The organism is Acidovorax sp. (genome assembly GCF_046294525.1).
Taxonomy (GTDB): Bacteria; Pseudomonadota; Gammaproteobacteria; order Burkholderiales; family Burkholderiaceae_C; genus Acidovorax.
Map to the genome: position 1 here is coordinate 1 of NZ_JBKBKQ010000023.1, position 56,588 is coordinate 56,588.

Annotated in this window: 52 protein-coding genes; 30 read left to right on the forward strand and 22 right to left on the reverse strand. The window is 66.0% G+C overall.

Going from position 1 to position 56,588, the window contains the following annotated elements; all coding sequences use genetic code 11:
• Window positions 1-1,911 precede the first annotated feature (1,911 nt).
• The 6 genes from ACK4HJ_RS18015 to ACK4HJ_RS18040 all read left to right on the forward strand — a co-directional run bounded on the left by ACK4HJ_RS18015 (window position 1,912) and on the right by ACK4HJ_RS18040 (window position 8,756).
• Window positions 1,912-5,031, forward strand: a complete 3,120-nt coding sequence (locus tag ACK4HJ_RS18015) for an RHS repeat-associated core domain-containing protein (RefSeq protein WP_409834121.1) — start codon at window positions 1,912-1,914, stop codon at window positions 5,029-5,031.
• Between the two features lies 1 nt (window position 5,032).
• Window positions 5,033-5,332, forward strand: a complete 300-nt coding sequence (locus ACK4HJ_RS18020; RefSeq protein WP_409834123.1) for a hypothetical protein — start codon at window positions 5,033-5,035, stop codon at window positions 5,330-5,332.
• Between the two features lie 72 nt (window positions 5,333-5,404).
• The gene (locus ACK4HJ_RS18025) at window positions 5,405-6,418 is read left to right on the forward strand and encodes an RHS repeat-associated core domain-containing protein (protein WP_409834125.1); all 1,014 of its coding nucleotides are present in this window, start codon (window positions 5,405-5,407) and stop codon (window positions 6,416-6,418) included.
• Between the two features lie 2 nt (window positions 6,419-6,420).
• Window positions 6,421-6,759, forward strand: coding sequence for a hypothetical protein (locus ACK4HJ_RS18030; RefSeq protein WP_409834126.1), 339 nt, complete (start codon window positions 6,421-6,423; stop codon window positions 6,757-6,759).
• 102 nt (window positions 6,760-6,861) lie between these two features.
• Entirely contained in the window at window positions 6,862-7,131 is a 270-nt protein-coding gene (locus ACK4HJ_RS18035) for a hypothetical protein (protein ID WP_409834128.1), read from the forward strand.
• Window positions 7,132-7,223: 92 nt separating this feature from the next.
• Window positions 7,224-8,756, forward strand: coding sequence for an NAD(P)/FAD-dependent oxidoreductase (locus ACK4HJ_RS18040; protein ID WP_409834130.1), 1,533 nt, complete (start codon window positions 7,224-7,226; stop codon window positions 8,754-8,756).
• A 285-nt stretch (window positions 8,757-9,041) separates the two neighbouring features.
• Here the strand turns inward: ACK4HJ_RS18040 and ACK4HJ_RS18045 are convergent, their stop codons facing one another.
• The 4 genes from ACK4HJ_RS18045 to ACK4HJ_RS18060 are packed head-to-tail and all read right to left on the reverse strand — an operon-like array spanning window position 9,042 to window position 12,753.
• Complete coding sequence (locus tag ACK4HJ_RS18045; protein WP_409834131.1) at window positions 9,042-9,752, reverse strand: ABC-type transport auxiliary lipoprotein family protein; 711 nt, start codon at window positions 9,750-9,752, stop codon at window positions 9,042-9,044.
• A gap of 33 nt (window positions 9,753-9,785) precedes the next feature.
• Entirely contained in the window at window positions 9,786-10,757 is a 972-nt protein-coding gene (locus ACK4HJ_RS18050) for an MlaD family protein (protein ID WP_409834132.1), read from the reverse strand.
• Entirely contained in the window at window positions 10,757-11,632 is an 876-nt protein-coding gene (locus ACK4HJ_RS18055; protein ID WP_409834134.1) for an ABC transporter ATP-binding protein, read from the reverse strand. The genes ACK4HJ_RS18050 and ACK4HJ_RS18055 overlap by 1 nt, the downstream gene beginning before the upstream one ends.
• The gene (locus ACK4HJ_RS18060; RefSeq protein WP_409834136.1) at window positions 11,629-12,753 is read right to left on the reverse strand and encodes an MlaE family ABC transporter permease; all 1,125 of its coding nucleotides are present in this window, start codon (window positions 12,751-12,753) and stop codon (window positions 11,629-11,631) included. The genes ACK4HJ_RS18055 and ACK4HJ_RS18060 overlap by 4 nt, the downstream gene beginning before the upstream one ends.
• A 349-nt stretch (window positions 12,754-13,102) precedes the next feature.
• On the opposite strand from ACK4HJ_RS18060, the gene ACK4HJ_RS18065 reads away from it, so the two are divergent.
• Window positions 13,103-14,800: a GMC family oxidoreductase gene (locus tag ACK4HJ_RS18065; protein ID WP_409834138.1), complete on the forward strand. Its 1,698-nt coding sequence runs from the start codon at window positions 13,103-13,105 to the stop codon at window positions 14,798-14,800.
• 14 nt (window positions 14,801-14,814) lie between these two features.
• Here ACK4HJ_RS18065 and ACK4HJ_RS18070 read toward each other — a convergent pair whose 3' ends face one another.
• From ACK4HJ_RS18070 to ACK4HJ_RS18080, 3 genes are read right to left on the reverse strand one after another with little or no spacing between them, the layout of a single operon-like run.
• Window positions 14,815-15,162, reverse strand: a complete 348-nt coding sequence (locus tag ACK4HJ_RS18070; RefSeq protein WP_409834139.1) for a hypothetical protein — start codon at window positions 15,160-15,162, stop codon at window positions 14,815-14,817.
• Window positions 15,163-15,186: 24 nt separating this feature from the next.
• Window positions 15,187-15,339: a hypothetical protein gene (locus ACK4HJ_RS18075; RefSeq protein ID WP_409834141.1), complete on the reverse strand. Its 153-nt coding sequence runs from the start codon at window positions 15,337-15,339 to the stop codon at window positions 15,187-15,189.
• A gap of 60 nt (window positions 15,340-15,399) precedes the next feature.
• Window positions 15,400-16,713, reverse strand: coding sequence for an ammonium transporter (locus ACK4HJ_RS18080; protein ID WP_409834248.1), 1,314 nt, complete (start codon window positions 16,711-16,713; stop codon window positions 15,400-15,402).
• 448 nt (window positions 16,714-17,161) lie between these two features.
• On the opposite strand from ACK4HJ_RS18080, the gene ACK4HJ_RS18085 reads away from it, so the two are divergent.
• The 6 genes from ACK4HJ_RS18085 (at window position 17,162) to ACK4HJ_RS18110 (ending at window position 23,203) form a co-directional block, all read left to right on the forward strand.
• A complete protein-coding gene (locus tag ACK4HJ_RS18085) occupies window positions 17,162-17,920 on the forward strand; it encodes a sulfite exporter TauE/SafE family protein (protein ID WP_409834143.1) in 759 nt (252 codons plus the stop codon).
• 258 nt (window positions 17,921-18,178) lie between these two features.
• Window positions 18,179-18,943 (forward strand): ABC transporter substrate-binding protein, encoded by a 765-nt coding sequence (locus ACK4HJ_RS18090; protein ID WP_409834145.1) that lies wholly within the window; start codon window positions 18,179-18,181, stop codon window positions 18,941-18,943.
• Window positions 18,944-18,979: 36 nt separating this feature from the next.
• Window positions 18,980-19,762: an amino acid ABC transporter permease gene (locus ACK4HJ_RS18095; protein WP_409834147.1), complete on the forward strand. Its 783-nt coding sequence runs from the start codon at window positions 18,980-18,982 to the stop codon at window positions 19,760-19,762.
• Window positions 19,759-20,505 (forward strand): amino acid ABC transporter ATP-binding protein, encoded by a 747-nt coding sequence (locus ACK4HJ_RS18100; protein WP_409834149.1) that lies wholly within the window; start codon window positions 19,759-19,761, stop codon window positions 20,503-20,505. Before ACK4HJ_RS18095 ends, ACK4HJ_RS18100 begins: the two co-directional genes overlap by 4 nt.
• Before the next feature lie 255 nt (window positions 20,506-20,760).
• Window positions 20,761-22,059, forward strand: coding sequence for a DcaP family trimeric outer membrane transporter (locus ACK4HJ_RS18105; RefSeq protein WP_409834151.1), 1,299 nt, complete (start codon window positions 20,761-20,763; stop codon window positions 22,057-22,059).
• A 229-nt stretch (window positions 22,060-22,288) separates the two neighbouring features.
• A complete protein-coding gene (locus ACK4HJ_RS18110; RefSeq protein WP_409834153.1) occupies window positions 22,289-23,203 on the forward strand; it encodes a DMT family transporter in 915 nt (304 codons plus the stop codon).
• A gap of 124 nt (window positions 23,204-23,327) precedes the next feature.
• Here the strand turns inward: ACK4HJ_RS18110 and mrdA are convergent, their stop codons facing one another.
• The 4 genes from mrdA to ACK4HJ_RS18130 all read right to left on the reverse strand — a co-directional run bounded on the left by mrdA (window position 23,328) and on the right by ACK4HJ_RS18130 (window position 28,078).
• Complete coding sequence (gene mrdA / locus ACK4HJ_RS18115) at window positions 23,328-25,271, reverse strand: penicillin-binding protein 2 (RefSeq protein WP_409834155.1); 1,944 nt, start codon at window positions 25,269-25,271, stop codon at window positions 23,328-23,330.
• Between the two features lie 202 nt (window positions 25,272-25,473).
• Window positions 25,474-25,992, reverse strand: coding sequence for a rod shape-determining protein MreD (gene mreD, locus ACK4HJ_RS18120; protein ID WP_409834157.1), 519 nt, complete (start codon window positions 25,990-25,992; stop codon window positions 25,474-25,476).
• A 52-nt stretch (window positions 25,993-26,044) separates the two neighbouring features.
• The gene (mreC, locus tag ACK4HJ_RS18125) at window positions 26,045-26,968 is read right to left on the reverse strand and encodes a rod shape-determining protein MreC (protein WP_409834159.1); all 924 of its coding nucleotides are present in this window, start codon (window positions 26,966-26,968) and stop codon (window positions 26,045-26,047) included.
• Between the two features lie 66 nt (window positions 26,969-27,034).
• The gene (locus tag ACK4HJ_RS18130) at window positions 27,035-28,078 is read right to left on the reverse strand and encodes a rod shape-determining protein (protein WP_008907364.1); all 1,044 of its coding nucleotides are present in this window, start codon (window positions 28,076-28,078) and stop codon (window positions 27,035-27,037) included.
• A gap of 217 nt (window positions 28,079-28,295) precedes the next feature.
• Here ACK4HJ_RS18130 and gatC point away from each other — a divergent pair, with 217 nt between their 5' ends.
• The 3 genes from gatC (at window position 28,296) to gatB (ending at window position 31,672) form a co-directional block, all read left to right on the forward strand.
• Entirely contained in the window at window positions 28,296-28,595 is a 300-nt protein-coding gene (gene gatC, locus ACK4HJ_RS18135; protein ID WP_409834161.1) for an Asp-tRNA(Asn)/Glu-tRNA(Gln) amidotransferase subunit GatC, read from the forward strand.
• Between the two features lie 21 nt (window positions 28,596-28,616).
• Window positions 28,617-30,104: an Asp-tRNA(Asn)/Glu-tRNA(Gln) amidotransferase subunit GatA gene (gatA, locus tag ACK4HJ_RS18140; protein ID WP_409834163.1), complete on the forward strand. Its 1,488-nt coding sequence runs from the start codon at window positions 28,617-28,619 to the stop codon at window positions 30,102-30,104.
• A gap of 119 nt (window positions 30,105-30,223) precedes the next feature.
• Window positions 30,224-31,672: an Asp-tRNA(Asn)/Glu-tRNA(Gln) amidotransferase subunit GatB gene (gatB, locus tag ACK4HJ_RS18145; protein ID WP_409834166.1), complete on the forward strand. Its 1,449-nt coding sequence runs from the start codon at window positions 30,224-30,226 to the stop codon at window positions 31,670-31,672.
• 122 nt (window positions 31,673-31,794) lie between these two features.
• On the opposite strand, the gene ACK4HJ_RS18150 is transcribed toward gatB, so the two are convergent.
• Both ACK4HJ_RS18150 and pyrE read right to left on the reverse strand, forming a co-directional pair.
• On the reverse strand, window positions 31,795-32,508 hold the full coding sequence (locus ACK4HJ_RS18150) for a DUF4124 domain-containing protein (RefSeq protein WP_409834167.1): 714 nt from the start codon (window positions 32,506-32,508) through the stop codon (window positions 31,795-31,797).
• 5 nt (window positions 32,509-32,513) lie between these two features.
• Complete coding sequence (gene pyrE / locus ACK4HJ_RS18155) at window positions 32,514-33,212, reverse strand: orotate phosphoribosyltransferase (RefSeq protein WP_409834169.1); 699 nt, start codon at window positions 33,210-33,212, stop codon at window positions 32,514-32,516.
• A gap of 10 nt (window positions 33,213-33,222) precedes the next feature.
• Here pyrE and ACK4HJ_RS18160 point away from each other — a divergent pair, with 10 nt between their 5' ends.
• The 7 genes from ACK4HJ_RS18160 (at window position 33,223) to ACK4HJ_RS18190 (ending at window position 40,217) form a co-directional block, all read left to right on the forward strand.
• Window positions 33,223-34,026 (forward strand): exodeoxyribonuclease III, encoded by an 804-nt coding sequence (locus ACK4HJ_RS18160; RefSeq protein ID WP_409834250.1) that lies wholly within the window; start codon window positions 33,223-33,225, stop codon window positions 34,024-34,026.
• A 17-nt stretch (window positions 34,027-34,043) separates the two neighbouring features.
• Entirely contained in the window at window positions 34,044-35,978 is a 1,935-nt protein-coding gene (locus ACK4HJ_RS18165; RefSeq protein ID WP_409834170.1) for a GspE/PulE family protein, read from the forward strand.
• Between the two features lie 400 nt (window positions 35,979-36,378).
• Window positions 36,379-36,789: a molybdopterin-dependent oxidoreductase gene (locus tag ACK4HJ_RS18170; RefSeq protein WP_409834172.1), complete on the forward strand. Its 411-nt coding sequence runs from the start codon at window positions 36,379-36,381 to the stop codon at window positions 36,787-36,789.
• A gap of 392 nt (window positions 36,790-37,181) precedes the next feature.
• Window positions 37,182-38,408: a diguanylate cyclase gene (locus ACK4HJ_RS18175; RefSeq protein ID WP_409834174.1), complete on the forward strand. Its 1,227-nt coding sequence runs from the start codon at window positions 37,182-37,184 to the stop codon at window positions 38,406-38,408.
• A 21-nt stretch (window positions 38,409-38,429) separates the two neighbouring features.
• Window positions 38,430-38,792, forward strand: coding sequence for a response regulator (locus ACK4HJ_RS18180; protein WP_409834176.1), 363 nt, complete (start codon window positions 38,430-38,432; stop codon window positions 38,790-38,792).
• A 1-nt stretch (window position 38,793) separates the two neighbouring features.
• Window positions 38,794-39,408, forward strand: coding sequence for a chemotaxis protein CheC (locus ACK4HJ_RS18185; RefSeq protein WP_409834178.1), 615 nt, complete (start codon window positions 38,794-38,796; stop codon window positions 39,406-39,408).
• A gap of 170 nt (window positions 39,409-39,578) precedes the next feature.
• Complete coding sequence (locus ACK4HJ_RS18190) at window positions 39,579-40,217, forward strand: MBL fold metallo-hydrolase (protein ID WP_409834180.1); 639 nt, start codon at window positions 39,579-39,581, stop codon at window positions 40,215-40,217.
• A gap of 84 nt (window positions 40,218-40,301) precedes the next feature.
• On the opposite strand, the gene ACK4HJ_RS18195 is transcribed toward ACK4HJ_RS18190, so the two are convergent.
• The gene (locus ACK4HJ_RS18195; protein WP_409834182.1) at window positions 40,302-41,153 is read right to left on the reverse strand and encodes a M48 family metallopeptidase; all 852 of its coding nucleotides are present in this window, start codon (window positions 41,151-41,153) and stop codon (window positions 40,302-40,304) included.
• Window positions 41,154-41,285: 132 nt separating this feature from the next.
• Between ACK4HJ_RS18195 and ACK4HJ_RS18200 the strand changes: the two genes are divergently transcribed.
• From ACK4HJ_RS18200 to ACK4HJ_RS18210, 3 genes are all read left to right on the forward strand, one after another.
• Window positions 41,286-42,683 carry an AmpG family muropeptide MFS transporter gene (locus ACK4HJ_RS18200; protein WP_409834184.1) on the forward strand — a complete coding sequence of 466 codons (1,398 nt, stop codon included), beginning with the start codon at window positions 41,286-41,288 and terminating at the stop codon, window positions 42,681-42,683.
• Between the two features lie 147 nt (window positions 42,684-42,830).
• A complete protein-coding gene (locus tag ACK4HJ_RS18205) occupies window positions 42,831-43,553 on the forward strand; it encodes a response regulator (protein WP_409834185.1) in 723 nt (240 codons plus the stop codon).
• Between the two features lie 16 nt (window positions 43,554-43,569).
• Window positions 43,570-44,832 carry an ATP-binding protein gene (locus ACK4HJ_RS18210; protein WP_409834187.1) on the forward strand — a complete coding sequence of 421 codons (1,263 nt, stop codon included), beginning with the start codon at window positions 43,570-43,572 and terminating at the stop codon, window positions 44,830-44,832.
• Between the two features lie 18 nt (window positions 44,833-44,850).
• Here the strand turns inward: ACK4HJ_RS18210 and ACK4HJ_RS18215 are convergent, their stop codons facing one another.
• Window positions 44,851-46,107: a YbfB/YjiJ family MFS transporter gene (locus tag ACK4HJ_RS18215; RefSeq protein ID WP_409834189.1), complete on the reverse strand. Its 1,257-nt coding sequence runs from the start codon at window positions 46,105-46,107 to the stop codon at window positions 44,851-44,853.
• A 54-nt stretch (window positions 46,108-46,161) separates the two neighbouring features.
• Between ACK4HJ_RS18215 and ACK4HJ_RS18220 the strand changes: the two genes are divergently transcribed.
• A complete protein-coding gene (locus tag ACK4HJ_RS18220) occupies window positions 46,162-47,046 on the forward strand; it encodes a LysR family transcriptional regulator (RefSeq protein WP_409834191.1) in 885 nt (294 codons plus the stop codon).
• Window positions 47,047-47,068: 22 nt separating this feature from the next.
• A complete protein-coding gene (locus ACK4HJ_RS18225; RefSeq protein ID WP_409834193.1) occupies window positions 47,069-48,166 on the forward strand; it encodes an NAD(P)H-dependent flavin oxidoreductase in 1,098 nt (365 codons plus the stop codon).
• Between the two features lie 84 nt (window positions 48,167-48,250).
• On the opposite strand, the gene ACK4HJ_RS18230 is transcribed toward ACK4HJ_RS18225, so the two are convergent.
• The 7 genes from ACK4HJ_RS18230 to radA form a co-directional block, all read right to left on the reverse strand.
• Window positions 48,251-49,225 carry a glycosyltransferase gene (locus ACK4HJ_RS18230; RefSeq protein WP_409834195.1) on the reverse strand — a complete coding sequence of 325 codons (975 nt, stop codon included), beginning with the start codon at window positions 49,223-49,225 and terminating at the stop codon, window positions 48,251-48,253.
• 181 nt (window positions 49,226-49,406) lie between these two features.
• On the reverse strand, window positions 49,407-50,657 hold the full coding sequence (locus tag ACK4HJ_RS18235; protein WP_409834197.1) for an O-antigen ligase family protein: 1,251 nt from the start codon (window positions 50,655-50,657) through the stop codon (window positions 49,407-49,409).
• A gap of 35 nt (window positions 50,658-50,692) precedes the next feature.
• Window positions 50,693-51,508 (reverse strand): glycosyltransferase family 2 protein, encoded by an 816-nt coding sequence (locus ACK4HJ_RS18240; protein ID WP_409834199.1) that lies wholly within the window; start codon window positions 51,506-51,508, stop codon window positions 50,693-50,695.
• 27 nt (window positions 51,509-51,535) lie between these two features.
• The gene (locus ACK4HJ_RS18245; RefSeq protein ID WP_291506764.1) at window positions 51,536-51,742 is read right to left on the reverse strand and encodes a zinc-finger domain-containing protein; all 207 of its coding nucleotides are present in this window, start codon (window positions 51,740-51,742) and stop codon (window positions 51,536-51,538) included.
• Between the two features lie 5 nt (window positions 51,743-51,747).
• Window positions 51,748-52,686 (reverse strand): branched-chain amino acid transaminase, encoded by a 939-nt coding sequence (locus ACK4HJ_RS18250; protein ID WP_409834201.1) that lies wholly within the window; start codon window positions 52,684-52,686, stop codon window positions 51,748-51,750.
• Window positions 52,687-52,726: 40 nt separating this feature from the next.
• Window positions 52,727-53,164: a glycerate kinase gene (locus ACK4HJ_RS18255; RefSeq protein WP_409834203.1), complete on the reverse strand. Its 438-nt coding sequence runs from the start codon at window positions 53,162-53,164 to the stop codon at window positions 52,727-52,729.
• Window positions 53,165-53,213: 49 nt separating this feature from the next.
• On the reverse strand, window positions 53,214-54,593 hold the full coding sequence (radA, locus tag ACK4HJ_RS18260; RefSeq protein ID WP_409834205.1) for a DNA repair protein RadA: 1,380 nt from the start codon (window positions 54,591-54,593) through the stop codon (window positions 53,214-53,216).
• A gap of 116 nt (window positions 54,594-54,709) precedes the next feature.
• Between radA and ACK4HJ_RS18265 the strand changes: the two genes are divergently transcribed.
• Window positions 54,710-55,540 (forward strand): aldolase/citrate lyase family protein, encoded by an 831-nt coding sequence (locus ACK4HJ_RS18265; RefSeq protein ID WP_409834207.1) that lies wholly within the window; start codon window positions 54,710-54,712, stop codon window positions 55,538-55,540.
• 34 nt (window positions 55,541-55,574) lie between these two features.
• Window positions 55,575-56,552, forward strand: a complete 978-nt coding sequence (locus tag ACK4HJ_RS18270) for a 2-dehydropantoate 2-reductase (protein ID WP_409834208.1) — start codon at window positions 55,575-55,577, stop codon at window positions 56,550-56,552.
• The last annotated feature ends 36 nt before the right edge of the window (window positions 56,553-56,588 follow it).

Consider the following 56,588-nt stretch of genomic DNA (forward strand, 5'->3'; position numbering starts at 1 on the left):
ACGCCGGGCAATTGCCCGCGCACAGCGCCTGCTGGGGGCGATCAATTCTCGAAAGCAAGGGCTGTCTTAGTTCGGGCATCACTACGGCACTGCCAGAACCGATTCGTGAAGAGCTTCCCTAAGGAGAACGTCAAGGCGCCTCACCCTGCACGGTCAGTCACTCGGATTGGAGCTTGTAGTTCAACTATTAAATGATCGGAAAGCATAATGAACGTCATATGTGAAAAAATAATAAAAATCATGGGCAAATTATTGCTTGCATTTACACTGCTCGCATCTAGCTCCACCCATGCCCAAGTGGATTTTCAGAACAATTGCATTGAAGGCGGCGCCTTTAATGGAAGCTACTGCAGCGTTCGCCCCGATGAGGTAACCCCATGGGTTTATGACGGCGGTGCGAGCATGAACGAGGCTGACTCTATTCAAAAGAGGATGAATGCGGTCGTGTACAGCAGTCCATATTACGGGCAAATGTGCAACATCCAGGTTGTAATGACGGATGAATACCCGCAATATTCACGGTTTTTAGAGGGGGATATATTATTTCAAGAGTGGAAATATTATGATATTAACTACGGCTGGCGAGATGACGAAGGTCGCTGCACATCGTACGGCCTTAAGGCGAACGGAGGAATATTTAAAAACCGGAACCTGATTTGTAAACACGGATGGCCATATTGGCTGGGTGATCCCGGTGGTTATACATGTCTTCACCCTTTGGCAAAGGCGCCCCCTTCACCTCCATCATGCCCAAAAACTGACTACGATTTAAATGTTCAAAACATCCAGGCTGGCAACCCGATATCTGTTTTGGCGCGTGAGAAGATCCAAAATTATAGTGATGTTATACCCCAAAATGCTCTCGATTTAGAATTTGTAAGAACATACAGAAGCTCAAGAGCACAGGGCAATTCTTTCTTGCAGACTCATAACTATGCCAACCCGCCAAGCCAGCCTCTCGGTGTCGGATGGACGCACAATCACAACATACATCTAGCTTTTACTTCGATTGCATCGAATTCTTCAAATGTAAATTTCTCTATTGCTCGAGTTCAGCTTGAAGACGGGGAGTTTAGCTACCTTTTCAGTCGCGATGGCAAGGCTTATAAATCTAGAGATTTTGGGTACAAATTAGTCTTGCTTGAAAACCAGGCTAACGGTGCAAAGTGGGAGATTGATAATACATCTCGAGGTGTTAAATATACTTTCAATGATGAAGGCAACGTCTTGCGAAAGACTTTTAGAAATGGCAACTACATTTCCTACGAATACACAGATAACCTTTTAACATTAGTAGCCAACAACTTCGGCAAACAGATCAGACTAGATTATAAAAATGGGAAGCTATCTAGACTCCGCTCATCTCAAGGTGAAATTGAATATTCTGTCAATGATGGGAAACTAGAAGCCGTTAAACTTCAAGATGGCACCGAGATAGGCTATCTATATTCGACTATCGATCAAAACGATTTTCTGGTCGGCGTCATTGATGAATCTGGAATCCGCATTGGATATTATGATTATGATTCGCAGGGATACATAAAAACGACGCGATCTGCTGACAATGCAAACCGCTATGATGTGGCGCACGATCCGAGCGGATATTCCTATGCCTCACTAACCACCCCGCTGGGTTCGCAGATTCGCTACGGGTATTCGATTCATGAAAACGACTATTACGTTACAAGTGTAAATAAGCATCCGCTGAGCACGCGTGATACTCCTATCTCAGGTGTAAACCTGAATGCAGGCATGATTTTAGGGTTCTACTCCCTTGTCAATTCTTCGGAAACAAAAATCAGTTGGGATTCTGAGCGTCGCTTGCCTTTAACCCTGACCGAAGCAGCAGGGCGATCGGAATCGCGTACCAGAACCACCACGTGGCACCAGCAGTTCCGCCTGCCCCTGACGGTGACCGAACCGGGCCGAGTCACCAGCTTCACCTACGACAGCGTAGGCAACGCCCTGTCCCAGGCCGTCACTGACAGCGCATCCGGCGTCGCGCGCACCACCAGCTGGAGCTATCACCCCTCAGGCCTTGTAGCCACCGAAACCGCGCCCAATGGAGCTGTGACCAGCTATGGCTATGACAGCGCAGGCAACCTCACCACCTCGACCAACAGCCTGGGTCAAACCGAGAGCTACACCCACGACGGCGCGGGTCGGGTGTTGACTCACACCGCCCCCACCGGCCTCGCGACCACCTACACCTACGACGCCCGCGGCCGCATGCTCACCATGAACCGGGGTGGCCTGAAGACCACACTCACCTACCGCCCCAGCGGGCAGGTGGCCACCGCCACACTGCCGCACGGCCATGTTGCAACTTACAGCTACGACGCAGCGCAGCGCCTTGTTGGCTGGAGCGGCAACCGGGGAGCGTCGGGCAGCTACGCACTGGACGCCATGGGCAACCGTACATCGGAAGAAGTCCGCAACGCCCAGGGCCAACTGGCCTGGAAGCTGGCGCGCAGCATCAACAGCCTGAACCGGGTGGCCAGCCTGCAAGTGGGCAGCGCGGGCGCCCCCACTACCTATGGCTATGACGCCAATGGCGACCTGACCAGTGCCACACAGACGCTGGCCAACAGCGCCCACACCACCAGCTTGTCCCTGGATGCCTTGCGCCGCGTCAAAGGGCTGACCGACGCGAACAATGCCAGTGCCGCACTCACTTACAACGGCCTGGACGACGTAACGCAAGCCAAGGACTTCAAGTCCGTCACCACCACCTACACCCGAGACGCCCTGGGCAACGCCCCCTCGGAGGCCAGCCCCGACAGCGGCACGCAAACCGCCACCTACGACGCCCTGGGCCTGCCCAAGCAAGTCACCGACGCGCTGGGCCGTGCCACCACCATCACGCGCGATGCGCTGGGACGGCCCACCGAGCTGCTGTACGCCGACGGCACCCGCACCACGCTGCGCTACGACTTGCCAGGCACCGCGTACAACGCCCCCGGCGCGCCGCAGGCCAGCGTGGGCTACCTGTCGGAAGTGCAGGACCCCACGGCCACCACCACCTTCCAGCGCGACATCCTGGGCCGCATCACCCGCAAAACGCAAGCGGTGACTGGCGGAAGCAGCGGCGCCACCGAAACCCGCAGCGTGGCCTACGCCTACCACCCCTCAGGCACCGCCGGCGCGGGTCTGCTGGCCAGCATCACCTACCCCAGCGGCAAGCAACTGGCCCATGTGTATGACAGCACCGGCCAGCTCACCGGCCTGCTGTGGAACGGCCAGCCCCTGGTCAGCGGCATCACCTGGAACCCGTTGGGCCAGCCCACCGGCTGGCAATGGCCCGGCTTTGTGCCCACCCCCGGCAGCTCCACGCCCCTGACCGAGCAGCGCACCTACACCGACGCCGGCCAGCTGGCCAGCACCGCGCTGCTGCAGCTCACCTGGGACGGCGCAGGCCGTGTCAGCGCCATCACCCAGCAGCACATGCTGCCCACCGCCAGCGCCACCGTGGCCCAGCAGGTGGGCCTGTCCAGCGCCTACACCTACGACCGCCTGGGCCGCCTCACGGCCAGCGCCCACAGCGCCCCGCCCGGCACGGCCCTGCCCACGGGCTGGAGCCTGAGCGATGTCATCGGCGCCAACAGCATGGGCTATGCCTATGACGCCAACGGCAACCGCACCCAGGCCTTCTACAGCACCACCACCCCGGCAGGCACCGCCACGCTGCAGCGCACGGTGCAAACCACCAGCGGCACCAACCGCATCAGCGGCTACACCCAGCTGAGCAAGCCCGCCGGCAGCTCCACCGGCCAGACCACCACCGTGGCCTATACGCTGGACGCCAGCGGCGCCTTGACCAAGAAGGGCGACTACCACCTGCACCAGTCTGCCCAGGGCCGCATCGCCAAATCCAGCGTGTATGCCGACCCTGCCGCCGCCCAGGCCGTGAGCTACACCTACAACGCCCTGGCCCAGCGCCTGCTCAAGCGCGATGCCCGTCTGTCCACGTCCACGCCCTTTACCGAGCATGCGGTGTATGCCGATGACGGCATCGGCTCCACCGTGCTGGGCCTGTACGGCAACCGGCGCAGCACCCACAGCGCCGCCCCTACCGGCGAGCCAGACAGCACCGAGGTCATCTACCTGCCCACCGCAGCAGGGCCCCTGCCCATTGCGGCGCAGATCAATGGGCGGCTGTATGCGATTGACAGCGACCACCTGAACACCCCCAGGCGCCTGACCAACACCCAGGGCCAGGTGGCCTGGCAGTGGCTGATCACGGGGTTTGGCGAGGTGCCGCCCACTCTGGGGGCCAAGGGCTATGCCGTCAACGGCATTGACAATGGCAAGGTGTACAGCGAGGCTGTGGCGTTCAACCTGCGCTACCCGGGGCAGCAGTGGGATGACGAGACGGGGCTGAGCTACAACCTCAATCGGTATTACGACCCGCAGGCGGGGAGGTACATCCAGAGTGATCCGATTGGGCTGGATGGGGGGTGGAACCGGTTTGGGTATGCCGAACAGAATCCACTTTTTTTTAGCGATCCAGATGGACTTCAGGCTCTACTGCGTTACGGCGGTTACAACCCAAATGACGTACGAGGAGGGTTTGACCGCCAAGGCATGAGTTTGGCGTACAACCCACATTTCTATAATCCTAGGAGGGCGTCCCAAATATTATTAACAGGCGCAATGCTTGTAGCGCCAGAGTTGCTACTAGCCGGGCGCACTGCGTGCACCGCAGCTGAAGCGACCGCCCTGTATCGGGCTGTTGGGCCAGAGGAGTTTACAGCCCTAATGAATAACGGGCGATTCGCGTTCGGACCGAACGGAAGCACGATGAAGCAGTTTGGATTTAAACTCGATGAAACTTTAAAATATGCGAATTGGGACACTCAATATGCCGCAATCATCCAAGTAAATTTACCAACAAATGCCTTGAAAAATTTTAACGTCACTTTTGGGCAAATTGATGCAAGCATTTTTCGAAGTGGCGTTTTGACGGTTGAAGGCCAGAGAGGCCTGGATATGCTGAACAAGGCTTTCATTTCAATAACGCATGCATATTGATATGCACCACATTACAGCAAAGATCAAGTTGTCTGAAAATTTTTCCAGACCCCACACGAACAATGGAATTAAGAGTGGCTACATGCCTCACCATAAGTTTTCTGGGGTTGAGGGAATCTTCAGCGGCAAGCATCAATATTCGGATGAGAACTATCACTTCCCGGGAGAAGAGTTAACTGTCAAGATCGGTTTTCCATCTTGGGAAAACCTACAAGGACGACTGCAGATCGGTGACACATTCGAACTTAGGGAGTTAAATGCGCTGGTGGGATTCGGGGAGATTTTGTCAATACAAAATTAATTTGTGAGTTCATAAATCAACTTCTTCGATTACTCCTTAATACACCGCTCAAACTAACTGCATTGCTCCACCGTGCTGGGCCTGTACGGCAACCGGCGCAGCACCCACAGCGCCGCCCCGGCAGGCGAGCCAGACAGCACGGAGGTCATCTACCTGCCCACCGCAGCAGGGCCCCTGCCCATTGCGGCGCAGATCAACGGGCGGCTGTATGCGATTGACAGCGACCACCTGAACACCCCCAGGCGGCTGACCAACACCCAGGGCCAGGTGGCCTGGCAGTGGCTGATCACGGGGTTTGGAGAGGTGCCGCCCACACTGGGGGCCAAGGGCTATGCCGTCAATGGCATTGACAATGGCAAGGTCTACAGCGAGGCTGTCACATTCAACCTGCGCTATCCGGGGCAGCAGTGGGATGAAGAGACGGGGTTGAGCTGCAACCTGAATCGGTATTACGACCCGGCAAGTGGGCGGTACATCCAGAGTGATCCCATCGGATTGCAAGGCGGGTGGAATCGGTTTGGGTATGTGGCGGGGAATCCGCTTAATGGGATTGATCCAGACGGACTCAATGCTGTAGCACTCGCCAACTGGGGCGCCAACCTCGTCATGCGCGGCTATGGCGCAGCGCAAGCGGCGTTATATCGCTACGCGCCCACACTGACTGAACTGGTGGCTGGGGCGTCAGGGGTCAACGGAGCTGTGGTCTCGCCGATGAGCCCGCTGGTAGCGCAGATTCCGACTACGGTTTCGCGCATCACACCTGTGGCCAAGGCCGTGGCTGAGGGGATTGAGTCGGGTGGGTTTTGCGCAGCAAGTGATGTTATTGCGGCAGCGAAGTATTTTGAAGGTACTCGGTACAGTGAACGCGTTTTAGGACAAATGAAGTCAGGTGACTTTCATGGATTTACACGTAGCGTTGAGGCGTTTTCTGAGTATGGGAGCGTATCAAGCGTCATTCAGCCAAGCACAGGCCTCTCAAAAGAGATGCTAACTATATCTGGATCATATCGGGGGATTGATGGCATATTTGAGTTCATTAAACATGAATCTGGAGTGATTTACCATCGTCTGTTTAGACCCAATTAAAAATGAGTAGCTCAATAAATTTTCCTGAAGAGTTTTTAGCTATCCTCCAACAAGAAGGTGTTTCTTTACAAAGTGAAGGGGTTAATGACATAGCGTTGCCATTGAATACTGCACTGCGCGCTATTGCCATCCTTCGTACTTCCCGTGTCGCAACTATAGGCGGTGAGGTTTGGGAGAGAGTGGGAGATAGATTCAAGCCGACTTATGATGGATGGACCAACGAAAGAGAGGATAGGATCGGCGAGAGCGAGTATATTGATTCTTCTCTAAATGCCGCCGAAAAGGTTGTTGCGTTTTATTCTTCACGTGGTGGCGACTTTTACATTGCATTTGGGATTTAGTCGGCCTTCGACTCATAAAGAGCAAAAGGTCCCCTGCAAGCGGCAGCATCCTTAGCGAGTCCGGGGGCTCAACCTGGGCGCCGACCTGCCGCCGCCCAGGCCGTGAGCTACACCTACAACGCCCTGGCCCAGCGTCTGCTCAAGCGCGATGCCCGCCTGTCCACGTCCACGCCCTTCACCGAGCATGCGGTGTATGCCGATGACGGCATCGGCTCCACCGTGCTGGGCCTGTACGGCAACCGGCGCAGCACCCATAGCGCCGCCCTGGCCGGCGAGCCAGACAGCACCGAGGTCCTCTGCCCACCGCCAGCGGGCCTTGCGCGTGGCGGCGCAGACCAGCGGCATGCGCGGCTTGTCTGCCTTCTTTTCTGACAGCGACCACAGCCGTATGCGTACGCCTGCACTGACACGGCAGAGGCGCCCCCACTCGCCCGAACCCGGCCCAGCACTCCAATAATGGCCGGATGAACACTTCTTCATCCTCTACAGCCACTTCTTCGTCCCTCGCCGCCCGCGTTCCCTCCCCCCGCCCCCGCATCGTCATCATCGGCTGCGGCTTTGGCGGCCTGGAGGCCGCCCGCGCGTTGCGCAGCGCGGCGGTGGATGTGACGCTGGTGGACCGCACCAACCACCACCTGTTCCAGCCGCTGCTGTACCAGGTGGCCACCGCCGGGTTGTCGGCGCCGGCGATTGCGGCGCCGGTGCGGCATTTGTTTCGGGCGCAGCGCAATGTGACGGTGCTGCTGGGCGAGGTGACGCGCATTGACGTGGCCGCGCGGGCGGTGCATTTGCAGGATGGGCTGGCGCTGCCGTATGACCACCTGATCGTGGCGGCGGGGGCGGCGCACAGCTATTTTGGGCACGACGAGTGGGCGCCGTTTGCGCCGGGGCTCAAGACGCTGGACGACGCGTTTGAGATTCGCGGGCGGATTCTGCTGGCGTTTGAGGCGGCCGAGAAGGAGCCCGATCCCGCGCGCCGCGCGCAGTGGCTGACGTTTGTGGTGATTGGCGGGGGGCCCACGGGCGTGGAGATGGCGGGCACGCTGGCCGAGATCGCGCGGCACACGCTGCCGGGGGAGTTTCGCAACATTGACCCGGCCGCTGCGCGCGTGATTTTGCTGGAGGGGGGCGACCGCATTTTGCAGGCCATGCCGCCAGCCCTGAGCCAGCGCGCGAAGGAGCAGCTGGAAAAGCTGGGGGTGGATGTGCGGCTGAACGCGCGGGTGACAGCAATTGACGACCAGGGCCTCACGGTGCAGACGCCGGCAGCGCCGACGGGGGGCGGCAACCGTAGCAGCGGTGACAAGGCGGAAGGGGGCGACACCACCACCTATTCCATCCAAAGCCAGTGCGTGATCTGGGGCGCGGGCGTGGCGGCGTCCAAGCTGGGGCGGCAGCTGGCCGACAGCACCCAGGCCAGTGGTGGCGCGGTGGACCGCGCGGGCCGCGTGGTGGTGCAGCCCGACCTGAGCCTGCCAGGGCACCCCGAGATCAGCGTGATTGGCGACCTGGCCGCCGCCAAGAGCCATGTGCCGGGGCGCGAGCCGACGCCCGTGCCGGGGGTGTCGCCCGCGGCGAAGCAGATGGGGCGGGCGGCGGCGGCCAACATTTTGCGGCGGCTGGCGGGGCGCGGCACCGAGCCGTTTCGCTACCGCGACTACGGCAATCTGGCCACGATCGGCCGCAACTCGGCCGTGGTGGACCTGGCATCGCCCGTGGGGCCGGTGCGGTTTTCAGGATACTTTGCGTGGCTGTTCTGGCTGTTTGCGCACGTGTTCTTTTTGATCGGATTTCGCAACCGGCTGGTGGTGTTGCTGGACTGGGGCTGGGCGTACTGGACGTTTGCGCGCCACGCGCGGGTGGTGACGGGGATTGCGGCCGAGCCGGTGAAGGAAGGCGCTTCGGCCAGCGAGGTGGTGGCGGAAGTGATGGCCGATCAAGAGTCCTCAGCAGGGGCTGCTGAGCCAGGGCGTCCGGCGACGCAGCAGGGCGGCTGAGCGGCGAGCGGTGCTGCCAACCGGGGTGTGCAGAGTCGGCATTAACACTGCCCCAATCCGTTCACGCTGAGCCTGTCGAAGCGCCGCGCGAGGCAGGCACGCTCGCTGGAGCGGGTGCTCAGTTTCTGGACGGTGTTGACTCAGCAGGCCCTGCATATGCCAGCGCCGTGCACGGCTTCGACAGGCTCAGCCCGAGCGGGTGGGGGGCACAGGCAGATCGATGAAACACCGAGCCCAACAGCATCGGCGACTCCAACAAAGCCAACGACACTCACGCCCCTCGCCCTACCTCCGCGCTGGCGCCACTTGGTCCAGCCACGTATCCAGCTCCATTGCCACCTGCGTGGATGCCTCGGCCAGCGCGGTCACGCCACCGGGGGCGTCGGCGCTGCGGGCGGGCACGCGGGCCACAAACACGCGCTGGCCGCGCAGTGATTCGCCGGCCGGCAGCACGTCCACCAGGGTGGCGCGCACGCGCACCACGCCGGCGCTGTCGGTGGGGCTGGCGAAAAGGTGGCTGAACTCCTCCAGCTCGATGCGCAGCACAGGCGGCAGGCGGCCGCCCTGTTCGGTGTTGCGGGCCTGGGCGCTGCCGTAGTCGGGGCGCAGGATGGGGCGGCGCTGGCCCAGCTGCTCACGCAGGCGCTGCTGCAGCAACTGGGCGGGGGGCTGGCTCCAGCGGGCTTGGCTGTAGGGGCGCAGCTGCTGGGGGCCGTTGTAGGCCAGGCGGTACAGCACGGCGTTGCTGCCTTCGGTGAGGCCGGGCGCTTCGATGTCGTCCAGCGTGAGCGGGGGCAAGGAGGCGGCGGTAGCAGTGGCACTAGCGGCGGGTGCCGCGGGGCCAGGGCCGAAGTCGTACAGCGCGGGGCGGGTGGGCGGCTCGGGCAGGGCCGAGCAGCCGGCCAGCACCAGGGCGGCAGCAGAAAATTTCAAGCCAAATAGGGCTCTAGCGCTTATCCAGCAAGCGCTGGCAGCTATGTTTTCGATAGTTTTCATGGGCACTTCTCACTCCTGTCAGCAGTGCTGTGTTTACCGGCTGCCGGCCGCAAAGCCGGGTTCGCCCGGGCCGGGCGGGATGCGGCCCGAGCCGTAGATGAACAGCTGCGGGTTGTCGGACACGCCGCCCGCCGTGCGGCTGAGCTGGCGCGCGGCGCGCGAGGTGTCGTCGGCTGCGCGGTTCAGGCGCGGCAGGGTGGTGGCGCCGAACTGGTCGGCCGCGCGCGCCAGGGCCTGGGTGCCCACAGTGATCTGGTCGATGGCGCCGCCCTCGGCCGTGAGGCGGCGGGTGGTCTGGCTGAAGTCGCTGGCCAGGGTCGTGACGCTGTCGCCGGCCTGGCGCAGGGCCTGCAGGGTCTGGCGCGCTTCGCCGGCCAGGGGCGGCAGTGCGGCCAGGGCCGGGTCCAGGCGCTGGGTCAGCGTGGTGTCGAGCTTTTGCGTAAGGGCGTTCACGCTGCCGGCGGCTTCGCCGATGTTGCCCAGCGCCTGGGTGAGCAGCTGCTGGTTGTTGTCGCCCAGCAGCTGGTTGATGCGGCGCGTGGCTTCTTCCACCTGGGTGAGGATGGCGGGGGCCTGCTCGGCCAGCTTGCCGAAGGGCGAGGGTTTGAGGGGCAAGCGCGGCAGGCCGCTGGGGCCGGGGGGCAGTTCGGGGTAGGGTTGCTCGGCGTCGTCCAACTGCACATGGGCCAGGCCGGTGACGCCCTGGTAGCCCAGCACGGCAAAGGTGGTGGGCGTGATGGGCGCCTGGTCGCTGACTGCAATGCGGATGAGCACATTGCCGTTGACCTGCGGGTCAAACCCGATGCGCGTGACCTTGCCCACGGCCACGCCCTTGTAGCGCACGGTGGCCTGGGGCTGCAGGCCGCTGACGCCGTCTTTGGTGGACAGCTCGTAGCTTTGGTAGTTGGCGTTGTCGCGCGTGAGCCAGATGGCCAGGCCCGCCAGCATGGCGGCGACCACCAGCACGAAGATGCCTGCGGCGAGGGCGTGGGATTTGTTTTCCATCAGGGGGTTTCCTTTTGCGGCGTGGGCGCGCCTGCGGGGTGCGCAGCGGTCTGCGCGGCGGGTTGTACCGGGGCCATGGCGCGCTGGCCTCGTTCGCCCAGAAAGAAGTGCTCGATGAACGGGTGCTTGAAGCGCGCCACCTCGTGCGGCGGGCCGGTGACGATGACTTTCTTATCGGCCAGCACGGCCACGCGGGTGCTGAGGGCAAACAGCGTGTCCAGGTCGTGCGTGACCATGATGACGGTGAGGCCCAGCGATGCGCGCAGCTCGCGCAGCAGCGCGCAGAACTCGTCGGCGCTGTTGGGGTCGAGGCCTGCGGTGGGCTCGTCCAACAGCAGCAGCGGCGGGTCCATGATGAGGGCGCGCGCCAGCGCCACGCGCTTGACCATGCCGCCCGACAGATCCGCCGGCATGCGCGTGGCGTGCTCGGGTTTGAGGCCCACCATCTGCAGCTTGACCAGGGCCGCGTCGCGCACCAGGTCGTCGGGCAGCGTGCCCTGCTCGCGCAGCGCAAAAGCCACGTTGTCGAGCACATTGAAGGCCGAGAACAGCGCGCCATGCTGGAACAACATGCCCACGCGGCTGGCCGCGCCCTCGCGCCCCATCTCCGACGCGGGCCGCCCCAGCACCGTGACACTGCCGCGCGCCGGCCGCGCCAGGCCCAGGATCTGCCGCAAGAGCACCGTCTTGCCCGTGCCCGATCCGCCCACCAGCGACAGCATCTCGCCGCGCTGCACGGTGAAGTTCAGGTCCTGGTGCACGGTGAAGGTCTCCGCGCCCTTGCCGAACTGGGTCCACAGGCCCTGCACGTCCACGATGGGCGGCTCGCCCGGCGCCACGGCGATGTGCTCGGGTTGGGCGATGCGTTCTGTCATATGCCTATGTTTTTGAAAGCGACGGCAAACAGGGCGTCCACGATGATCACCATCGTGATGGACGTGACCACAGACGCCGTGGTGCCCTCGCCCAGGCTTTGCGTGTTGGGCTTGACGCGCAGGCCCCAGTGGCAGCCGATGAGGGCGATGAAGGCGCCAAACACCACCGACTTGGCCATGGCCAGGCCCAGGTTGCCGATCTTCACGGCGGCGGGCAGGGCCTGCACGAAGTAGGCGGGGGAGATGTCCATGGCGATGTCGGCCGCCAGCATGCCGCCCGCCAGCGCGGCCAGCGTGGTCCACACGCTGATGAGCGGCATGGCCAGCGCCAGGGCAATGGTGCGGGGCATGACCAGGCGAAAGCTGTGCGGAATGCCCATGACGCGCATCGCGTCCAGCTCTTCCGTCACCCGCATCACGCCGATCTGCGCGGTGATGGCCGAGCCTGAACGCCCCGCCACCAAAATGGCCGCCAGCATGGGGCCCAGCTCGCGGATGAGCGAGATGCCCAGGATGTTGACGATGAACGACTCGGCCCCGAACTGGCGCAGTTGCAGGCTCATCAGGTAGGCCAGCACCACGCCGATCAAGAAACCCACCAGCGCGGTGATGGGCAGCGCCGTGGCGCCCATGCGGTACAGGTGGCCCGACACATCGCGCCAGGGCCCGCGCTGCGGCGCGCGTGCCAGTCGCAGCAGGTCCAGCGCCAGCTGCCCCACCATCTGCAGCATGTGGCGGGCGTGGTCCACCCCGTGCAGCACCAGCACGCCCAACTTGTCCACGTCGTCGGCCAGGCGCCATGGGGTGGGTGCGGGCGGGGTGGTGGTGAACTGGGCCACGCGCTCCAGCATGTCGCGCTGGCCGTCGGTGCAGGCCAGTTGCGCAGGCCAGGCGTGCTGCCAGTGGTTCCACAGCAGCTGGGCGCCTACGTGGTCCAGCCACTGCAGCTCGCGCAGGTCCCACGCCAGGGCGGGCGCTGCGGCGTGCTCGGTCAACTGGGCCGACACCGACTTCCAATGCGCGCGGTTGCCCAGCTCCGCCGCGCCCCAGCGCCCATGCAGCTGCGCACACGGTCCCTGGGACGTGTCGGTGCGGACGATGCGAGGTGTGTGGTCGGTCATGAACAGGGCGGCGCGCGTGCCGCCAGCGAAGCCCCTGCGCGGGGGAAAGGAGTGCCGGGGCGAGCGTGCATGGTAGCGGAGCCCCGTGGCGCCAAGCCGTCAGACAACCGCCCGCCAAGCCCGCCCGCCAAGCACAAGCCGGACGCCGCAGCATGTAATTATTATCAAAACAGCCTCCAGCGCAATACCAACAAGCGCCAACAGCTATTAAAAATGTAGCAATCCGGGGTTCGCCTATCGACACTGCTTGTGCGATTTGCACAATGGGCCGCAACGCCCACAGTCCCGTGCGGCGCTTTGCACCCTTGTCCCTGCAAGTTTGTTTCACACCAGAGCGCCCCCTGCAGCCATGAGCGACACCACGTTTGACACCATCATCATTGGCGGCGGCACGGCTGGCGCCCTGCTGTGCAACCGCCTGAGCGCTGACAGCCGCCACCGCGTGCTGCTGATCGAGGCCGGCCGCAAGGACGACTACCACTGGATCCACATCCCCGTGGGGTATCTGTATTGCATCGGCAACCCGCGCACCGACTGGCTGTACACCACCGAACCCGACGTGGGCCTGAACGGGCGCACGCTGCGCTACCCGCGCGGCAAGACGCTGGGCGGCTGCAGCAGCATCAACGGCATGATCTACATGCGCGGCCAGGCGCGCGACTACGACCAGTGGGCCGAGCTGACCGGCGATGCCAGCTGGCGCTGGGACAACGCCCTGCCCTACTTCCGCCGCCATGAGGACCACTGGCGCCTGGACCAGCCCGGCAGCGCAAGCGAAAACTTTGAGCGCCTTCACGGCAACAAGGCCACCGGCAGCACGGGCGAGTGGCGGGTAGAAAAGCAGCGCCTGCGCTGGGACATCCTGGACGCGTTCGCGCAGGCCGCGCAGCAGGCGGGCATCCCCGCCACCGACGACTTCAACGGCGGCAGCAACGAAGGTGTGGGTTATTTCGAGGTCAACCAGAAAAACGGCTGGCGTTGGAACACGGCCAAGGCGTTCTTGCGGCCCACCTGCAGCAGCCGCCCCAACTTCACGATGTGGACCAGCACCCAGGCCACGCAGTTGATCATCGAGACGCAGCCCGACGGCAGCCAGCGCTGCACCGGCGTGCGGGTGTGGAACGGCCGCGAGATGGTGACGGCCCATGCGCGGTCTGAAGTCATCCTGAGCGCGGGTGCCATCAACTCGCCGCAGCTGTTGCAGCTGTCGGGCATCGGCCCCGCCGCGCTGCTGCGCCAGCACGGTGTGGAGGTGAAGGTGGACTTGCCCGGCGTGGGCGCCAACCTCCAGGACCACCTGCAGATCCGTGCCGTGTTCAAAGTGGGCAATGTGCCCACGCTCAACACGCTGGCCAGTTCGCTGTGGGGCAAGGCGCGCATCGGACTGGAATACGCGGCCAAGCGCAGCGGGCCCATGAGCATGGCGCCGTCGCAGCTGGGCGCCTTCACGCGCAGCAGCCCCGACCAGCCTTACCCCAACATCGAATACCACGTGCAGCCGCTGTCGCTGGACGCGTTTGGCGAGCCGCTGCACAGCTTTCCGGCCTTCACGGCCAGCGTGTGCAACCTCAACCCCACCAGCCGGGGCACGGTGCACATCAAAAGCGCGGATTTCAAGGCGGCCCCGGCCATTGCGCCCAACTACCTGAGCACGCCCGAAGACCGCCAGGTGGCCGCCGACAGCCTGCGCGTCACGCGGCGCATCGTCGCCCAGCCCGCGCTGGCCAAGTACCAGCCCGAGGAATGGAAGCCCGGCGTGCAGTTTGAAAGCGATGAAGACCTGGCCCGCCTGGCGGGCGACATTGCCACCACCATTTTTCACCCCGTGGGCACTACGAAGATGGGGCGGGTTGATGACCCCACGGCGGTGCTGGACGCGCAATTGCGCGTGCGCGACGGGCGCGGCGGCGTGGTGGCGGGCCTGCGCGTGGTGGACGCGGGCGCCATGCCCACCATCACCAGCGGCAATACCAATTCGCCCACGCTGATGATGGCGGAGAAGGCGGCGGAGTGGATCTTGCAGGCGCGCGAGCGGGCGCAGGGCTGACGCGTAAGTAGCCTTTAGCGAATGCCGCCCACGTAGCGCGGCAGCTCCGGCTGCGCGGGGGCTGCTGCGGCCGGGGGCGGCGGCGCAACGCGCTGGCGCACGGCCTGCGCGGCCACGTCCAGCAGCGGCCGGCGCGCTGCCGCTGCGGCGGGCGCGGCATGCAGCACGTGGTCCAGCCGGTCGGCCCATTCGGCCAGCTCGGGCGCGTTGTCTTCCACCGCGTGCTGGCGTGCAAACCGCACGATTTCGCGCGCGTAGTCAGCGTTCACTGCCATCCACTCGGTATCGGTCACGCGCCCCGTCTTGCGCCGCAGCAGCACATGCAGGTGGGCGGCAACGGCCAGGGTGTCGGAATCGGGCATGGGCAACTCCTTAAGGCATTTCGGTCATCCGAGAACCACGCCATCCACCCGTCGTGGCAGAGGCACGGCCCAGGCCAGTGCCACCGTGGCGCTGGCCTGGGCCGTGCCACGGGTGGCGCCCCCCGCGGGGCTGAGATACCGCGGCTCCAAGCCTGTCTGCGCAGCCTTGGACGGCATCAAAGAGCTGTCGCCTCTGGCGGCAGCACCCAGCGGGTTTCGGCTCAGGGTGGGTTGCGTTCATCCCAGGCGCTCACGGTGCTGGGCAATGTCGAGCCCCGTCTGTTCACTCTGCTCATCCACCCGCAGGCCCATCGCAAAGTCGGTGATCCACAGCAGCACTCCCGTGGCCACCAGGCTGTACGCCATGACCGCCGCCACCCCAATGGCCTGCGTGAGCAGGCTGCCGTCGGCGCCGCCCACGCTCTTGCTGGCCAGCACGCCGGTGAGCAGCGACCCCACAATGCCTCCAATGCCGTGCACGCCGAACACATCCAGCGAATCGTCCGCACGCAGCAGGCGCTTGAGGCCCGTGGCGCCCCAATAGCACGCCAGGCCCGCCACCAGGCCAATGACCACGGCCGAGCGCAGCGTGACAAACCCGGCAGCAGGCGTGATGGCCACGAGCCCCGCCACCAGCCCGGAGCACAGCCCCAGCAGCGACGGGCGCCCGCGCACCACCCATTCGCCCAGCATCCATGCCACCGCGCCCGCAGCCGCCGCTACGTGCGTCACGGCCATGGCCAGCCCGGCCCGGCCATCGGCCGCTACGGCCGAGCCCGCGTTGAAACCAAACCAACCCACCCACAGCAGGCCTGCACCCGCCATGGTGAGCGCCAGGCTGTAGGGCTCGAACGGCTCGCGCCCATAGCCGGTGCGGCGCCCCAGAAACCACGCACACACCAGCCCGGCCACGCCCGCATTCACGTGCACCACCGAGCCACCAGCGAAATCCAGCGCCCCCAGCTGCGCCAGCCAGCCGCCGGGCTCCCACACCCAGTGGGCCACCGGGGCATACACCAGCAAAGTCCACAGGCTGATGAAGACCAGCAGCGCGCCGAAGCGCATGCGCTCCACGAACGCACCTACCAACAGCGCGGCAGTGATGATGGCAAAGGTGAGCTGGAAGAGTGCGTACACCGATTCGGGAATATGCGGAGCCACGTGGCTCACGGCCACCTTGCCTGCGCCCAGCTGGAAGTCCATCCCCGTGAAGCCCATGCGCTCGGCGCCTCCCAGCCAGGCGCTGCCGGGCGTGAACGCGAGCGAATAGCCCGCCGCAAACCACAGCAGGCTGACCAGGGCCGCAATGACCACCACGCTGGCCATGGTGTTCAGCACATTCTTCTTGCGCACCATGCCCGCGTAGAACAGTGCGATGCCGGGCAGTGTCATCAGCAGCACCAGGGCGGTGGAGGTCATCATCCAAGCGGTATCTGCCGCGTTGATCGCGTCCAGCGGCACCAGGCCCGGACGGCTCAGCGGCGCCGCGCCCGTCGCCGGGGCCTGGGCCTGGGCCAGTGCACTGGCCCAGGGAGCCAAACCCAGGCCCATCAGGCCCCACCACACACCCGCAACACACCGCCGGTTGACTGCCCGCATGGACGCTCCCTTTCGCAATTTGTTACAGGCGCGTTGCACGAGCCATGCCAGCCCCAGCCCCCGCGCTGGAGCGCGCAGGGGCGTCGAATGCACCGCAGTCGCCGCCTGTGCGCCCCACAAAGGGGGCGGGAAACCCCCAATGCACCAGCGGGGTGCAGCCGTTACATTGGCGGCACTCGAAAGCGCGCTTCGGTGTGCCAAGCGAGGGGCCCGAGGAGACATCCTTTCTACCAATAATCAATTTTCAAGCACCCAACGAGGTGCATATTTTTTCCAGGCGCTGGCGATCCCAGCGCCTTTTTCTTGCCCGAACGGCGGACCGGCGCGCAGCAGTCGGCCCCCCAAAGATGTCCATCCGCGCAGAAAAACTGATAGCACTCCGGGTGCGACAATCCTGCGCATGGAATGGATTTTTATCACCCTGGCTTCGCTGCTGGCAGGGTTTGTGGATGCGATCGTGGGCGGCGGCGGGCTGGTGATGGTGCCGGCGCTTTTTGCGGCCTTTCCGGGGGCCGCGCCGGCCACGCTGCTGGGCACCAACAAGGCCGCGTCGGTGTGGGGCACGGCCATGGCCACCTGGCAGTACAGCCGCCGGGTGCAGATCCGCTGGCGCGCCATGCTGCCAGCGGCGACGGCGGGGTTTGCCGGCTCCTTTGCCGGCGCCTGGGCCGTGACGGTGATGTCGGCAGACTTTTTGCGCAAGCTGCTGCCGCTGGTGCTGCTGGGTGTGCTGGTCTACACGCTGGCCAAGAAGGAGCTGGGCCGGCACCACACACCGCGGTTTGCGGGGCGCACCGAAGTGGTGGCCGCCTGCCTCATTGGCGTGCTCATCGGCTTTTACGACGGGTTCTTCGGCCCCGGCACGGGCAGCTTCTTCGTGTTTCTGTTTGTGCGGCTGCTGGGCTATGACTTTCTGAACGCATCGGCGTCGGCGAAACTGCTCAACTGCGCCACCAACATTGCGGCCATCGTGCTGTTTGCGGCCAAGGGCCATGTGTGGTGGCACTTTGCGGTGACGCTCGCGGTGGCCAACGTGGTGGGCAGCCTGCTGGGCACGCACATGGCGCTCAAACACGGCACAGGCTTTGTGCGCGGCATTTTCATTCTGGTGGTCAGCACGCTGATCCTGAAGACGGGCTACGACGCGTTCTTGCGCTGACCCCGTCGCGCCCCCGCCCCAGGGTTCCCTCAACTTCGGGGAACGTGCCTAAAACCTGTTGTGAATTGGCCCACAAGCGCGTTTTGGGGGCTGTCGGCACTGTCAAGGAAAAAGTTCACAACTTTATAATCGTGTCCATTTGATGACGGCAGGCTTCGCCATTGGCGATGACCCCATGTCCCTTTACCCCCGCCTCCGGCCTGCTTACCCGCATGCCGGATTTTTTGTACCTGAAATACCCCGTACAGGACCCGACCCATGAAATTGTTCAAGGCTGTTGCCACCGCCCTCGCGCTCTGCGCCGCATTTGCCGCCCAGTCACGCTCGCTGGACGAGGTCAAGAAGGACGGCAAGATTCTTATCGCCACTGAAGGGCAGTTCGCTCCGTTCAATTTCTTCAACGGCACCACGCTGACGGGTTTTGAAGTGGAAGTGGCCGAACTGGTGGCCAAGAAGATGGGCCTGACCATCCAGTGGAAGACGCTGGGCTTCGACGCCCTGCTGACCGGCCTGCGCCAGGACCGCTGGGACTTGGTGATCGCCTCGCACGGCATCACCGAAGAGCGCGCCAAGGCCGTCACCTTCACCGAGCCGCACTACTGCTCCGGCGGCATGATCATCGCCATGGACCCCGCCATCAAGAGCGCCAATGACCTGGCTGGCAAGGTGGTCGCCGTGCAGACCGGCACCAGCTACCTCGAGAACGTGCAGAAAGTCTCGTCCATCAAGGAAATGAAGAACTTTCCCACCGACGTGGATGCGCGCAGCGCGCTGAACTCGCGCCGCGTGGACGCCTGGGTGACCGACCGCTTCGTGGCCAAGGCCGTGGCCGAGAAGAACCCCGGCGCGGGCTTCAAGCTGGGCGACATGCTGTTCATCGAGCGCATTGCTGCCGCCGTGGCCAAGGGCAACAGCTCGCTGGCCGCTGGCTGGAACAAGGCTTTGGCCGAAGTCATGGCCGATGGCAGCTACGCCGCACTGTCCAAGAAGTATTTCAACGAAGACGTTCGCTGCACGAACTGAAGCGCCCCAGCTCACTGACCGGGGTACTTTTTCATCATGCTCCTTGCCCTTTGGCCCGAGCGCTGGTCTCGCCAGCAGCGCAGCAACGCCACGCTCGTCTCCGCCGTCATCCTGATGGTTCTGGCGCTGGCCTTGCTGGGCAAGCTCCTGTCCTTTCTGCCCGACCCGATTGGCCCCAACGCGCAAGCGTTCTCTGACGGCGCGCGCACCACGCTGTGGCTCACGCTGATCAGCGGCAGCGTGGGGCTGGTGCTGGGCACGGCCGCGGCGCTGGCACGCACGTCGCGCTGGGCGGCGGTGCGCTGGGTGGCCAGCTTCTACATCTGGGTAATTCGCGGCACGCCGCTGTTGGTGCAGATCCTGTTTGTGTACTTTGCGCTGCCCGTGCTGGTGCCCGGGCTCAACCTGCCGGACTTTGCCGCCGCCGTGCTGGCCCTGGGCCTGAACGTGGGCGCGTACAACGCCGAGGCCATCCGCGCCGGCCTTCTGGCGGTGCCGCGCGGGCAGACCGAGGCGGCCAAGGCCCTGGGCCTGGGCCGGGTGCATGTGTTCGTGGACGTGGTGTTTCCGCAGGCGTTCAAGATCTCGCTGCCGCCACTGGTGAGCAACTTCGTCGCACTGCTCAAGGACTCGTCGCTGGCTTACGCCATCGGCGTGGTGGAACTGACCAATGTGGGCAACCGCATCCAGTCGGCCACCTTCCAGCCCATTGCCACACTGTCCACAGTGGCCATTACCTACCTGCTGCTCACCACGCTGGTCACGCAGATCAGCAACGCGGTGGAGTACCGGTTTGACGTGGAAGGGCGCAGCAAATGAGCCCGGCTTCCACGCCCTTCATTGTGGTGGACCGTGTGTGCAAGTCGTTTGGCGCACACCAGGTGCTCAAGGACGTTTCAACGCAGTTCAACACGGGCGAGGTGACGGTGATCATCGGCGCCTCGGGCTCGGGCAAAAGCACCTTGCTGCGCGCCATCAACCGGCTGGAGCCGCACGACAGCGGCACCATCACCATCGGCGGCGAACCCGTGGGCGACGACCCGCACCTGCTGCAAAAGCAGCGCAGCGAAGTGGGCATGGTGTTCCAGCAGTTCAACCTGTTCGGCCACATGAGCGTGCTGGACAACGTGACGCTGGCGCCACGCCGCATCCGCCGCACGCCCCGCGCGCAGGCCAATGAGCAGGCGCTGGCGCTGCTCACCCGCGTTGGCATGCAGGCCCATGCGCACAAGTACCCGTGGCAGTTGTCGGGCGGGCAGCAGCAGCGGGTGGCCATTGCACGCGCCCTGGCCATGCAGCCCCAGGTGATGCTGTTTGACGAGCCCACCAGCGCACTGGACCCCGAGATGGTGCAGGAGGTGCTCGACGTAATGCGCGAACTGGCCCGCGGCGGCATGACCATGATCGTGGTAACCCACGAGATGGGCTTTGCCCGCGAGGTGGCCGACCGCGTGATGTTCTTCGACCAGGGCCGCATCGCGCACGATGCGCCGCCGCAAGAGTTTTTTGCCAACCCCGCCAACGACCGAATCCGTGCCTTCATTGGCCGGATGGCCAGTTAGTGTGCTGTCCCGCAAATAACTGCACATGAAATCGCGTCCTCACCCCCAGGGTTGCGTTGCAAATCCTCGCGATAGCCACGGCTATCACTTCGGGTTGTGCCTTGCCCTGGTCGCGATGCCATCGATTTCATTTCGTGCAGCTATTTACGGGACAGCACACTAGAGAGGCTGAGCCACCACACCGCCCCCCGCATCCGAACGCCTGAGATCCAGGCCCGGCGCACCACAACACAAAGAGCCCCTACCGGAGTGACCATGAAAAAACTGAACCACACGTTCCTTGCCTTGATGGCCGCCGGCCTGTGCAGCCTGCCACCCGCAGCCTTTGCACAGACCGCCAAGGATTTCGAAGACATGCGCAACGAGCTCAAGGCCCTGCGCGCTGAACTCAATGCGCTCAAGGCCCAGCAAGCCCAGACGCCGGCCGCACCCGCTGCGTCGGCATCGGCCTGGAACGACCGCATCGAGGCAGTGGAGCTCAAGCAGAAGGACGCCGTGGTGCTGGGCGACATCCCTGGCAGCTTCCGCCTGCCGGGCAGCGAGACGTCGATCCGCGTGTACGGCTATGCAGAGGCCAACATGGTGAAAGACTTCAAGGGCACAGCCCCGGGCGACACCTTCACCAACCTCATGGAACAGCCCCTGGGCGATACGCGCAATGGCAAGACCAGCCTGACGGCGCAAACCTCGCGCTTCGGATTTGAAACCTCCACCCCCACGGGCATCGGCACCTTCAACACCAAGATCGAGGCCGACTTCTATGCCTACTGCGGCAGCGAGTGCAACCGCAACCGCCTGCGCCTGCGTCACGCTTATGGCGAATACGCCGGCTGGCTGATCGGCCAGACCTGGTCCACCTTCATGGACGTGGACAACCTGCCCGAGACGGTGGACTTCAACGGCCCGCCCGGCGCCACCTTTCGCCGCCCTGCCCAGGTGCGCTACACCTACAACAACCCCGACCTGGCCAAGTTCCAGTTCGCCATCGAAGAACCTACCGACGGCGCCAAGGGCCCCAACCTGGTGGCCCGCGTGGACAAGGGCTTTGACTGGGGCAACCTCAACGCCCGCATGATGTCGCACGAGCAGCGCATCGACGGTGCGTCCAAGCGCGGCGTGGGCTTTGGCCTGGGCGCGGGCTACAAGCTGACCGGCACGGCCACGCTGATGGCGCAGTACACGCGCCTGGACGGCGACGGCGACGGCGCGTACCTGGTGGGCGCCAACTACCCCGTGCTGGACGGCGGCACGGTGCGCCTGGACAAGTCGCACGGCGTGGTGCTGGGCCTGACCAACGCGTTCAACGACAAGCTGCGCGCCACGGTGTCGCTGGGCATGGTGCGCTCGCGCCACAAGCTGGGGGATGCGTACGTAAACGCCTACGGCGCCGAGGGCAACCACAAGCTGTACCAGTGGCACGCTGGCATGTACTACCTGCCCATTCCCAACGTGGAACTGGGCAGCGAGTTGATCGGCGGCCGCCGCACCACGTTTGACGGCCAGCGCGGCGACATGCTGCGCCTGAACCTCCAGGCGCGCTACCTGTTCAATTGAGATGCAGCTACCGGGGCGCCATGCGCCCTCACCCCCTCCCCCATGCGCTTTGCGCTTTGCGCTCAGGGACGGGGATGCCACGGGTGGGCTGGCAAAGCCGGGATCACGGTGGCGCTTGCCGGGGCCGTGACCATGCAATAGCTGCATGTGGCGCGTAAGCCGCTGACCACAAGAACATTCGCAAACGGCTGGCCGGGAAACCGATCAGCCCTTTCTTATTTTGGAGCCTATGAAACCCGAACGTCTGGGCTTGGTCGCCCTGCTGGCCGTGACCGTGGTGTGGGGCACGACCTTCCCGGCCATGAAGCTGCTGTCGGCTCACCTTGATGCGCTGCAGATCATCTGGCTGCGCTTCGTGATCGCACTTCTGGTGCTGACGCCCCTGTGGTGGGGCATGCGCAGTGCCGAGCGCCGCTGGGGCTGTGCGCTGGGCTTGCTGCTGTTCATCGCGTTCTGGCTGCAGATCGAGGGCCTGGCGCGCACCAGCAGCAACCGCAACGCGTTTGTGACCGGGCTCAGCGTGTTGGTGGTGCCGCTGATCGCCATGGCGGTGCTGGGTCGGCGCTATGGCTGGCAGCTGTGGGCAGCCTGCGCCATGGCGTGCACAGGCATGGCGCTGATGTTCCACGAAAACGAGCCCTGGAACCTGGGCGATACGCTGACGCTGGGTAGCACGGTGTTCTACGCGGTCTACATCCTGGCGCTGGAGGAATGCGCGCGCCGCACGGCTGCCTTGCCCCTGCGCGCCACACGCATGGCGGCGGCGCAGGCCAGCATGATGGCGCTGGCGTCCACAGTGCTGCTGCTGGTGCAAGGCGCTGGGCCGGAAGGCAGCGGCCTGAGCGCGCTGCCCCCCGTGCTGCAGCAGCTACCCGCAGCGGCCTGGGTGGCTTTGGTGTACCTGGGCCTGCTGGCCAGCGTGGTGGTGGTGACGTTGCAGGCCTGGGGCCAGCAGCGGGTGGATGCCATGCGCAGCGCCATCGTGTTCGGGCTGGAGCCAGTGTTTGCGGCGCTCACGGCCTGGGTGCTGTTGGGCGAGCGGCTGGGGCTGGCAGGGGTCAGTGGCGCGGCGCTGATCGTGGCGGCGCTGGTGTTCAGCCAGCTGCAGCCTGCGGTCCGCCCGGCGGCGGCAGCGCAGGCCTGATGAAGCGCGGTCGTCCCCAGATCCGGTCAGCGCTCAAGAATATCAGTCAAAAGAGGCTCTAGCGCTTATCCTTCAAGCGCTAACAGCTATTATTTTTATAGCATATGCGAACGGCAGCACACGCTCAGGGCGCCAGCAGGGGCACGTCTGCCACGGCACGGGGCTTGCCGATGGGGGCAGCGGCCTGGCCCTTTTGCACTGCGGCGATGTCCTCGTCACTGGGGTACTCACCCAGCAACCAATAGTCGAACACGCGGCGCGCAATGGGCGCGGCGTGGGCAGCGCCAAAACCGGCGTTTTCCACGATCACCGCCAGCGCAATCCGTGGCTCGTCGGCTGGCGCATAGGCCATGTACAGCGCGTGGTCGCGCTGGTGCTCCTGCAGCTTGGAGGCGTTGTATTTGTCCTTCTGGCCAATGGTCACGGCCTGTGCCGTGCCCGTCTTGCCCGCAGACAGGTACTTGGCCCCGGCAAACACGCGGGTGGAAGTGCCCTCCTGCGTCACGCCCACCAGCGCGCGGCGCACCACGGCCACATTCTCCGGCTTGTAACCCAGGTCGACCGGAGGTTCGGGCGTGATGGCGCGGCGCTCGCGCGTGACGGCGTCCATGGTGGCGATGGCCAGGTGCGGCTTGTGCCGCACGCCCGAGTTGGCCAGCGTGGCCGTGGCGTGGGCCAGCTGCAGCATGGTGAAGGTGTTGTAGCCCTGGCCGATGCCCAGCGAAATGGTTTCGCCCGCATACCATTTTTTCTGCTCGGGCCGGCGGTAGGCGTTGCGCTTCCACTCCTGGCTGGGCAGCACGCCGCGCAACTCGCCATTCAGGTCGATGCCGGTGATCTGGCCGAAGCCCAGGGGCTTCATGAAGTCGTGCATCAGGTCCACGCCCATATCGTTAGCCAGCGCGTAGTAGTAGACGTTGCTCGACTTGACGATGCTGCGGTGCATGTCCACCGGGCCCAGGCCGTGGTCGCCGTGGCTGCGGAAGGTGTGGCCGCCAAAGGTCCAGGAGCCGTTGTCCTGCGTGATGGCCGAGGCCGTGCGCTTGCCCGTCTCCAGCGCCGCCAACGCCATGAAGGGCTTGTAGGTGGAGCCGGGCGGGTAGGTGCCGCGCAGGGCACGGTTCAGCAGCGGTTTGTCCAGCGACTCGTTCAGCGCCGTCCAGTTCTCCACGTCGATGCCTTCGACGAACAGGTTGGGGTCGAACGTGGGCTTGCTCACCAGGGCCAGCACCTCGCCGCTGCGTGGGTCGATGGCCACCAGAGCGCCGCGCCGTTCGCCGAACAGATCCTCGATCATCTTCTGCAACTTGATGTCCAGCGACAGCACCACGCTGTCGCCCGGTGTGGCGGCATGGCTGGAGAGTTTGCGCACCGCGCGCCCGCCGGCCGAGGTTTCCATCTGCTCCACGCCGGTGGCGCCATGCAGCGCGGACTCAAAACTTTGCTCAATGCCCAGCTTGCCGATGTATTCGGTTCCCCGGTAGTTGGCCTCGTCGTCCGAATCCTGGATGCGTGCCTTTTCGGCTTGGTTGATGCGGCCGATGTAGCCGATGGCGTGGCTGGCCACGTCGCCCAGTGGGTAGTTGCGGAACAGCCGCGCCTTGATGTCCACGCCCGGGAAGCGGTAGCGCTGGGCGGTAAAGCGGGCCACCTCTTCGTCGGTCAGCCGCGTGCGGATGGGCAGGGATTCAAAGTTGCGCGATTCTTCCATGAGCCGCTTGAAGCGGCGCCGGTCGCGGGTCTGGATCTCGACCACTTTAGACAGCTCGTCGATGGTGTCGTCCAGCGAACCCGCGCGGGACGGCGTGATCTCCAGCGTGTAGGCCGAGTAGTTGGTGGCCAGCACAACGCCGTTGCGGTCCAGGATGAGCCCGCGATTGGGCACGATGGGCACCACGGCCGTGCGGTTGCTTTCGGCCTGCGCGGCCAGGTCGTCGTGCCGTACCACCTGCAGGAACACCAGCCGCGCCACCACCAGCCCGAAGGCGATGAACACGACCGCGCCGATGATCAGCGCGCGCATCCGGAAGCGGAACGCTTCGGCCTCGCTACTGCGCAGTTCGGTCATCTCAGTTTTCCACGCCACTGTGCGCCACCCGCAGCCCACGCAACGGGCGCAGCCGAGACGAGGGCAGCCGCGCAAGGGCCGCCAAGCCGCATAGGCGGCGCTTCGCTCGCGTGCGCTGGCTGCAATCCCCCTGCCCGCATTGCGCAGCAATGCGAGAGCGGGGGGAAGGCCCGCAGGGCCTCAGAGGGGTGTCGCTTCATGTCTACAAAGGACGATTCTGGTCGCTGTCGGGCGGGCGGCGCTGGGGCGCCAACAGCACCCAGCTGGCGACGGGCCAGAGCAGGGCTTCGAGCAGCGGCGCCAGAAAGCTCCACAGTCCCGGGAAGATACCGCCGGAGGCCATGCGCAGCAAGAGCTCGATCGCATGGGCCAGCGCAAACAGCGGCAGCACCTGCAGCGCCTGCGAGGGCACGCTGAACCACAGCAGGCGCCGGTGGATGGCGATGGCCGCAAACGACAGCACGGCATAAGACAGCGCATGCTGGCCCAGGAGGGCCGACTGCGACACGTCCATGCACAGCCCTAGCACAAAGGCCACGCCCATGCCGATGCGCAGCGGCTGGTGCACGCCCCAGAACACCAGCAGCACCATGACGAGGTCCGGCGTCCACACCACGCGGCCCAGCGGCAGCATGTTGACGGCCAGGCCCGCGGCCAGGCTGGCAGCGATGAACACCGGGTTCACCGGCATCAGCAGGGGCTCGCCACGCGGCATGATCATGGCGCGGTTCCGTCCAGAAGAGCGGCAGCAGCGGGAGCGGCGGCGAAACGGGTCATTTGCGGGTCCCCCGCTTGGCGGGCGAGGTGGGCACGGGGTCGGGCCGCGGCAAGGTGTTGTCGGCCAGCGGCTGGAGCACCACCACGTGGCGCGCGCCCTGCACCTGTGCCAGCGGCATGCAGTAAATGCGCGCAAAGGCCGAGTCGGCGCGGCGCTCCACCCGCACCACGCGCGCTACCGGGAGGCCCGAGGGGTAGAGCCCGTCCACGCCGCTGGTGGTCAGCAGATCATCTTCGCGCACATCGGCATTGGCGGGCATGAAGCGTAGCTCCATGCCCCCGCCGCCGTGACCGGCCACGGGGTCGCCATAGGCGACGCCGCGGGCGCCGGTGCGCACGTTGAGCACGGGGATGGCCTGGTCGCGGTCTACCAGCAAGGTGACTTCGCTCACCAGCGGAAACACGCGGGTGACCTGGCCCAGCACACCGGCCTCATCCATCACGGGCGAGCCCAGCTCCACACCGCCCAGCTGGCCCCGGTCGATGACCACGCGCCGTGTGTAGGTGTCTGCCGTGTCATAGATCACCTCGGCCGCCTGGGCGGGGGTGGTCAGGCGCTCGCGCAGGGCCAGCAGCTCGCGCAGGCGGGTGTTCTCTAGCGCCAGCTGCTCGGCCTGGTTGGCCCGCTGGCCCATGACGGTCATCTTCTTGCGGGCCGCATCGGCCTCGTCCTGCGCCGCTTTCAGTGACTGGAAATACCCCGCGCCGTGGCTTGCAAACTCCACCGGCTGGAGCATGAGCCACTGCACCGGGTACAGCACCGTGCCCACAGCCTGCCGCACCGGCTCGGTCAGCTTGAAGCGCACATCGGCCACCATGAGGAACAGCGCCAGCGCACTGTAGACGGCCAAACGCGACAGGGCCGAAGGGCCCTGTTTGAAGAAAGGAGGAGCGCTGCGCTCTAGAGTACCCAGTGGCATGTGCGGCGCATGCGTTCAGTGACAGTGATGTGGTCCCGTGCCTGTGGCAGGACAGGCATCGCTGGATTACTCGCTGGTAAAGATGCTGCCCAGGCGGTCCATGCGCTCCAGCGCAATACCGCAGCCGCGCACCACACAGGTCAGCGGGTCTTCGGCGACCAGCACGGGCAGGCCGGTTTCTTCGGCCAGCAGGCGGTCCAGGTCGCGCAGCAGCGCGCCGCCGCCCGTCAGCATCATGCCGCGGTCGGCAATGTCGGCACCCAGCTCGGGGGGGGTTTGCTCCAGCGCATTCTTCACGGCCGAGACGATCTGGTTCAGCGGGTCGGTCAGCGCCTCCAGCACTTCGTTGCTGGAGATGGTGAAGCTGCGAGGCACGCCTTCGGACAGGTTGCGGCCCTTGACTTCCATCTCGCGCACTTCGGAGCCGGGGAAGGCCGAGCCGATGTTCTTCTTGATGGCTTCGGCGGTGGGCTCGCCAATCAGCATGCCGTAGTTGCGGCGGATGTAGCTGATGATGGCTTCGTCGAACTTGTCGCCACCGACGCGCACACTGCCCTTGTAGACCATGCCGCCGAGCGAGATCACGCCCACCTCGGTCGTGCCACCGCCGATGTCCACCACCATCGATCCCGAGGCCTCTGACACGGGCAGACCAGCGCCGATACCGGCCGCCATGGGTTCTTCGATCAGGTAGACCGCCGTGGCGCCCGCAGCCTCGGCCGCATCCTTGATGGCGCGGCGCTCGACCTGGGTGGAGCCGCAGGGCACGCAGATGATGATGCGCGGGCTGGGAGTGAACAGCGTGCGCGGGTGCACCATCTTGATGAACTGCTTGATCATCTGCTCGGTGATCACGAAGTCGGCGATCACGCCGTCCTTCATCGGGCGGATGGCTTCGATGTTGCCGGGCACCTTGCCCAGCATGGCCTTGGCCTCGTGGCCTACGGCCTGGATGACTTTCTTGCCGTGGGGGCCGCCTTCGTGGCGGATGGCGACAACGGAGGGCTCGTCGAGCACGATGCCTTTGTCGCGGGCGAAGATGAGGGTGTTGGCTGTGCCAAGGTCAATGGCCAGGTCGGTGGAGAAGTACCGACGGAAAGCTCCGAACATTCAGGGATCCTCTCAGGCACGGCATGCACGTCGGCCTGCCATCGCCGGGTGTGTCAGGGAGTGGGTGGGGGTCAGATAACGCTTTTTTCGCACAATCACCAGCAAAAAAAGGGCCATTGCGACAAAGCCGGGATAATACCCCATCCCCTGTGAATAACTCCCGCTGGCGCGGGCCGCGGCACAGCTTTACTTCTGGTTTCTCTAGATTCTTCTCCCTATGGCACTGACCCCCCAGGACATCGGCCGCATCGCCAACTTGGCGCGGCTTGAGCTGACCCCTTCAGAGAGTGAGCGCATGCTCACCCAGCTCAACGGCTTCTTTGACATCGTGGAACAGATGCGGGCTGTGGATACCTCGGGCGTTACGCCCCTGGCACACCCCGTGGCCGCCATCCAGGACGTGCAGTTGCGCCTGCGCGAGGACGCGGCCAGCGAGCCCAACCGGCGCGAGGCCAACCAGCAAAGCGCCCCCGCCGTCGAACGAGGCCTGTTCCTCGTGCCCAAAGTGATCGAGTAAGTAAGAACTGACTTCCGCCGCATGACTTCCACCGCATTGCACGATCTGGGCGTGGCCCAACTGACCACCGAGCTGCGCGAGCGCCGCGTCTCGGCCGTCGAGGCCGCCCAGCATTTCCTCGCACGCGCACAAGCCCATCAAAACCTGGGCGCCTACGTGGCCGTGGACCCCGACATCACCCTGGCCCAGGCCCGCGCCCAGGACGCCGCCATCGCCGCTGGCACCGCGGGCCCCCTGGCGGGCGTGCCGATTGCCCACAAGGACATCTTTGTCACCAAGGACTTCCCCAGCACCGCCGGCTCGAAGATGCTGGCGGGCTACCGGTCGCCTTTCGACGCCACCGTGGTCACCAAGCTGGCCGACGCGGGCGCCGTCACGCTGGGCAAGCTCAACTGCGACGAGTTCGCCATGGGCTCGGCCAACGAAAATTCGGCCGTCGCCCCCGTGGGCTTTGACGCCCCCGCCCCCGTGCGCAACCCCTGGGCTACCGACCGCATCCCCGGCGGCTCGTCCGGCGGCAGCGCCGTGGCCGTGGCTGCACGCCTGGCGCCGGCCGTCACCGGCACCGACACGGGCGGCTCCATCCGCCAGCCCGCCTCGTTCTGCGGCATCACCGGCATCAAGCCGACCTATGGCCGCGCCAGCCGCTACGGCATGATCGCGTTTGCCTCCAGCCTCGATCAGGCGGGCCCCATGGCCCGCAGTGCCGAAGACTGCGCGCTGCTGCTGTCCGCCATGTGCGGCCCCGACCCAGACCGCGACTCCACCAGCCTGGATGTGCCCGCCGAAAACTTCAGCGCCCAGCTGAACGACAGCATTGAAGGCCTGCGCATCGGCGTCCCCGCCGAGTTCTTTGGCGAAGGCCTGGCGCCCGATGTGCGCGCGGCCGTGGAGGGCGCGCTCAAGGAATACGAGAAGCTCGGCGCCAAGCTCGTGCCCATCAGCCTGCCGCGCACGCAGCTGTCCATACCGGTCTACTACATCATTGCCCCGGCCGAGGCGTCGTCCAACCTCAGCCGCTTCGACGGCGTGAAGTTTGGCCACCGCGCCCAGCACTACACCGACCTCGTGGACATGTACAAGAAGACCCGCGCCGAAGGTTTTGGCGACGAGGTCAAGCGCCGCATCATGATCGGCGCCTATGTGCTGAGCCACGGCTATTACGACGCCTACTACCTGCAGGCCCAGAAGATCCGCCGCATGATTGCCGACGACTTCCAGAACGCGTTCAAGAGCTGCGACCTGATCGCGGGCCCCGTGGCCCCCACCGTGGCCTGGAAGCTGGGTGACCACGGCAACGACCCGTTGGCCGACTACCTGGCCGACATCTTCACCCTGCCCGGCTCGCTGGCCGGCCTGCCCGGCATGAGCGTACCCGCTGGTTTTGGCGAGGGGGGCCTGCCCGTGGGCCTGCAGCTGATCGGCAACTACTTCCAGGAAAGCCGGTTGCTGAATGCCGCACACCGCCTGCAGCAGGCCACCGACTTCCACCTGCGGTCACCGCTCTGAAAAACATAGCTGCCAGCGCTTGATGACAAAGGGTTTCAAGCCAGTTTCATTTGGAAACCTTGTGCAACCTGCGCCAGCAGCTCCTTATTTGATAGTGATAGCCAAGGACAGATCCTTCCATGTCGGCCAAACTCATTCAGGGCTACGAAGTCGTCATCGGCTTTGAAACCCACACGCAGCTCGCCACCCAGAGCAAGATCTTCAGCCGCGCCAGCACCGCCTTTGGCGCCGAGCCCAACACCCAGGCCTGCGCCGTGGACCTGGCCCTGCCCGGCACCCTGCCGGTGATGAACCGCGAGGCCGTTGCCTGCGCCATCCGCCTGGGGCTGGCCCTGGGCTCGCACATTGCGCCCGTCAGCATTTTTGCGCGCAAGAACTACTTCTACCCCGACCTGCCCAAGGGCTACCAAATCAGCCAGTTCGAGATCCCGGTCGTGCAAGGCGGCGAGGTGTCTTTCTTTCTGGGCGACGAGAAGAAGACCGTCCGCCTGGTGCGTGCCCACCTGGAGGAAGATGCGGGCAAATCGCTGCATGAAGACTTCATCGGTCAGTCCGGCATCGACCTCAACCGTGCCGGCACGCCTCTGCTTGAGATCGTGACCGAGCCCGACATCCGAAGCAGCGAAGAGGCCGTGGCCTATGCCAAGGAGCTGCACAAGATCGTGACCTGGATCGGCATCTGCGACGGCAACATGCAGGAAGGCAGTTTCCGCTGCGACGCCAACGTGTCGGTGCGCAAGCCCGGCCAACCACTGGGCACCCGCCGCGAGATCAAGAACCTGAACTCGTTCAAGTTCATGCAGCAGGCCATCGACTACGAGATCCGCTGGCAGATCGAGCAGATCGAAGACGGCCACGCCATCCAGCAGGCCACCGTGCTGTTCGACCCGGACACGGGCGAGACGCGCGCGATGCGGACCAAGGAAGACGCGGCGGACTACCGGTATTTTCCGGACCCGGACCTGCCGCCGCTGCACGTGTCCGCTCAATGGGTGGAAGAAGAACGCGCCCGCATGGCCGAGCTGCCGCGCACCATGGCAGCACGCTTTGTCGCCGACTACGGCCTGCCCGAATACGACGCCACCACGCTCACACAGAGCAAGGCGATGGCCGGCTATTTTGAAGCGGCCGCCAAGGCCTGCGGCCAGCCCAAGCTGGCCAGCAATTGGATCATGGGTGAGGTGTCGCGCCGCTTGAACATGGCCGAGGTCGGCATCGAGCAGGCGCCCGTCTCATCTGCCCAGCTGGCTGCGCTGATCGGGCGCATTGCCGATGGCACCATCTCCAACAACGCCGCCAAGCAGGTGTTTGACGCGCTGTGGACGGGTGAGGGCTCTGACGTGGATGCGGTCATCGAGGCCAAGGGCCTCAAACAGATGAACGACTCCGGCGCGCTCGAAAAAATCATCGACGAGGTGATTGCCGCCAACCCCGACAACGTAGCGCAGTTCCGCGCGGGCAAGGACAAGGCCTTCAACGCGCTGGTCGGCCAGATCATGAAAGCCAGCAAGGGCAAGGCCAATCCCACGCAGGTCAACGAGGTGCTACGCGCCAAGCTGGCGGGCTGACACATTTCTGAGCGCTGCAAAAAACCAAGGGGCCTGCGGGCCCCTTGGTTTTTCTGTGTGTTGTTGGTGTCCGTGCACGGCGCCCGCCATTAGACGTGTGCGCAGTGGGTGACGAAGACAGCTCAGCGCGTAGCGGAGGCCGGTGCAGGGGATGCCGCCGACGCCGCAGGCGCCTCGGCCGTGGGCAGCGGTGCGCGCTGGGCATCCCACAGTTTGCGCAACTGGGCCAGCTCGGCATCAAAGCGCGCATGCACGCGCCGCTTTTCCTGGTCCTGCCCCGCGATGAAGCGCTGCTGCTCCGCAATGCTCTCGTCGGTTTCGCCAATCTTGCGGCGCAGAGTCATGGGGGCTTTATTGGGGTCCTTCTTGTAGAACTCCATCTCCTGGTCGAGCTTCTTGCGCTCGGCGTTCAGTTCGGTGATGCGTTTTTCCGCCGTGGCCGTCACGTCATCCACCAGCTGGATCGCGGCCGCGCGCTCCACGTCGTGCGCAGCCTTGTTCGGGTAGCGGGCCACCAGCACGCGCTCGCGGCGGCGCTCTTCCACGACCCGGGCGCGCTCCTCGGCTTCCTTGCGGCGCTGGGCCTCAAGCGCCGTGCGTTCCACCTCCGTCAGCGTCGGTCCGATCTGGCGCCGCGTGACGCCCGACGGGCTGAGCTCGCGCTGCTCGCGGTCTGCACATTCTGCAATGGGCCGGTCGGCCGTGAGCCGGCGGCCGTTGCGGTCCACGCAGGTGTAGATGCCGCCCGCGGCGCCACTTTGGTCCTGCGCCCAGGCACTTTCGGCGCCCAGGGTGGCCAACAGAACTCCGCCCAAGATCCACGCCGCTGTGCTCAAGTCATCTACCCTTCGTTGACACCATAGCGCTGGCGGTACGCCAGCACTTTTTCATGATGGGAGCGCATCCCCTCTTCCCCGTTATGGGAGAGGTACAGCAATAAGTCTGCCAACCGAGCGATGGCGCACACCTGCATGCCCAGCTGCTGGCGCACATACTGCACTGCGCTGTGGTCGACGTCCTGGCCATTCTCGGTGGCTTTTTCCTGGCGGTCCAGCGCAATGGCCACAGCGTGCGGTGTGGCGCCTGCCGCCTTGATGATGGCAATGGACTCGCGTGCGGCGGTGCCGGCCGACATCACGTCATCCACGATGAGCACGCGCCCCTTAAGCGGCGCGCCCACCAGCGTGCCGCCCTCGCCGTGGTCCTTGGCCTCCTTGCGGTTGTAGGCAAAGGGCACGTTGCGGCCCAGGCGCGCCAGCTCCACGGCCACCGTGGCGGCCAGCGGAATTCCCTTATAGGCGGGGCCGAACACCATGTCGAATTCGATGCCGCTGGCGATGAGGGCTTTTGCATAGAATTCCGCGAGCCGGCCGAGCTTGCGGCCGTCATCGAAGAGGCCGGCGTTAAAAAAATAGGGGCTCAGGCGCCCCGCCTTGGTCTTGAACTCGCCAAACCGCAGCACGCCCGATTCGACGGCGAACTGCACAAAATCCTGCGCCAGCCGTCCCTGCTCCGAGGGTTGCGCGCCAACATCCACCATGGGGAAATCCTTGTTCAAGTTAACCAGCCTCAATCTCAATGGCATCCGCTCGGCCACCAGCAAAGGCGTGGAAAGCTGGATGGCAGCCACGCGGCCGGATTGTATTTGCGTGCAGGAAGTGAAGGCCCAGGCGGCCGACATGGCCAACCGCTTCGAGCGCCTGGCCGACCTGCAGGGACACTTCCACTTTGCCCAGAAAAAGGGCTATTCGGGAGTGGGCATCTACACGCGGCATGTGCCCTCGGATGTAGTCGTTGGCTATGGGTCAGCCGAGTTCGATGCAGAAGGCCGATATGTCGAGCTGCGTTTTGACACGCCCGCCCGCAAGCTGTCGATCATCAGTGCGTACTTTCCCAGCGGCTCGTCGGGCGAGGAGCGGCAGTTGGCCAAGTTCCGCTTCCTGGACGAGTTCCATCCGCACCTCATGCGCCTGAAGGCCGAGCGCGACTTCATCCTGTGCGGCGACATCAATATTGCGCATCAGCAAATCGACCTCAAAAACTGGCGCAGCAATCAGAAAAACAGTGGTTTTTTGCCCGAAGAACGCGCCTGGATGACAAAGTTGTTGCACACAACTGATGAAGGCGGCGGCATCATAGACGTTTACCGTCAGTTACAACCTACCGCCACCGACACCGCCTACACCTGGTGGAGCAACCGGGGTCAGGCCTACGCCAACAACGTGGGCTGGCGCCTGGACTACCACTTGGCCACCCCGGCGTTGGCGGCGCTGGCACGCACTGAATCCATCTACAAAGGCGAGAAGTTTTCCGACCACGCACCGATCACCGTGGAGTACGACCTGAGCCTTTGACCTGCCCCATTGAGCTGATGAACGACGCCGCTGCCTTCGCCCTTCCGCCCTCTTCCTCCTCCTCCCACAGTTTCCGGCCCAGCAGCGCAGAGGCCTTGTGGAAACAGCTCTCCACCCCCCACCCCAGCGTGGGCAAGGCGCGCCACCTGGGCGAGGCCCTGGTCCACGCCGGGCTGTTGTCGCCGCCCGCGTTGAGCGAAGGTCTGCAGGCGCAGCAGGCCGAGCGCGCCGAAGGCCAGCACCGCCTGATCGGCCAGATCCTGGTGGACCGCGGGGCGCTGACGCAGGAGCAGCTGCGACAGGTGATTGCTGCCTGGCTGGGCGACTACACCGTGCACCCTGGGGACCTCACACCCGAGGCCGCGGCGCTGGCGCTGATCCCCCGCGCGGTGGCGGAGCGTGAATCGGTGCTGCCGCTGGTGGCACGCGACGACGCGCTGGTGCTGCTGATGGCCGACCCCACCGACCGCGTGCTGCTGGATGAGCTGCGGTTCCTAACTCAGCGGCGTGTCATTGCACTGCAGGCGGCGCCAGGCACACTGATGCCCGCCATCCACCAGGCCTACCGGGTGCACCCTGCAGGCGCGAACCCTGCCGCCCCGCCCGCAGCGGCGCGCGCCACATCCCGAGAGCTGGCCAGCAACCTCAGCGCGGCGGCGCCCGAAGTGCAGGCCGATGCGGAACAGGCCGACGTGATCAGCGAGTCCGACAACACCCTGGTGCGGCTCATCAACTCGGTCATCGACGAGGCTATCCATCACCGCGCGTCCGACATCCACATCGAGACCGAGCCGGCTCCGCAGAACGTGCGCATCCGCCTGCGCATCGACGGCGACCTCACGCCCTATCTGGAACTGCCCGCGCGCTACCGCTTTGCCATGGTGGCCCGCATCAAGATCATGGCGGGCATGGACATCTCCGAGCACCGCAAGCCCCAGGACGGCAAGATCGACTTCGCCCGCTTTGGCGGGCCACCGGTGGAGCTGCGCGTAGTCACCGTACCCACCTCGCGCGGACTGGAGGACGTGGTGCTGCGCCTGCTCGCGGGCGCCAAGCCGCTGCCGCTCGAAAACATCGGACTCAGCGCTCGCAACCTGACGGACCTGCGCGCCGTAGTGCAAAAGAGCTACGGCCTGGTGCTGGTGTGCGGGCCCACGGGCTGCGGCAAGACCACCACGCTGCACTCGGTGGTGCGCGACATCAACACCGCCGGCCGCAAGATATGGACGGCCGAAGACCCCATCGAGATCACCCAGAGCGGCCTGCGCCAGGTGCAGGTGAACCCCCGCATCGGCTGGACCTTTGCCGCTGCCATGCGCACGTTTTTGCGCGCGGACCCGGACGTGATCATGATCGGCGAGATGCGCGACGAGGAGACCGCGCGCATCGCCATCGAGGCCTCGCTCACCGGCCACCTGGTGCTGTCCACCCTGCACACCAACTCGGCGCCCGAGAGCATTGCGCGGCTGCTGGAGATGGGCCTGGACCCGTTCAATTTTTCCGATTCGCTGCTGGCCATCCTGGCGCAGCGCCTGGTACGCCGCCTGTGCACGGCCTGTCGCGCGCCCCATGTGGCGGACGACGACACGCTGGCCAGCCTGGCATCGCAGTACCTGGACAGCGGCGCCCACAACACGCCCCAGGCCCGCGCGGAGCAGGTCGCGCGCTGGCGGCAGCAGCACGGCCAGGGCGCTGAGCGACAGCTGCGCCTGTGGCGGGCCGTGGGCTGCCCGGAGTGCGAGGGCCACGGCTACCGGGGCCGCCTGGGCATTCATGAACTGATGCTGAGCGACGACCCCATCCGCCAGCACATCCGCCACCGGGCGCCCGCCTCGGACATCCGCCATTCGGCACTGGCGGCCGGCATGCTCACGCTGCGCCAGGACGGCATCGAAAAAGTGCTGCAGGGCCTGACGGACATGTCCGAAGTCGTGGCGGCCACCAACCTGTAGCGGTGGTGCGCCGGGTGGGCGCCTGCTTGCGATGAGCGGGGCATGCTGCCTACCCCAGCGGCCCGCGCGCCCTGCCTACGACCACCGTCAGCTTGGTCAACAATTGTCAAAGTGCGGCTATTGACCCCATAACGCGGCATCTGCAACCCCTGCCCGGGGCAGCGTCCCGGCATAGTTTGTCCCATCCACTTCCGGAAATCGGCTCACCCTTGTGGGCACCGAGGCCTGACGGGCCCATGTTGTTGTTGCGATGAAGTTCCCATCTGTCCACGCCCTGCTCCCTGCAGGAGCCTCCCTTTGTTTCTAACCATGGCTATGGGCCGCGTTTACTGCGACTGCGCTGTGGGCGCCCGCCTCGGCAGGCGCCACCTCCGTCTGTGATGCGCCCGAAAACCGCGCTGTGCTGCGTCTGCAGGCTGCAACGCCAGCCACCGCGCAAGCCTGCGACCTCAACGGCCTTGAAAAGCTGCCCGCACGCACGATCACCACTGCCTTGCCGCCAGCCTTGGGCTTAGCCGGTGTGCAGCACTGGAAAGGGGTGCCGCTGCGCCAGCTGGTGGAGATGCTGGGCGGGGGCGAGCACAGCCACATCCAGCTCACTGCGCTGAATGACTATTCCATCCGCATACCGTGGAGTGACCTCGTGCGCTACGACCCCATCGTGGCGTACAGCCGTAACCACCAGCGCATGGGGATCCGCGACAAGGGCCCGCTGATCCTGATCTACCCCTTTGATGGCCACCCACAGCTGCAGACACAGGAGTACCTCAACCGCACCATCTGGCAGGTCAATGCAATCTCCGTCCGCTAAGCCCTCACCACCGCGCCCGCAAGCACCGCCTCCAGCCCCTGCGGGCGCAGACACTTCCACGCGACAGCGGGCAGGCACCTACGGGCTTCTGGCCGTCGTGGTCGCCATGGCGCTGGCGACATCCATGACCTTGTGGTGGACGGTGCGCCAGACCCAGCAGCTGGCACAGCCCTACCAGCAAAGCGACCTGTGGTATGTCTCCAGCGTCCACAGCGAGCTGGCACGGGTGAGCCTGCTGGCACACAACGTGGCGGACCACGGCGCGTCACCGAGCGAACTGCAGGCGCCTGGACGTTCTGCTCAGCACGCTGGACACCTCCGCACAGGCACCCCGCATCAGCACCCAGCTGCGCGATGCACTGCCCCACACCGCGCGCAACCTGGACGACCTATTGCACCAGGCCGAGGGCTGGGCGCAACGGCTGGGCGCTGCAAGCGCCGACGGGGCTGCTGTCGCAGCAGACATCGTCGGCGCGTCGGACGCCCAGCTCGACACTGTCCGCAAGGCGGTGGCGGCGGTGCACCTGCTCAACACACAGGAGACCGACCGCGCGCGACAGCAGTTGCATGACCGCTTCAAGCTGCTCAGTGCCGTGCTGGGCAGCCTGTTGGCCGGCACAGCGCTCCTGGTCTGGCGCCTGGTGCGCAACGCGCGCCAGGCCCGCGCCTTGGCGCAACAGCTGGCGCAGGCCAATCGCCAGCTGGAAGTGCGCGTGGCCAGCCGCACACGCAAGATCGAGGAAGGCCGTGCACTGCTGAGCTTCATCCTGGACACCAGCCCCAGCGATGTGGTGCTGACCGACGTGGAAAGCGGCAAGGTGCACTTCATGAACCACCAGCTGACCGAGCGCCTGGGGCTCAAGGCCCCACCCGGCACCCTGTTCCTGCACCAGCTGCTGCACGACCCCGCGGTGGGCGAAAGCCTCATGCAGGCGCTGGACCAGTACGGCCAGGTCGACGCGCTGGAGGCGCAGATCGGCGAGCAGCACCCCAGCTGGCGCTCCCTGTCGGCACGGCTTATCGAGGTGGATGGGCGCCTGGCGCACCTGCTGTGGGGCTTTGACATCAGCCGCCACAAGGAGCTCGAATCGCAGTTGCGCGAGCTGGCCACGCGCGATGCCCTCACCGGGCTGCTCAACCGGCGCGCGTTCATGGAAGGCGGCACCGCCCTGTTCGACCATTGCCGCCGCCATGCACAGCCGTGCACGGTGCTGATGATCGACATCGACCATTTCAAGCGCATCAATGACCATCACGGCCACCAGACCGGCGATGCCGCGCTGCGCGCCTGCGCGCAGGCCATTGGCAGTGCCCAGCGCGATGCCGACCTGCTGGGGCGCCTGGGCGGGGAGGAGTTTGCAGCGCTGCTGCCCCATTCCTCCACCAGCAGCGCCTTCAAGATCGCGGAGCGCATCCGCGACGCGCTCGCGCGAATGCCCCTGTCAGCGCCCGACGGCCAGCCGCTGCCGCTGACCGTCTCCATCGGCATCGCCGAGATGGAGCTCACCCACGCGGGCATCGAGCCCCTGCTGGCCGACGCCGACGGCGCCCTCTACCGCGCCAAGGCTTCAGGCCGCAACAAAGTGCTTGCCTGCGAGCCCGCCATCCGACAACCTTGAAACCACCACAGAGTGCACGCCATGAGCATCCGACTATTGATTGTTGATGACAGCCGCATGTCCCGGCTTATCCTGCAAGGGCTGGTCGCACAGGCCCATCCGGATTGGACCATCGTGCATGCCAGCAGTGGCGAGGAGGCCCTGCAACTGGCCCAGAGCCAGCCCGTCGATCTGGTATCGATGGACTTCAACATGCATGGAATGAACGGCCTGGAGGCAGCGCTGGCGCTGCGCAAGATCCTGCCCAATGTCCCCATCGCCATCCTCACCGCCAACGTGCAGTCGGTACTGCAGGAGCGCATCGAGGAGGCGGGTATGGCGTTCATAGCCAAGCCCATCACCGCCGCTGCAGTAGCGCAGCTCGCAGCCTTGGCAGGAGCCTGACATGCCCATCCAGCTAGATGCCGATCAAGTCGACGCGCTCAGCGAAATCTTCAACATCGGCGTGGGCAAGGCCGCGGCGGCCATGGGCAACCTCATGCGCGACGAGGTGCTGCTGTCGGTGCCGCATGTCAGCATCCTCACCGTGAGCGAAGCCGCCCAGCAGCTGGGTGCCGCTGAGCGCCCGATGTATGGCGTGCGCCAGCCGTTTCGGGGCGTGTTCAACGGCGACGCACTGCTCATCTTTCCGGGCAACAAGAGCCTGGAGATCGTGCGCATCGTTGCCGGCCAAAGCGTGCCCAGTGAAGACCTGAGCGCCATCGAGCAGGACGCCATGACCGAAGTCGGCAACGTGATGCTGAACGCCTGCATTGCAGCCCTGGCCGACCTGCTGGGCAGCGAATTCGAGCTCAGCCCGCCCAGCATCGACACCGGCGACAGCCGCACCATCCTGGGCACGCGCATCCAGAACCACCTGGTGGTGTTTCTGCACATCCGCTTCGAATTGCTGAGCAGCCAGATCGAGGGCTTTGTGGTGTTTGTGCTCAACACCACGTCCCTGGAGGGGCTGCGCTCTGCCATCAACCGGCTGCTGGGGCGGCCCGAAGACCTGGACTGACCGAAGCCACCAGACGGTCCGGGCGGGGCGCACCCTTGCGCAAACGCTGTGCGAAACTTGGCCCCTTTGCGCCGCATGGGCTGTACAAGGGCAGCGCCTTGTGCGCCACCCATGCACGCCGCGCCTGCAAGTCCAAACGCCCGCGCGCCGGGCAACGCCCCAAGACATCCATGCTCCGCTACATCACCGTCCCCGTTACTGCGTTTCAACAGAACGCCTCGCTTGTGTGGTGTGACGCCACCCAGAAGGCAGCCGTCATCGACCCCGGCGGCGATCTGGAGGTGCTGCTGGCTGAAGCCAGGCGCCTCGGCATCACGCTTGACCAGATCTGGCTCACCCACGCGCACATCGACCACGCGGGCGGCACGGGCGAGCTGGCCGAGCGGCTGTCGCTGCCCATCGTGGGGCCGCACTCTGGCGATCAGTTCTGGATCGACGGGCTGCCACAGCAAAGCGCGATGTTCGGGTTTCCGCCTGCACAGCACTTCACGCCCACGCGCTGGCTGCGCGACGGCGACACCGTGCAGATCGGCAACGAGACCTTGAACGTGCGCCACTGCCCCGGGCACACGCCGGGGCATGTGGTGTTCCATGCGCCGCAGATCGACCGCGCCTTTGTGGGCGATGTGCTGTTTGCCGGCAGCATCGGCCGCACGGATTTTCCGCAAGGCAATCACCAGGACTTGATTAACAGCATCACAGAGCGCCTGTGGCCCATGGGAGACCAGACGGTGTTCATCCCCGGACACGGGCCGGAAAGCACGTTTGGCCGGGAGCGCAAAAGCAACCCGTATGTGGGCGGGACCTGAAAATTTGGGTGTTTTTAGCCGCTAGCGCTTATACAGCAAGCGCTAGCAGCTATCAAAATTGGAGTAACGTTGGCTGCCGCGCACTCAACCGTTGCGCCGCGCCGCCTCGTACAGCCCCTGCACCTTGGGCACGTTCGCCTGCAGCTCCTTGATGCGCGCGGGCCCCGATGGGTGGGTGGACAAAAACGCCAGCCCCCCCTGCTTGTTGCCGCTGGCATTGCCCATCTTCTGCCACAGGCTCACAGAGGCAGCCGGGTCATACCCGGCACGTGCGGCCAGCTCCAGGCCCACCAGGTCGGCGTCGCTCTCGTCCGACCGGCTGAACTGCAGCGTCAGCAGTTGCCCGCCCAGCCCCGCCGCCGCCTGGCCCAGGTCGCCCAGGCCCAACAGCTGCGAGCCCAGGCGCAGCGCCAGGTTGGTGCCCTGCGTCTTGGCAATGCGCTCACGCGCATGCTCGCGCAGGGCGTGGGCCATTTCGTGGCCCATGATCATGGCGGCCTCGTCGTCGGTGAGCTTGAGCTGGTCGAGGATGCCGGTGTAGAAGGCGATCTTGCCGCCGGGCATGCAGAACGCGTTGATCTGCGAGCTGCCGATCAGGTTGACCTCCCAGCGCCATTGCTTGGCGCGGTCGTTCCACGGCGCGGCAAAGGGGATCAGCCGCTTGGCGATGGCGTGCAGGCGCTGCAACTGGGGGTGGTTGTCGGGCGCCAGCGCGCGCTTGGCGCGGGCCTGCTCCAGCATCTGGCGGTACTGCTGTGCGGCCGACTGCTCCAGCGTCTCAGCCGGCACCAGCTTGCGCAGGCTGGAGGACGAGCCCACGTCCACCTGCGCCAGCACAGGCGTGGCCGCTGCAGCGCCCGCAGCCAGCAGAAAGCCCCGGCGCGCGGACCAGGGGGACGATGGGGCAGCAGAAGGCGTGGGGCAAAAGAGGCACATACCGGAATCACCTGAAGGAATAATGGGCGGCGCTGACGGACCCAGTCTGCACCAGAGCCTGCGGCCCAGATGGGGGTAGCCAGGCTAGGCAACAAGGGTGCCAGCGATGATAGACAAAACCCCTGCCCGCCCATGTCAGACACCTCCACCACTTCTGCCCCCGCCCCCGCCAGCGCCGCCCCCACCACAGCACCCGCCCGCACCCCCTGGCTGCAGACCCTGCGCGTGTACCTGGAGCCCGCCAGCCTGCGCATGCTGACCCTGGGTTTTGCCGCCGGGCTGCCGCTGCTGCTGGTGTTGGGCACGCTCTCGTTCCGGCTGCGCGAGGCAGGCATCGACCGCAGCACCATCGGGTATCTCAGCTGGGTGGGGCTGGCCTACGGCTTCAAGTGGGTGTGGGCACCGCTGGTGGACCGCATGCCCATCCCGATGCTGACCCGTGCCCTCGGGCGGCGGCGCAGCTGGCTGCTGCTATCGCAAGCCGTGATCGTGGCGGGCCTGGTCGGCATGGCGCTGGCCGACCCGCGCCAGACGCTGGGCCCCATCGTGTGGTGTGCGCTGGCCGTAGCGTTTGGGTCGGCCACGCAGGACATTGCACTCGACGCGTTCCGCATCGAATCCGCCGATGCGAACCACCAGGCGGCGCTGGCGGCCTCGTACCAGACGGGGTATCGGTTGGCGATGATCTGGGCCGGGGCGGGCGTGCTGTGGATTGCAGCCCGCGCCGAGGTGGCGCCCGCGGCGGCCCAGGCCGTGCTGCAGGGCGTGGCTGCGTACCAGAACGGGGCCTGGCAAATGGCCTATCTGGTGATGGCGGCGTCGATGGCCGTGGGCATCGTCACCGTGCTGTTCTCGCGCGAGCCAGTGCCTGTGCAGTTGCCGCCCGCCAAGAACGCGGTGGAATGGATCCAGGGCGCATTGGTAGCCCCGTTTGCAGACTTTCTGCGCCGCTACGGCTGGCACGCGGCGCTGATCCTCGCGCTCATCGCCGTGTACCGCATCAGCGACGTGGTGATGGGCATCATGGCCAACCCGTTTTACGTGGACATGGGCTTCACCAAGGACGAGGTGGCCGCCGTGACCAAGGTGTACGGCGTCATCATGACGCTGGTCGGCGCTTTTGTGGGCGGCGTTTTGTCCATGCGTTTTGGCGTGATGCGCATCCTGATGCTGGGCGCCATCCTGAGCGCGGCCAGCAACCTGCTGTTTGCGTGGCTGGCGGGCCACGGACACGATGTGACCGCGCTCATCGCCGTGGTGTCGGCCGACAACCTGGCCAGCGGCATCGCATCGGCCGCGTTCATCGCGTACCTGTCGAGTCTGACCAACGTGAGCTACTCGGCCACGCAGTACGCGCTGTTCAGCTCGATGATGCTGCTGCTGCCAAAGTTTGTGGCGGGCTTCTCGGGCAGCTACGTGGACGCGTTCGGCTATGCCCAGTTCTTCACCGCCACCGCTTTGCTGGGGGTGCCGGTGCTGGCGCTGGTGTGGCTGGCATCCAGACTCAAAACAGCCTCTGGCGCTTTATAGCCAAGCGCCAATAGCTATAAATTTTGCAGCAATCAAGCACAGTCCTGCCGGCAGCGGTTTACCGCAACTTTACGGAGGCTTCAACACGGGGAGACGCCCCCGCGCGAGCATGGCCCCTCTGCCTGGAGCCCCCACTACACTGCCGCCATGAGCTCGCAACTGCTGATGATTGAAGACGACGCCCGCCTCGCACAGATGGTGGGCGAGTACCTGGCCCAGTCGGGCCTGCAGGTCACCCACCGCGCCGATGGCAAAAGCGGCCTGGCCCAGCTGCAGGGCGAAGGCGCGGGCCCCTTGCCCGACCTGGTGATCCTGGACCTCATGCTGCCCGACATGGATGGCCTCGAAGTGTGCCGCCGCATCCGCTCGCTGCAGGGCAGCGCCGCCCAGGTGCCGGTGCTCATGCTCACGGCCAAGGGCGACCCGATGGACCGCATCATCGGCCTGGAGCTGGGCGCCGACGACTACCTGCCCAAGCCCTTCGAGCCGCGCGAGCTGCTGGCCCGCATCCGCGCCATCCTGCGCCGGCGCACCGATGGCGGCAGCGCCGCGGCGGCCACGCAGGTGCTGCGCTTCGGTTCGCTGGAGATCGACCGCGACGCCCGCACTGTCACCGTAGGCGGCCAGCCGGCCGACCTCACGTCCTACCAGTTCGACCTGCTGGTCGCGCTGGCCGAGCGCGCCGGCCGCGTGCTGACGCGCGACCAGATCATGGAGGCCGTGCGCGGCCGCGAGCTGGAGGCGTTTGACCGCAGCATCGACGTGCACATGGGCCGCATCCGCGCCGCTATTGAGGCCGACGCCAAGAACCCGCGCCGCATCCTGACGGTTCGGGGCGTGGGCTACGTCTTCGCCAAGCAACAAGACTGACGAACCTCGGCGAAGGATGTCCCTCTCCACCCCCTTCTCCCGCCGCCTATACCTGCGCATCTGGCTGGCCGTGGTCGGCGGCATTGCAGTGCTGACGCTCACAGTGGGCTGGGCCTGGCGCATGGCCGAGGAACAAAAGGCCCAGAGCGCGCAGCCGTTTGTGCCCCCCTCGCGCGAGATGGTGCTGCGCGACCCCAACGGCAACGTACTGGTGCAGGGGCTGGGCACGCGCCAGCCCAGCGAACCCGGCGAGGGCTCGGAGTTCCGCATCGAGACTGCCACCGGGCAGACCTTTGTGCTGCAGCTGGCCCCGCGCCAGCCCCGGGGCGAGCGCGGCGAACGGGGCGGCCGCCCCGGCGGCCCCAACCAGGACGACGCCGCGTTCTGGACCCGGCCGCCATTTGGCTTTCTTTGGCTGCTGGGCATCGTGGGCCTGGCCGTGGCCGTGGGGGTTTATCCCATCATCCGCCGCCTCACGCAGCGGCTCGAAGCCCTGCAGCGCAGCGTGCAGAAGTTTGGCGAGGGCGATCTGTCGGTGCGGGTGCCCGAGCAGGGGCAGGACGAGGTGGCCGACCTGGCGCGCCAGTTCAACGCCGCCGCCGAGCGCGTCGAAAACCTGGTCAAGTCGCACAAATCCCTGCTGGCCAATGCCTCGCACGAGCTGCGCTCGCCGCTCACCCGCATCCGCATGGGGCTGGAGCTGATGGGTGGCCAGCAGCCCTCGCCCGCATTCCGCGAAGAGATCCTGCGCAACATCGCCGAACTGGACCAGCTGGTGGACGAGATCCTGCTGGCCAGCCGCCTGGATGCGCGCGAGGCCGATGTGGGCACGGTGGAGCTGGTGGATCTGATCGGCCTGGCCGCCGAAGAATGCGCCCGGGTGGACGCCGACCTGGACGTGAGCGCAAGCCCCGATTCGCTGGAGGTGCGCGGGGTGGCCAAGCTGCTGCGCCGGGCCATCCGCAACCTGCTGGAGAATGCGCGCCGCTACAGCACGGGCGAGATCACCGTGGTGGTACACCGCCGCCACGGCCGCGCCGAGGTGCACGTGTGCGACCACGGCCCCGGCGTGCCGCCCGCCCAGCGCGAGCGCATCTTCGAGCCCTTCTATCGCCTGCCCGGCGCCAGCGAACGCGCAGGCGGCGTGGGCCTGGGGCTGGCGCTGGTGCGCTCGATCGCCGGGCGCCACCAGGGTACCGTGCACTGCCAGGACCGGCCCGATGGCGACCACGGCGCCTGTTTTGTGTTGACCCTGCCACTGGCTCCTGAAGCCCACTGACCCGGGCACTGGCTACGTTCAGTGCCCCGTGGGCAATGGCCACCGCCACGCCATGGCCGCATAAACCACCGCCCCCAGCACCAGCGCCGCCGCCGCCACGGCCAGCCCGTACACAAACCCCTGGCCCTGCGTGGCCGCGTGGTGCAGCATCCAGGCCACCATGGGCGGGCCCACGATCTGGCCGATGCCGTAGGCGGCAGTGAGCAGGCCCGGAAAACTGTCGCCCGCTGCGGGCCACACCCGCCGCGCCTCCTGCAGCGCATAGAAGGTGATGGCGGTGAACGGCAGGCCCAGCAGCAGGCTGCCCAGAGCAAAACCCAGAGGCCCTGGCCACACCAGGCTGAGCGCGATGGCCCCGGCCTGCACCGCATAGGCTGCCATGAGCAGCCAGCGCCGGTCCCACGCGGCCGGTGTGCGCGTGGACAGCAACGCCCCCAGCGCCACGCCCACGCCAAACAGCGGCCAGAACAGGTCGGGCCAAGGCGACCCGGCAGGCAGCGCGGCGCGCGCAATCACGGGCAAAAAAGTGGCCGTGACGATGTAGCCCAGCCCTGCCAGTCCATACGCCAGCGTGAGCCCCGTGCGCGCCAGCGGGCCCTGGCCCGGCAGCGCAAGGCCTGATGTCTGCGCTGCAGCCGCAGGGGCTGGCAAGGCCAGGCCCTGCAGCACGGGCCAGATGGCGGCGCACAGGCCCACGCTCAGCACACCAAACACCGCCCACCCGGCGGCGGCGGGCCAGCTCAGGGCCACCATGGCACTGGCCGACAGCCCCGTGAGCACAATGCCCAACCCGGGCCCGCAAAAGATCAGGCCGCCCAGTGCCGCCTGGCCCAGCGCCACCAGCCGCACCATGCACCACACCGAGACATTGAGGAACACCAGCGCACTGGCCACGCCCGCCGCAAAGCGCAGCGCGGGCCAGGCGCCCGGCAACGGCAGTGCCATGCCCAGCGTGAGCAGCACCGTGGCGGCCAGCCCCCAGCGCGCCAGCCGCACCGCATGCCACCGCTGCCGCGCACGCGGCGCCACCCAGGGCAGCGCCATGCAGGCCAGCGCGCCGATCAGATAGCCCAGGTAGTTGGCCGTGGCCAGCCAGCTGCCGCCCGCGAGCGTCACCACACCATCGTGCAGCATCATGGGCAGCAGCGGCGTGAATGCAAACCGCCCGATGCCCATGGCCACGGCCAACGCGGCCATGCCCGCCAGTGCCACCGCCAGCGGGCGCTGCGGCAGGGGCAAGGCGGTGGGGGGTTCCAGGCGGTCAGGTTCGCGCATACGATTCTTTTTTGAGATATATTTTATTTAAATCATCTCACAAAGAGAATATTCATGGACCTCACCGCCCTGGAGATTTTCCGCGCCGTGGCGCAGGAAGGCAGCGTGACCCGCGCGGCCGAACGGCTGGGCCGGGTGCAGTCCAACGTGACCACGCGCGTGCAGCAGCTCGAAGAACAGCTGGGTGCCACGCTGTTCCTGCGCGAGGGCAAGCGCATGGTGCCCACGCCTGCGGGCGAATCGCTGCACGGCTATGCCGACCGCCTGCTGGCACTGGCCGAGGAGGCCCGCCAGTCGGTACACCCCCACGAGCCCGGCGGCCGCCTGCGCCTGGGCGCCATGGAAAGCACAGCCGCCGCGCGCCTGCCCCAGCCGCTGGCGCAGCTGCACGCGCAGTGGCCGGGGCTGGTGCTGGAGCTGTCCACTGCGCCCTCGCGCCAGCTGGTGGAGCAGGTGCTGGCCCACCAGATCGACTGCGCGCTGGTGGCTTGGCCGCCGCCGGGCATCGATGCCGACGCGCCCGTGGAACACACCGCCATGTTCACCGAACCCCTGCTGCTGGCACTGCCCGCCGACCACCCGCCTGTGCACACGCCGCAGGACCTGCAACTGGACACCCTGGCCGCGTTCAGCAACGGCTGCACCTACCGCCGCATGGGCGAGTCCTTCTTGCAGCAAAAAAGCGGCAGCCCGCCCCGCGTGCTGGAGCTGGCCTCGTACCACGCCATCCTGGCCTGTGTGGCTGCCGGGCGCTGCGCGGGCGTGGTGCCGCAGGCCGTGATCGACCTGATGCGCGAGCCGCCCGCCCTGCGGTGGGTGCCGCTGGGCCGTTGCGACACGGTGCTGGTCACGCGGCGCGGCTACCAGTCGCCTGCGCTGCAGGCCCTGCGGGCGGCGCTGTTGGCCAGCGTAGCCCGCCCTGCCCCTTCCATCGCCTGAACCATCTCACCAGGAGTTGCCCATGCCTTCGTTCCCTCTCACCACCCGCCTGGGCCTTGCCCTGCCCATCATCCAGGGCCCCATGACGGGCTCGGACACGCCTGCACTCGCGGCTGCCGTGTCGCAGGCTGGCGGCCTGGGCATGCTGGGCTGCGGCATGCGCTCGCCCGCCGCCATGGCCGAGGCCGCCGCCGAGGTGCGCCGCCGCACCGACCGGCCCTTTGGCATGAACCTGTTCGTGCAGGCCACGCCCACCCCCGACGAGGCCACGGTGTTGGCCGCGCTGCAGCGCCTGGCGCCGTTCTATGCCGAATTCGGACTTGTGCCCGAGCGGCCCGCGCAGTGGTGCGAGGACTTCGGCGCGCAGTTCGAGGCCCTGGTGGCCGCACGCCCGGTGGTGGCCAGCTTCACCTTCGGCATCCTCTCGGCCGAGCAGGTGGCGCGGCTGCAGGCTGTGGGCAGCACAGTGATCGGCACCGCCACCACCGTGGCCGAAGCGCGCGCCTGGGTCGCCGTGGGAGCGGATGCGGTCTGCGCCTCGGGCATGGAATCGGGCGGGCACCGGGGCACCTTTCTGTCGCCCGGCCACGAGGCGCCGCCTGCGGCCGGGCCGTCGGTGGACGACTTCGAGGCCAGCATGCTGGGCACGCTGACGCTGGTGCGCCAGTGTGTGGCCGCGCTGCCGTCCACGCCCATCATCGCGGCGGGCGGCATCATGGACGGGCGCGGCATTGCAGGGGCTCTGGCCCTGGGCGCCCAGGCGGTGCAGATGGGCACGGCGTTCCTGACCTGCCCCGAGTCGGGCATCGGCCCCGCCTACCGCCAGGCGCTGACGCAGGCGGGGCCCACGGACACCCGCACCACGCGCATCTTTTCGGGACGGCCCGCGCGGGGCATCGTCAACACCATGATGGATGCCCTGCGGGCCGACGAGCGCAGCGTGCCCCCCTACCCCGTGCAGAACGCGCTCACGGGCGCACTGCGCCGCGCCGCAGCCCAGGCGGGCCGGGCCGATCATTTGTCGCTGTGGGCAGGCCAGGGCGTGGCCCAGGTGCGGCCCATGCCTGCGGCCGAGCTGGTGGCGATGCTGGCGCAGGAGCTACAGGCAGCCAGCGCCTGAGATTTGCTATATTTTTAATAGCTGCTTGCGCTTATCCATTGCGCGCAAACGGCCATTTTGACCACGATTTTGGGCCCTGTCCCGTCAGTTCTTCCAGGGCAGCTCGCGCGCCGGGCCTTGGATGACCGGGGCCTGCGCATTCAGGGTTTCGCCCGCCAGCACGCGCTCGTACATGCGCAGGTAGTTGCGCGCCATGCGCTCGGCGCCAAAGTGCTCCACCACATGCTGGTGGCAGGCGCGGGCATCAAAGCGGTTGTTGCGCACCGCCTCGGCCAGCACGGCTGCTTCGGCCGACAGCACGCCGCAGTGCAGGGGCACCAGCTCGGGCAGCGCCCCGTAAGGCGTGGAGAACACCGGGCAGCCGAAGTACAGGCTCTCGATCACCGCCAGCCCGAAAGGCTCGTGCCAGCGCACGGGAAAGATCAGCCCGCGCGAGGCGTTGAGCAGGCCCGTCTTCTGCGTGCCGCCCACCATGCCGTGGAAGTGGATCTTGCGCGACAGCGTCCAGCGGAAGCCGCGCTTGAAGTTGATGCGGTCGCCGCCCAGCACGTCCAGCTCCACGCCCGCGAGCTTGGCCACCTTGATGGCGCCGCGCACGTTCTTCACGCCCCAGGCCGCCTTGCCCAGGAAGTGGTAACGCAAGCGCGGCAGGCTGAAATCGACCGGGCCGTAGCCCGACCAGTCCAGCCCGTTGTAGACGAACTCGCTGGAGCCATACCGCGCCGCATGGTCGCGCGAGAGGAACACGGTGTTGCGCGGCAGCGGCTTGGGCTTGCGCGCATTGCCATGTTCGGTCACCAGGTAAGGCTTGGCCAGCTCGGTGCGCGGGTTGAACTGGAAGTGGGTGATGTCCACGTCGGCCGGGATCTGGCCCTCCCAGGGTTCGTCGGGCCGGATGGGCAGCACCTGGCCAAAGTCGCAGGTGGAGCCCTCGGGCACCAGGTAGCTCACACGGTGGCCCTGCTGCACCAGGGTCTTGCCCAGGTCCCAGATCACGCGCTCTGTGCCGCCGTAGCCGTAGACGGGGATGGGGGAGTTGTTGACCAGCAGGATGTGCATGGGGAGTATCTCTCTCAGGAGTCTGTGGCGCTCAGTACCGCCCGCAACGATGCAGACCGAAGGAGCCAGCCCAGTGCGGCCGAGCAATGGCCGCCCCGCAGCGAGGGCTGCGTCCCCCTCCCGACTTGCAGCGCAAGGCGAGAGAGGGGGAAGGCGCGAAGCGACTCAGGGGGTGCTTCATCTAGACCGGACGGGGGCAGCCCAGGCGGGCGCGGCGCTGGTGCAGCGCCGCCAGCACCAGGGGGCACATGAACAGGTAGAACATGTTGCCGCTGTTGTGGGCCAGAAACACCTGCGTGAGGCCAAAGCCGATGTACGACAGCGGCAGCATCACGCCTACCAGGCACAGCGACAGGGCTTCGCGGTCCATCTTGCCCTGGGCATCGCGGATGCGCTGCGCCGTGGGCCAGAACATCGCCAGCGGAATGCCATAAAAAACCATCAGCAGCAGCACGCCGGGCAGGCCGCGCTTGACGAACAGGTCCAGCACCTCATTGTGGGCATGGCTGAACTCCAGGACGATGGGGTGGGCCTGGCCGGCCGCCACGCGGCGTTTCTTCTCGGCCTCATAGCCCGCTCGGCCCCATCCGGTGAGCGGGCGGTCCCAGCCCATGTCCCAAGCCAGACGCCAGTGGGCCAGCCGGTGGCCCACCGAGTTGCGGCCTTCGCCGTGTTCCTTGTAGCCCTGCACTTCCAGCCTCGCCTCGTCCACGCGCTGCTCCACGGCGGGCACCTGCGACATGATGGCGGCCACCACGGCCAGCCCACACAGGCCCCAATACACACGCCGCTGCCCGGTGGTGTGCACCAGCAGCCAGGCGCACACGGGCACCAGCAGCACCAGGGCCAGCCAGCCCCCGCGGGATTGGGACAGCAGAGAGCCCGTGACACCCAGCGCCACGGCCGCGAGCAGCAGCGCCCGCTGCCAGGCGACCCAGCGCCGCCACTGCACCACCAACAGCAAGCCGCTCATCACGGCCAGCAACATGCTCAGGTTGCCGTACTGAATCGCGTTGGTGTAGCCGTTGGCACGCGGCAGGTGCATCCAGAAAACCTGGTAGAGGGACACCAGACCGCTGCCCACAGCGCCCACGGCGATACCCATCCACAGCCAGGATGCCCGTGGCTCGAACACCATCAGGTAGAAGATGCACGGCAAGGCGAGCAGGTACTTGAGTGGCCGGTCCATGCTGCCCCAGCCCCAGGTGGGGCCGATGTCCAGCATCCACACCGCGGCCATGCAGGCAAAGGCCGCCGAGAGCCACCAGGCCACGCGTGGCGCAGGCTGGCGCCCCCATGCCGGCGCACTGGTCAGCGCCGCCAGCAGCAGCAGCACGGCGCCGTACGAGTAGCCTGAAGGCAGCCACAGCGCCAGGCCCGGCACCAGAAACGCGCCGATGCTGGCGCAGCGCCGAAACCACTTGTGGCGCACATTCTGGTGTTGAAGCTGCTGCTCCACCGCCGCCATCAGCGCACCACCCTGCCCGTCAGGCTGTCGCGGTCATAGTGCAACGCGGCATAGCGGAAGAAGCCTTCCAGCGCCACGAAGAAGCAATACAGAAACCCGGCTCCGCCACACAGAAAACCCAGGCGAAAGAAGTACAGCCGCACAAACATCGACGTGCCTGAAGCCAGCCCACGCAGCACTCCGCCGCGCTTGCCGTCCTCGGCCCGCTTGGCGGCGCCCAGCATCACGTACTGGGTGAGCTTTTCCAGGCTGCCGCGCACGGTCGTGCGCGAGTAGTGCAGCAGCCGCGCGCGGATCAGGCGGCGCGGCACCGGGGCGCCGCCGGGCTGGGGGTGCAGCTCGGCCTGCTCGTGCACCACGCCGGTGTACTGCGCCACCATGCTGCGCACGAACAGCCGCTCGATCTGCGACTGCGCGCGGAAGTACTTCAGCTCATGCCCGTAGGCCACCATGCGCCAGCGGATGGACCACACGGCCCGCTCGCCCGAGCGCACGATGGCCTGCAATTCCTGCGCAAACGCGGGTGTCATCACTTCGTCTGCATCGAGAAAGAAGATGTAGTCGCCGCGCGCATGGGCCAGCAGCCGGTTGCGCTGCACGGCAAAGCCCTGCCAGTCAGGGTGGCTGTGGACTTCGGCACCCAGGCGCCGGGCGATGGCAACCGTGGCGTCGGTGCTGCCGCTGTCCACCACCAGCAGTTGGTCGGCAAAGGCGGCGCTCTTCAGGCAGGCTTCAATGCGGTGCGCCTCGTTGTGGGTCAGCACCGCCACGGTCAACGTGGGCAGCGCCGCTGCGCCGCCGGTTGCAACTGGCATCAACCAATCAATCGGTGGGTCAACCGGTCAGTGCCCGGCGTGGACATGTTCGCCCGCTTTCAGGCGATAGACGGTGCCGCAGTACGGGCACTTGGCCTCGCCCGTGCGGGCCACGTCCAGGTACACCTTGGGGTGGGTGTTCCAGATTTTCATGTCGGCCTTGGGGCTGGGGCAAAAAACGCCGCCCTGGGCATTCAGGTCCTTGGCCAGGAGTTCTACGGTAGCTTGGGACATGTTCTTCAGACCTTGCTCAGCCAGTGGGCGTACTTGGGATTGCGGCCGTTCACGATGTCGAAGAAGGCGCTCTGGATTTTTTCGGTGATCGGACCGCGCGAACCGCTGCCCAGCTCGATGCGGTCGAGTTCGCGGATGGGCGTGACTTCAGCGGCCGTGCCGGTGAAGAAGGCTTCGTCGGCGATGTATACCTCGTCGCGCGTGATGCGCTTCTGGACGATCTCCAGGCCCAGATCCTTGGCGATGTGGAACACCGTGTTGCGGGTGATGCCGTTGAGCGCGCCGGCCGACAGGTCGGGCGTGTAGATCACGCCGTTCTTGATCACAAAGATGTTCTCGCCCGCGCCCTCGGACACGAAGCCGGAGCTGTCGAGCAGCAGGGCTTCGTCGTAGCCGTCGTCCAGCGCTTCCATATTGGCCAGGATGGAGTTGGTGTAGTTGCTCACCGCCTTGGCCTGCGTCATGGTGATGTTGACGTGGTGGCGCGTATAGCTGCTGGTCTTCACGCGAATGCCGCGCTTCATGCCCTCTTCGCCCAGATACGCGCCCCAGGCCCAGGCGGCGACCATCAGATGGATCTGGTTGCCCTTGGGGGAAACACCCAGCTTTTGCGAGCCGATCCAGGTCAACGGGCGCAGGTAGCAGGATTCGAGCTTGTTCTCGCGCACCACGGCCTTTTGGGCCTCGTTAACTTCTTCCTTGGTGAACGGGATCTTCATGCGCAGGATCTTGGCGCTGTTGAAGAGGCGGTCGGTGTGCTCTTCCAGGCGGAAGATCGCCGTGCCGTCAGCCGTCTTGTACGCGCGCACGCCTTCGAAGGCGCCGCAGCCGTAGTGCAGGGTGTGGGTCAGTACGTGGATCTTGGCATCGCGCCAGTCAACCATCTGGCCATCCATCCAGATCTTGCCGTCACGGTCGGCCATCGAGGGAACTACGGGGCTCATGGGGGTCCTTTTATTGCTGGAAGGTCGCAAACCCGCGATTTTACGGGCCCGCCGGAGGCGATCCGGCGTCCTGCGCCTCCTCGGCGGCGGGTGCGGGTCGCGCCAGCCCCCACTTCACCAGCTTGCCGTGGCGGAATTCGCAGGTCACGGTTGACTCTGTTCCGTCCTTCCAGCGGTACACCTCGGCGTCGGCGTTCGGCTCGGACAGCTGCTCGCCCAGCGACTGGGTCATGGCCACCACGTGCATCAGATTGACCCCGGGGCGCAGCCGCGCGTTGAGCATGACGGCGCTGCCCACATAGCCCATCGGCCGGTTGGCAGCCTTCCTCATCACGTTCATGAGCCGCGTGAAATGCAGCAGCCCCCACATGACCACGCCGCCTGCCACGGCGGCCACACCCGGCCAGCCGTAAGCGTTGAAACCAAAAACCACCAGGGCCACCAGCCCCAGGGGCACGAGGATATTGCGCAGATTCATGGGGGGAGATTGTCTTACGGGCTCATACGTCTGAAGCTGTGGGCATTGCTTACAGTCCCCGCACCACGTTCATGGCTTCTTCCACCCGCTCCACGGCGTGGATGGTGAGGCCTTCGATGGGTTTTTTGGGCGCGTTGGCTTTGGGCACCACGGCCACGCTGAAGCCCAGCTTCGCAGCCTCCTTCAGGCGCTCTTGCCCGCGTGGTGCGGGGCGCACCTCGCCCGCCAGGCCCACTTCGCCAAACGCAATGAAGCCCCGGGGCAGCGGTTTGCCGCGAAGACTGCTGGTGATCGACAACATCACGGCCAGGTCGGCCGCGGGTTCGCTGATGCGCACCCCGCCCACGGCGTTCACAAACACATCCTGGTCCATGCAGGCCACACCCGCGTGGCGGTGCAGCACGGCCAGCAGCATGGCCAGGCGGTCCTTGTCCAGGCCCACACTCAAGCGTCGGGGGCTGGGGCCGCCGCTGTCCACCAGGGCCTGGATTTCCACCAGCAGGGGTCGCGTACCCTCCAGCGTCACCATCACACAGCTGCCCGGCACGGGCTCGGTGTGCTGGGAGAGGAAGATGGCGCTGGGGTTGCTCACGCCTTTGAGACCCTTTTCGGTCATCGCAAACACGCCGATCTCGTTGACGGCGCCAAAGCGGTTCTTGATGGCGCGCACCAGGCGGAACTGGCTGTGTGTGTCGCCTTCGAAGTACAGCACCGTGTCCACCATGTGCTCCAGCACACGCGGGCCGGCCAGCGCGCCCTCCTTGGTCACATGGCCCACCAGGATGACCGCGATGCCCGTGCCCTTGGCCATGCGCGTGAGGTGCGCCGCGCATTCACGCACCTGGGCGACCGAGCCCGGTGCGCTGGTGAGCTGGTCGGAGTACGTGGTCTGGATGGAGTCGATGACGACCACGGCCGGTTGGGTAGCGTCCACCGTCGCCAGAATCTTTTCCAGCTGGATTTCGGCCAGCAGCTGCACTTGGCTGCCCTCGATGCCCAGCCGGCGCGAGCGCAACGCCACCTGGGCGCCGCTCTCCTCACCCGTCACATACAGGGTCGGCAGTCCCACGCGCTGCAGGGCGTCCATGGCCTGCAGCAGCAGGGTGGATTTGCCAATGCCCGGGTCGCCCCCGATGAGCACCACGCCGCCCTCCACAATGCCGCCGCCCAGCACGCGGTCCAGCTCGTCAATGCCGCTGGGGGTGCGGGCCACGTCCTGGGCCTCGATGGCCGCCAGCGGCAGGACGGGCTGCGCGTTGACCAAACCCGCATAGCCTTGCGGCGCGCTCAGGCGGTTCTTGCCCGGCCCGGCCTCGGCCACCTGCTCGATCAGCGTGTTCCAGGCGCCGCAGGCCGGGCATTTGCCCAGCCAGCGCGGGCTGGTGCCGCCGCATTCGGTGCAGGTGAACGTGGTTTTTTCTTTGGCCATGGTGGGTGGGGGTGGGCGGACTCAAAAGCGGGGCAGCCGACTATAGCGGCCACGTCCACTCGGCTTGGCCACAGCCCGTACGATGGCGGGCTGGGCAACGCCGCACGGAGTTCAGATTGCAGACACCCACCAACCGCTTCAAACAGGCCATGGCCCAGGGCCAGGCGCAAATCGGCCTCTGGCTCGGGCTGGCCAACGCCTACAGCGCAGAGATCCTCGCGGGCACCGGCTACGACTGGCTGCTGGTCGATGGCGAGCACGCGCCCAACGACCTGCGCTCCATGCTCCACCAGCTGCAGGCCATCGCCAGTGCCGCCAGCGCCCTGCCGCCGGGCACGCCCGCGCCCCACCCCATCGTGCGGGTGTCGGTGGGCGAGACGGCGCTCATCAAGCAGGTGCTGGAGCTGGGCGCGCAGACCGTGCTGGTGCCCATGGTGGACACGCCGGCGCAGGCGCAGCAGCTGGCGCGCGCCATGCGCTACCCGCCGGAGGGCGTGCGCGGCATGGGCAGCCCGCTGGCCCGGTCTTCGCGCTGGCAGGCCTACCCCCGCTATGTGCACGAGGCCAACCAGCAGGTGTGCCTGCTGGTGCAGGCCGAGACGGTGGAGGCCATGGCCAACCTCGATGCGATTGCCGCCACCCCCGGCGTGGACGGCGTGTTCATCGGCCCCGCCGATTTGTCCGCGTCGATGGGCCACCCGGGCAACCCGGGGCACCCCGATGTGCAGGCCGCCATCCACGACGGCATCGCGCGCATACTGCGCGCGGGCAAGGCCCCGGGCATCCTTGCCACCACCGAATCGCAGGCGCGCCAGTGGCTGGCAGCAGGCGCGCTGTTTGTGGCCGTGGGCGTGGACACCATGCTGCTGGTGAGCGCTGCGCAGGATCTCCTGGCACGCTATCGCGGCGCGACCGACGCCGCCCCCACCCAGCCCGCAGGCTACTGAGCTTTTTTCCTTTCAGACCCAAGGACAGACATTCATGAAAGCATGTATTTACGGCGCCGGCGCCATCGGCGGCTGGCTGGGCGTGGCCCTGGCGCAAGCAGGCCATACCGTCAGCATGGCGGCGCGCGGTGACACGCTGCGCGCCCTCCAGGCCGATGGCTTGCGCCTGCGCCGCCCCGACGGCACGCTGGCGCAGGTGGCCGTCACGGCCCACAACGACCCGGCAGCCCTGGGCGTGCAGGACCTGGTGGTGGTCGCCGTCAAGGCCCCGGGCCTGCCTGACGTGGCGCGTGCCATGGCACCGCTGATCGGACCCGACACCATCGTGCTCACCGCCATGAACGGCGTGCCGTGGTGGTTTCTCGACGGCTTTGGTGGCGCGGCAAAGGGCCATGCCCTCGAATCCGTGGACGCGGGCGGCGTCATTGCCAAAGCCATCCCCACGCGGAACGTGGTGGGCAGCGTGGTGCACACCAGCTGCTCGCTCGAGGCACCGGGCTTTGTCAAACAGCACTTCGGCAACCGCCTGATCGTTGGCGAGCCTGACGGCAGCCGCAGCCAGCGCCTGCAGGCACTGGCCGACACGCTGCAGCGCGGCGGCATCGATGTGGAGGTGAGCGGCTGCATCCAGAAGGACATCTGGTTCAAGCTCTGGGGCAACCTGACCATGAACCCCATCAGCGCGCTCACCGGCGCCACCACCGACCGCATCCTGGACGACGACCTGGTGCGCGGCTTTGTCAGCGCGGTGATGCTGGAGGCCAAGGCCATCGGCGAAAAGCTGGGCCTGCCGATTGACCAGCAGCCCGAAGACCGCCACGCCGTCACGCGCAAGCTAGGCGCGTTCAAGACCTCGATGCTGCAGGACGTGGAAGCGAACAAACCCATGGAGATCGACGCCCTGGTGGGCGCCGTGCGCGAGCTGGGCCAGATCACCGCCATGCCCACCCCGCACACCGACGCGCTGCTGGGCCTGGTGCGCCTGATGGCGCGCACGCGCGGCCTGTACTAAAAACTTCAAGCCAAAAAGGCCGTCTGCGCTCAACCC

Coding starts and splice junctions, on each gene's coding strand:
- ACK4HJ_RS18055 (WP_409834134.1), bottom strand. CDS start 11,632: ATGACAGAACGCATCGCCCAACCCGAGCACATCGCCGTGGCGCCGGGC.
- ACK4HJ_RS18220 (WP_409834191.1), top strand. CDS start 46,162: ATGGACCTCACCGCCCTGGAGATTTTCCGCGCCGTGGCGCAGGAAGGC.
- ACK4HJ_RS18070 (WP_409834139.1), bottom strand. CDS start 15,162: ATGCCCGATTCCGACACCCTGGCCGTTGCCGCCCACCTGCATGTGCTG.
- ACK4HJ_RS18060 (WP_409834136.1), bottom strand. CDS start 12,753: ATGACCGACCACACACCTCGCATCGTCCGCACCGACACGTCCCAGGGA.
- ACK4HJ_RS18110 (WP_409834153.1), top strand. CDS start 22,289: ATGAAACCCGAACGTCTGGGCTTGGTCGCCCTGCTGGCCGTGACCGTG.
- ACK4HJ_RS18080 (WP_409834248.1), bottom strand. CDS start 16,713: ATGGGCCTGGGTTTGGCTCCCTGGGCCAGTGCACTGGCCCAGGCCCAG.
- ACK4HJ_RS18215 (WP_409834189.1), bottom strand. CDS start 46,107: ATGCGCGAACCTGACCGCCTGGAACCCCCCACCGCCTTGCCCCTGCCG.
- ACK4HJ_RS18100 (WP_409834149.1), top strand. CDS start 19,759: ATGAGCCCGGCTTCCACGCCCTTCATTGTGGTGGACCGTGTGTGCAAG.
- ACK4HJ_RS18065 (WP_409834138.1), top strand. CDS start 13,103: ATGAGCGACACCACGTTTGACACCATCATCATTGGCGGCGGCACGGCT.
- ACK4HJ_RS18130 (WP_008907364.1), bottom strand. CDS start 28,078: ATGTTCGGAGCTTTCCGTCGGTACTTCTCCACCGACCTGGCCATTGAC.
- ACK4HJ_RS18085 (WP_409834143.1), top strand. CDS start 17,162: ATGGAATGGATTTTTATCACCCTGGCTTCGCTGCTGGCAGGGTTTGTG.
- ACK4HJ_RS18195 (WP_409834182.1), bottom strand. CDS start 41,153: ATGTGCCTCTTTTGCCCCACGCCTTCTGCTGCCCCATCGTCCCCCTGG.
- ACK4HJ_RS18210 (WP_409834187.1), top strand. CDS start 43,570: ATGTCCCTCTCCACCCCCTTCTCCCGCCGCCTATACCTGCGCATCTGG.
- mreD (WP_409834157.1), bottom strand. CDS start 25,992: ATGATCATGCCGCGTGGCGAGCCCCTGCTGATGCCGGTGAACCCGGTG.
- ACK4HJ_RS18050 (WP_409834132.1), bottom strand. CDS start 10,757: ATGGAAAACAAATCCCACGCCCTCGCCGCAGGCATCTTCGTGCTGGTG.
- ACK4HJ_RS18240 (WP_409834199.1), bottom strand. CDS start 51,508: ATGCCAGTTGCAACCGGCGGCGCAGCGGCGCTGCCCACGTTGACCGTG.
- ACK4HJ_RS18225 (WP_409834193.1), top strand. CDS start 47,069: ATGCCTTCGTTCCCTCTCACCACCCGCCTGGGCCTTGCCCTGCCCATC.
- radA (WP_409834205.1), bottom strand. CDS start 54,593: ATGGCCAAAGAAAAAACCACGTTCACCTGCACCGAATGCGGCGGCACC.
- gatA (WP_409834163.1), top strand. CDS start 28,617: ATGACTTCCACCGCATTGCACGATCTGGGCGTGGCCCAACTGACCACC.
- ACK4HJ_RS18205 (WP_409834185.1), top strand. CDS start 42,831: ATGAGCTCGCAACTGCTGATGATTGAAGACGACGCCCGCCTCGCACAG.
- ACK4HJ_RS18075 (WP_409834141.1), bottom strand. CDS start 15,339: ATGCCGTCCAAGGCTGCGCAGACAGGCTTGGAGCCGCGGTATCTCAGC.
- ACK4HJ_RS18030 (WP_409834126.1), top strand. CDS start 6,421: ATGAGTAGCTCAATAAATTTTCCTGAAGAGTTTTTAGCTATCCTCCAA.
- ACK4HJ_RS18250 (WP_409834201.1), bottom strand. CDS start 52,686: ATGAGCCCCGTAGTTCCCTCGATGGCCGACCGTGACGGCAAGATCTGG.
- ACK4HJ_RS18020 (WP_409834123.1), top strand. CDS start 5,033: ATGCACCACATTACAGCAAAGATCAAGTTGTCTGAAAATTTTTCCAGA.
- mreC (WP_409834159.1), bottom strand. CDS start 26,968: ATGCCACTGGGTACTCTAGAGCGCAGCGCTCCTCCTTTCTTCAAACAG.
- ACK4HJ_RS18245 (WP_291506764.1), bottom strand. CDS start 51,742: ATGTCCCAAGCTACCGTAGAACTCCTGGCCAAGGACCTGAATGCCCAG.
- gatB (WP_409834166.1), top strand. CDS start 30,224: ATGTCGGCCAAACTCATTCAGGGCTACGAAGTCGTCATCGGCTTTGAA.
- ACK4HJ_RS18230 (WP_409834195.1), bottom strand. CDS start 49,225: ATGCACATCCTGCTGGTCAACAACTCCCCCATCCCCGTCTACGGCTAC.
- ACK4HJ_RS18045 (WP_409834131.1), bottom strand. CDS start 9,752: ATGAAAACTATCGAAAACATAGCTGCCAGCGCTTGCTGGATAAGCGCT.
- ACK4HJ_RS18185 (WP_409834178.1), top strand. CDS start 38,794: ATGCCCATCCAGCTAGATGCCGATCAAGTCGACGCGCTCAGCGAAATC.
- ACK4HJ_RS18095 (WP_409834147.1), top strand. CDS start 18,980: ATGCTCCTTGCCCTTTGGCCCGAGCGCTGGTCTCGCCAGCAGCGCAGC.
- mrdA (WP_409834155.1), bottom strand. CDS start 25,271: ATGACCGAACTGCGCAGTAGCGAGGCCGAAGCGTTCCGCTTCCGGATG.
- gatC (WP_409834161.1), top strand. CDS start 28,296: ATGGCACTGACCCCCCAGGACATCGGCCGCATCGCCAACTTGGCGCGG.
- ACK4HJ_RS18180 (WP_409834176.1), top strand. CDS start 38,430: ATGAGCATCCGACTATTGATTGTTGATGACAGCCGCATGTCCCGGCTT.
- ACK4HJ_RS18105 (WP_409834151.1), top strand. CDS start 20,761: ATGAAAAAACTGAACCACACGTTCCTTGCCTTGATGGCCGCCGGCCTG.
- pyrE (WP_409834169.1), bottom strand. CDS start 33,212: ATGGTGGATGTTGGCGCGCAACCCTCGGAGCAGGGACGGCTGGCGCAG.
- ACK4HJ_RS18090 (WP_409834145.1), top strand. CDS start 18,179: ATGAAATTGTTCAAGGCTGTTGCCACCGCCCTCGCGCTCTGCGCCGCA.
- ACK4HJ_RS18255 (WP_409834203.1), bottom strand. CDS start 53,164: ATGAATCTGCGCAATATCCTCGTGCCCCTGGGGCTGGTGGCCCTGGTG.
- ACK4HJ_RS18270 (WP_409834208.1), top strand. CDS start 55,575: ATGAAAGCATGTATTTACGGCGCCGGCGCCATCGGCGGCTGGCTGGGC.
- ACK4HJ_RS18165 (WP_409834170.1), top strand. CDS start 34,044: ATGAACGACGCCGCTGCCTTCGCCCTTCCGCCCTCTTCCTCCTCCTCC.
- ACK4HJ_RS18040 (WP_409834130.1), top strand. CDS start 7,224: ATGAACACTTCTTCATCCTCTACAGCCACTTCTTCGTCCCTCGCCGCC.
- ACK4HJ_RS18190 (WP_409834180.1), top strand. CDS start 39,579: ATGCTCCGCTACATCACCGTCCCCGTTACTGCGTTTCAACAGAACGCC.
- ACK4HJ_RS18200 (WP_409834184.1), top strand. CDS start 41,286: ATGTCAGACACCTCCACCACTTCTGCCCCCGCCCCCGCCAGCGCCGCC.